The organism is Xanthomonas codiaei (assembly GCF_002939785.1).
In the GTDB taxonomy this organism is placed as follows: Bacteria; Pseudomonadota; Gammaproteobacteria; order Xanthomonadales; family Xanthomonadaceae; genus Xanthomonas; species Xanthomonas codiaei.
Genome location: NZ_MDEC01000014.1, coordinates 57,672 through 114,197, shown reverse-complemented (window position 1 = coordinate 114,197; position 56,526 = coordinate 57,672). Strand labels below are relative to the sequence as shown.

Annotated in this window: 48 protein-coding genes, 1 other RNA gene and 1 pseudogene (2 of these 50 running past the window's edge); 27 read left to right on the top strand and 23 right to left on the bottom strand. The window is 65.9% G+C overall.

Features of this window, described 5'->3' with window-relative positions; all coding sequences use genetic code 11:
* From XcodCFBP4690_RS11940 to XcodCFBP4690_RS11930, 3 genes are all read right to left on the bottom strand, one after another.
* A protein-coding gene (locus tag XcodCFBP4690_RS11940; protein WP_104541153.1) for a molybdopterin molybdotransferase MoeA crosses the window boundary here: on the bottom strand, nucleotides 1–1,212 show its 5' portion. It extends 42 nt beyond the left edge of the window; only the first 1,212 of its 1,254 coding nucleotides appear in the window; the start codon lies at nucleotides 1,210–1,212; the stop codon falls past the left edge of the window.
* Between the two features lie 338 nt (nucleotides 1,213–1,550).
* Nucleotides 1,551–2,603, bottom strand: a complete 1,053-nt coding sequence (gene xth / locus XcodCFBP4690_RS11935) for an exodeoxyribonuclease III (protein ID WP_104541138.1) — start codon at nucleotides 2,601–2,603, stop codon at nucleotides 1,551–1,553.
* A 235-nt stretch (nucleotides 2,604–2,838) separates the two neighbouring features.
* Complete coding sequence (locus XcodCFBP4690_RS11930; RefSeq protein ID WP_104541137.1) at nucleotides 2,839–3,054, bottom strand: hypothetical protein; 216 nt, start codon at nucleotides 3,052–3,054, stop codon at nucleotides 2,839–2,841.
* Nucleotides 3,055–3,383: 329 nt separating this feature from the next.
* Between XcodCFBP4690_RS11930 and XcodCFBP4690_RS11925 the strand changes: the two genes are divergently transcribed.
* Nucleotides 3,384–3,459: non-coding RNA, sX9 sRNA (locus tag XcodCFBP4690_RS11925), on the top strand.
* Between the two features lie 346 nt (nucleotides 3,460–3,805).
* The gene (gene moeB, locus XcodCFBP4690_RS11920) at nucleotides 3,806–4,948 is read left to right on the top strand and encodes a molybdopterin-synthase adenylyltransferase MoeB (protein ID WP_104541136.1); all 1,143 of its coding nucleotides are present in this window, start codon (nucleotides 3,806–3,808) and stop codon (nucleotides 4,946–4,948) included.
* 100 nt (nucleotides 4,949–5,048) lie between these two features.
* On the opposite strand, the gene XcodCFBP4690_RS11915 is transcribed toward moeB, so the two are convergent.
* The 8 genes from XcodCFBP4690_RS11915 to ndk all read right to left on the bottom strand — a co-directional run bounded on the left by XcodCFBP4690_RS11915 (nucleotide 5,049) and on the right by ndk (nucleotide 13,044).
* Nucleotides 5,049–6,269 (bottom strand): molybdopterin molybdotransferase MoeA, encoded by a 1,221-nt coding sequence (locus tag XcodCFBP4690_RS11915; RefSeq protein ID WP_104541135.1) that lies wholly within the window; start codon nucleotides 6,267–6,269, stop codon nucleotides 5,049–5,051.
* Nucleotides 6,270–6,422: 153 nt separating this feature from the next.
* Nucleotides 6,423–7,820, bottom strand: a complete 1,398-nt coding sequence (der, locus tag XcodCFBP4690_RS11910; protein WP_104541134.1) for a ribosome biogenesis GTPase Der — start codon at nucleotides 7,818–7,820, stop codon at nucleotides 6,423–6,425.
* 10 nt (nucleotides 7,821–7,830) lie between these two features.
* Nucleotides 7,831–9,048 (bottom strand): outer membrane protein assembly factor BamB, encoded by a 1,218-nt coding sequence (bamB, locus tag XcodCFBP4690_RS11905; RefSeq protein WP_167394584.1) that lies wholly within the window; start codon nucleotides 9,046–9,048, stop codon nucleotides 7,831–7,833.
* On the bottom strand, nucleotides 9,048–9,686 hold the full coding sequence (locus XcodCFBP4690_RS11900; protein ID WP_064510836.1) for a YfgM family protein: 639 nt from the start codon (nucleotides 9,684–9,686) through the stop codon (nucleotides 9,048–9,050). Before XcodCFBP4690_RS11900 ends, bamB begins: the two co-directional genes overlap by 1 nt.
* A 70-nt stretch (nucleotides 9,687–9,756) precedes the next feature.
* Nucleotides 9,757–10,599, bottom strand: coding sequence for a RodZ domain-containing protein (locus XcodCFBP4690_RS11895; protein WP_104541132.1), 843 nt, complete (start codon nucleotides 10,597–10,599; stop codon nucleotides 9,757–9,759).
* A complete protein-coding gene (pilW, locus tag XcodCFBP4690_RS11890; RefSeq protein ID WP_104541131.1) occupies nucleotides 10,596–11,384 on the bottom strand; it encodes a type IV pilus biogenesis/stability protein PilW in 789 nt (262 codons plus the stop codon). The genes XcodCFBP4690_RS11895 and pilW overlap by 4 nt, the downstream gene beginning before the upstream one ends.
* A 10-nt stretch (nucleotides 11,385–11,394) precedes the next feature.
* On the bottom strand, nucleotides 11,395–12,600 hold the full coding sequence (gene rlmN, locus XcodCFBP4690_RS11885) for a dual-specificity RNA methyltransferase RlmN (protein ID WP_104541152.1): 1,206 nt from the start codon (nucleotides 12,598–12,600) through the stop codon (nucleotides 11,395–11,397).
* A gap of 18 nt (nucleotides 12,601–12,618) precedes the next feature.
* On the bottom strand, nucleotides 12,619–13,044 hold the full coding sequence (gene ndk, locus XcodCFBP4690_RS11880; RefSeq protein WP_002812972.1) for a nucleoside-diphosphate kinase: 426 nt from the start codon (nucleotides 13,042–13,044) through the stop codon (nucleotides 12,619–12,621).
* A 218-nt stretch (nucleotides 13,045–13,262) separates the two neighbouring features.
* Between ndk and XcodCFBP4690_RS11875 the strand changes: the two genes are divergently transcribed.
* The 3 genes from XcodCFBP4690_RS11875 to XcodCFBP4690_RS11865 all read left to right on the top strand — a co-directional run bounded on the left by XcodCFBP4690_RS11875 (nucleotide 13,263) and on the right by XcodCFBP4690_RS11865 (nucleotide 17,661).
* Nucleotides 13,263–13,895 carry a TetR/AcrR family transcriptional regulator gene (locus tag XcodCFBP4690_RS11875; protein WP_104541130.1) on the top strand — a complete coding sequence of 211 codons (633 nt, stop codon included), beginning with the start codon at nucleotides 13,263–13,265 and terminating at the stop codon, nucleotides 13,893–13,895.
* Nucleotides 13,896–13,920: 25 nt separating this feature from the next.
* Nucleotides 13,921–16,293 (top strand): 3-hydroxyacyl-CoA dehydrogenase/enoyl-CoA hydratase family protein, encoded by a 2,373-nt coding sequence (locus XcodCFBP4690_RS11870; protein WP_104541129.1) that lies wholly within the window; start codon nucleotides 13,921–13,923, stop codon nucleotides 16,291–16,293.
* A 162-nt stretch (nucleotides 16,294–16,455) separates the two neighbouring features.
* Complete coding sequence (locus tag XcodCFBP4690_RS11865) at nucleotides 16,456–17,661, top strand: acetyl-CoA C-acyltransferase (protein WP_104541128.1); 1,206 nt, start codon at nucleotides 16,456–16,458, stop codon at nucleotides 17,659–17,661.
* A 351-nt stretch (nucleotides 17,662–18,012) separates the two neighbouring features.
* Here the strand turns inward: XcodCFBP4690_RS11865 and crcB are convergent, their stop codons facing one another.
* From crcB to XcodCFBP4690_RS11840, 5 genes are all read right to left on the bottom strand, one after another.
* The gene (gene crcB, locus XcodCFBP4690_RS11860) at nucleotides 18,013–18,414 is read right to left on the bottom strand and encodes a fluoride efflux transporter CrcB (RefSeq protein WP_104541151.1); all 402 of its coding nucleotides are present in this window, start codon (nucleotides 18,412–18,414) and stop codon (nucleotides 18,013–18,015) included.
* Between the two features lie 181 nt (nucleotides 18,415–18,595).
* Nucleotides 18,596–19,885 carry a replication-associated recombination protein A gene (locus XcodCFBP4690_RS11855; protein WP_410049637.1) on the bottom strand — a complete coding sequence of 430 codons (1,290 nt, stop codon included), beginning with the start codon at nucleotides 19,883–19,885 and terminating at the stop codon, nucleotides 18,596–18,598.
* A gap of 158 nt (nucleotides 19,886–20,043) precedes the next feature.
* Complete coding sequence (lolA, locus tag XcodCFBP4690_RS11850; protein WP_104541126.1) at nucleotides 20,044–20,673, bottom strand: outer membrane lipoprotein periplasmic chaperone LolA; 630 nt, start codon at nucleotides 20,671–20,673, stop codon at nucleotides 20,044–20,046.
* A gap of 106 nt (nucleotides 20,674–20,779) precedes the next feature.
* Nucleotides 20,780–22,705, bottom strand: a complete 1,926-nt coding sequence (locus tag XcodCFBP4690_RS11845; protein ID WP_104541125.1) for a DUF3857 domain-containing transglutaminase family protein — start codon at nucleotides 22,703–22,705, stop codon at nucleotides 20,780–20,782.
* Between the two features lie 279 nt (nucleotides 22,706–22,984).
* Nucleotides 22,985–25,342, bottom strand: coding sequence for a DNA translocase FtsK (locus tag XcodCFBP4690_RS11840; protein ID WP_104541124.1), 2,358 nt, complete (start codon nucleotides 25,340–25,342; stop codon nucleotides 22,985–22,987).
* Nucleotides 25,343–25,627: 285 nt separating this feature from the next.
* On the opposite strand from XcodCFBP4690_RS11840, the gene trxB reads away from it, so the two are divergent.
* The 4 genes from trxB to infA all read left to right on the top strand — a co-directional run bounded on the left by trxB (nucleotide 25,628) and on the right by infA (nucleotide 29,052).
* The gene (gene trxB / locus XcodCFBP4690_RS11835) at nucleotides 25,628–26,596 is read left to right on the top strand and encodes a thioredoxin-disulfide reductase (RefSeq protein WP_104541123.1); all 969 of its coding nucleotides are present in this window, start codon (nucleotides 25,628–25,630) and stop codon (nucleotides 26,594–26,596) included.
* Between the two features lie 57 nt (nucleotides 26,597–26,653).
* The gene (locus XcodCFBP4690_RS11830; RefSeq protein ID WP_104541122.1) at nucleotides 26,654–27,772 is read left to right on the top strand and encodes a GNAT family N-acetyltransferase; all 1,119 of its coding nucleotides are present in this window, start codon (nucleotides 26,654–26,656) and stop codon (nucleotides 27,770–27,772) included.
* 231 nt (nucleotides 27,773–28,003) lie between these two features.
* Nucleotides 28,004–28,753, top strand: a complete 750-nt coding sequence (aat, locus tag XcodCFBP4690_RS11825) for a leucyl/phenylalanyl-tRNA--protein transferase (RefSeq protein WP_104541121.1) — start codon at nucleotides 28,004–28,006, stop codon at nucleotides 28,751–28,753.
* Between the two features lie 80 nt (nucleotides 28,754–28,833).
* Nucleotides 28,834–29,052, top strand: a complete 219-nt coding sequence (infA, locus tag XcodCFBP4690_RS11820; RefSeq protein WP_002813418.1) for a translation initiation factor IF-1 — start codon at nucleotides 28,834–28,836, stop codon at nucleotides 29,050–29,052.
* 407 nt (nucleotides 29,053–29,459) lie between these two features.
* Here the strand turns inward: infA and clpA are convergent, their stop codons facing one another.
* Both clpA and clpS read right to left on the bottom strand, forming a co-directional pair.
* Complete coding sequence (clpA, locus tag XcodCFBP4690_RS11815; RefSeq protein ID WP_104541120.1) at nucleotides 29,460–31,742, bottom strand: ATP-dependent Clp protease ATP-binding subunit ClpA; 2,283 nt, start codon at nucleotides 31,740–31,742, stop codon at nucleotides 29,460–29,462.
* Between the two features lie 142 nt (nucleotides 31,743–31,884).
* On the bottom strand, nucleotides 31,885–32,205 hold the full coding sequence (gene clpS, locus XcodCFBP4690_RS11810; protein WP_029219836.1) for an ATP-dependent Clp protease adapter ClpS: 321 nt from the start codon (nucleotides 32,203–32,205) through the stop codon (nucleotides 31,885–31,887).
* Between the two features lie 238 nt (nucleotides 32,206–32,443).
* Here clpS and XcodCFBP4690_RS11805 point away from each other — a divergent pair, with 238 nt between their 5' ends.
* The 6 genes and pseudogenes from XcodCFBP4690_RS11805 to XcodCFBP4690_RS23335 all read left to right on the top strand — a co-directional run.
* Complete coding sequence (locus XcodCFBP4690_RS11805) at nucleotides 32,444–32,902, top strand: NUDIX hydrolase (RefSeq protein ID WP_104541119.1); 459 nt, start codon at nucleotides 32,444–32,446, stop codon at nucleotides 32,900–32,902.
* Entirely contained in the window at nucleotides 32,899–34,035 is a 1,137-nt protein-coding gene (gene mnmA, locus XcodCFBP4690_RS11800; protein WP_104541118.1) for a tRNA 2-thiouridine(34) synthase MnmA, read from the top strand. The genes XcodCFBP4690_RS11805 and mnmA overlap by 4 nt, the downstream gene beginning before the upstream one ends.
* Nucleotides 34,035–34,649 carry a high frequency lysogenization protein HflD gene (gene hflD, locus XcodCFBP4690_RS11795; RefSeq protein ID WP_104541117.1) on the top strand — a complete coding sequence of 205 codons (615 nt, stop codon included), beginning with the start codon at nucleotides 34,035–34,037 and terminating at the stop codon, nucleotides 34,647–34,649. The genes mnmA and hflD overlap by 1 nt, the downstream gene beginning before the upstream one ends.
* A 147-nt stretch (nucleotides 34,650–34,796) precedes the next feature.
* The gene (locus tag XcodCFBP4690_RS11790; protein WP_104541116.1) at nucleotides 34,797–35,987 is read left to right on the top strand and encodes a methyl-accepting chemotaxis protein; all 1,191 of its coding nucleotides are present in this window, start codon (nucleotides 34,797–34,799) and stop codon (nucleotides 35,985–35,987) included.
* Nucleotides 35,988–36,072: 85 nt separating this feature from the next.
* Nucleotides 36,073–36,360, top strand: coding sequence for a hypothetical protein (locus XcodCFBP4690_RS11785; protein ID WP_104541115.1), 288 nt, complete (start codon nucleotides 36,073–36,075; stop codon nucleotides 36,358–36,360).
* 357 nt (nucleotides 36,361–36,717) lie between these two features.
* A pseudogene (locus XcodCFBP4690_RS23335) lies at nucleotides 36,718–37,326 on the top strand (hypothetical protein); the annotation flags it as partial.
* Nucleotides 37,327–37,464: 138 nt separating this feature from the next.
* Here the strand turns inward: XcodCFBP4690_RS23335 and XcodCFBP4690_RS11780 are convergent.
* On the bottom strand, nucleotides 37,465–40,251 hold the full coding sequence (locus tag XcodCFBP4690_RS11780; RefSeq protein ID WP_208622728.1) for a sensor domain-containing protein: 2,787 nt from the start codon (nucleotides 40,249–40,251) through the stop codon (nucleotides 37,465–37,467).
* Between the two features lie 159 nt (nucleotides 40,252–40,410).
* Between XcodCFBP4690_RS11780 and XcodCFBP4690_RS11775 the strand changes: the two genes are divergently transcribed.
* Entirely contained in the window at nucleotides 40,411–42,504 is a 2,094-nt protein-coding gene (locus XcodCFBP4690_RS11775) for a sensor histidine kinase (RefSeq protein WP_104541114.1), read from the top strand.
* Between the two features lie 3 nt (nucleotides 42,505–42,507).
* Nucleotides 42,508–44,229, top strand: coding sequence for an EAL domain-containing protein (locus tag XcodCFBP4690_RS11770; RefSeq protein ID WP_104541113.1), 1,722 nt, complete (start codon nucleotides 42,508–42,510; stop codon nucleotides 44,227–44,229).
* Nucleotides 44,230–44,402: 173 nt separating this feature from the next.
* Here the strand turns inward: XcodCFBP4690_RS11770 and XcodCFBP4690_RS11765 are convergent, their stop codons facing one another.
* The 4 genes from XcodCFBP4690_RS11765 to flgA all read right to left on the bottom strand — a co-directional run bounded on the left by XcodCFBP4690_RS11765 (nucleotide 44,403) and on the right by flgA (nucleotide 47,360).
* Nucleotides 44,403–45,629: an ATP-binding protein gene (locus tag XcodCFBP4690_RS11765; protein ID WP_104541112.1), complete on the bottom strand. Its 1,227-nt coding sequence runs from the start codon at nucleotides 45,627–45,629 to the stop codon at nucleotides 44,403–44,405.
* 361 nt (nucleotides 45,630–45,990) lie between these two features.
* On the bottom strand, nucleotides 45,991–46,323 hold the full coding sequence (locus XcodCFBP4690_RS11760; protein ID WP_104541111.1) for a flagellar protein FlgN: 333 nt from the start codon (nucleotides 46,321–46,323) through the stop codon (nucleotides 45,991–45,993).
* A gap of 14 nt (nucleotides 46,324–46,337) precedes the next feature.
* Nucleotides 46,338–46,649, bottom strand: a complete 312-nt coding sequence (gene flgM / locus XcodCFBP4690_RS11755; RefSeq protein WP_064510812.1) for a flagellar biosynthesis anti-sigma factor FlgM — start codon at nucleotides 46,647–46,649, stop codon at nucleotides 46,338–46,340.
* 66 nt (nucleotides 46,650–46,715) lie between these two features.
* Complete coding sequence (gene flgA / locus XcodCFBP4690_RS11750; protein WP_104541110.1) at nucleotides 46,716–47,360, bottom strand: flagellar basal body P-ring formation chaperone FlgA; 645 nt, start codon at nucleotides 47,358–47,360, stop codon at nucleotides 46,716–46,718.
* 354 nt (nucleotides 47,361–47,714) lie between these two features.
* On the opposite strand from flgA, the gene XcodCFBP4690_RS11745 reads away from it, so the two are divergent.
* The 10 genes from XcodCFBP4690_RS11745 to XcodCFBP4690_RS11695 form a co-directional block, all read left to right on the top strand.
* Entirely contained in the window at nucleotides 47,715–48,659 is a 945-nt protein-coding gene (locus XcodCFBP4690_RS11745; RefSeq protein ID WP_104541109.1) for a chemotaxis protein, read from the top strand.
* Nucleotides 48,660–49,166: 507 nt separating this feature from the next.
* Complete coding sequence (gene flgB, locus XcodCFBP4690_RS11740) at nucleotides 49,167–49,568, top strand: flagellar basal body rod protein FlgB (protein WP_104541108.1); 402 nt, start codon at nucleotides 49,167–49,169, stop codon at nucleotides 49,566–49,568.
* 3 nt (nucleotides 49,569–49,571) lie between these two features.
* On the top strand, nucleotides 49,572–49,979 hold the full coding sequence (flgC, locus tag XcodCFBP4690_RS11735; RefSeq protein ID WP_005914451.1) for a flagellar basal body rod protein FlgC: 408 nt from the start codon (nucleotides 49,572–49,574) through the stop codon (nucleotides 49,977–49,979).
* A 38-nt stretch (nucleotides 49,980–50,017) separates the two neighbouring features.
* Nucleotides 50,018–50,683, top strand: a complete 666-nt coding sequence (locus XcodCFBP4690_RS11730; protein WP_104541107.1) for a flagellar hook assembly protein FlgD — start codon at nucleotides 50,018–50,020, stop codon at nucleotides 50,681–50,683.
* Between the two features lie 31 nt (nucleotides 50,684–50,714).
* Nucleotides 50,715–51,938, top strand: coding sequence for a flagellar hook protein FlgE (gene flgE, locus XcodCFBP4690_RS11725; RefSeq protein ID WP_104541106.1), 1,224 nt, complete (start codon nucleotides 50,715–50,717; stop codon nucleotides 51,936–51,938).
* Nucleotides 51,939–52,082: 144 nt separating this feature from the next.
* Nucleotides 52,083–52,838: a flagellar basal-body rod protein FlgF gene (gene flgF / locus XcodCFBP4690_RS11720; protein ID WP_104541105.1), complete on the top strand. Its 756-nt coding sequence runs from the start codon at nucleotides 52,083–52,085 to the stop codon at nucleotides 52,836–52,838.
* Nucleotides 52,839–53,624: 786 nt separating this feature from the next.
* The gene (gene flgG / locus XcodCFBP4690_RS11710; protein ID WP_104541104.1) at nucleotides 53,625–54,410 is read left to right on the top strand and encodes a flagellar basal-body rod protein FlgG; all 786 of its coding nucleotides are present in this window, start codon (nucleotides 53,625–53,627) and stop codon (nucleotides 54,408–54,410) included.
* Between the two features lie 38 nt (nucleotides 54,411–54,448).
* On the top strand, nucleotides 54,449–55,141 hold the full coding sequence (flgH, locus tag XcodCFBP4690_RS11705) for a flagellar basal body L-ring protein FlgH (protein WP_104541103.1): 693 nt from the start codon (nucleotides 54,449–54,451) through the stop codon (nucleotides 55,139–55,141).
* A gap of 10 nt (nucleotides 55,142–55,151) precedes the next feature.
* On the top strand, nucleotides 55,152–56,270 hold the full coding sequence (locus XcodCFBP4690_RS11700; RefSeq protein ID WP_104541102.1) for a flagellar basal body P-ring protein FlgI: 1,119 nt from the start codon (nucleotides 55,152–55,154) through the stop codon (nucleotides 56,268–56,270).
* Between the two features lies 1 nt (nucleotide 56,271).
* Nucleotides 56,272–56,526 carry the start of a flagellar assembly peptidoglycan hydrolase FlgJ gene (locus XcodCFBP4690_RS11695; protein ID WP_104541101.1) on the top strand. Its footprint extends 924 nt past the window's final position, so the window shows 255 of its 1,179 coding nt (coding positions 1–255); it begins with the start codon at nucleotides 56,272–56,274; the stop codon falls past the right edge of the window.

Below are 56,526 nucleotides of genomic sequence, written 5' to 3'. Positions count from 1 at the left end.
CCCGAACACGGCCACCTGGGTGCTCGCTGCCGCGGTGTCCTCCTGCGGCTCCAGCACCGCCCACACATTGGCCTGCAACAACGGGGCGACGCGGAAGGATTCCTGCTGCGGCAGGATCTGCACGCGCAGCAGTCCCGTTGCGGTGCACTGCAGTCGTGCGCGCAGATGCTGGCGCCAGGTCGGCCGTGCCTGCATCGGCGTCTCCAGAGCCACGCGCATGCCGCACTCGGCAGGCATGCCCAACAAGCCGCGCAAGGCCGGCTCGACGAAGAACCGCAGCCCGGCGGCACTGGCCATCGGATTGCCCGGCAGGCCCATATACAACACCCCGTCGGGAAACCGCGCCAGCAGCACCGGTTTGCCCGGTCGCACCGCAACCTTGTGAAACAGCACGCTCGCGGCATGCCGCGCCAGCGCGTCGGGCACGAAGTCGTAACGCCCGCGCGAAACGGCACCGGTACTCAGAATCACATCGGCACCGGCACTGCGTGCCTGTGCAAGCGCCGCATCGAAGGCCGCATCGTCATCGCCCACCTGCCCTTGCCACACCAGCTGTGCACCTGCCGCATGCAACTGACTGCGTAGGTAGCTGCTGGTGCCATCGCGGATCTGGCCGTACTGCAACGGCTGTGAGCAGTCGCCGATCAATTCGCGCCCGGTCGCGATCAGAGCCACGCGCGGGCGCCGCACGACCTGGATCTGCGCGCAGCCCAACCCGGCCAACAGCATCAGGTGCGCGCCACGCAGCACGGTGCCCGCCTCGATCACCACGTCGCCCAGGCGCACATCCTCGCCGCGGCGACGAATATGCTGCCCCGCCCGTACATCTGCGCGCAGGCGAAACCGGATGGGGCGCGCGCCATCGTGTTCGAGCACGTGCACCTGTTCGATCGGCACCACCGTGTCGGCACCTGCAGGCACGCCGGCACCGGTCATGATTTCCCACACCCCGCCCTCGGCGGCGGCAAGTGGATCTGCTCCGGCGGCCAAGGTATCGGCAACCAGGTGCTCGCTTCCGGCCATCGCACCAAGTCCGCATGTGGCGATCGCAAAACCGTCCATCGCACTGTTATCGAAGGGCGGCAGCTCCGCCGGGCTCGACAGTGCCCGCGCAAGCACCCTGCCTTCGGCATCGGCGCTGTGCACCCATTCGCTGGCGAGCGTGGCAACCTGCTGATGCACGATGGCGAGTGCTTCGGCGTAGCTGATCATGAACGACACTGCCGACCGATGGATGACCTGGCTAGGATACCGGCCCGCCCCGTGACCGGTATAGCCGCAGCGCTGAAGCGAATTTGCCGCGGCGACTGCTTACGCGACCGCAGGCCGCGCATCGACCGGCGCCTTGCCCAGGCGAGCGATGTTCATCATCGGGCGCCGCAGCCGACAGCCACGCGTGCCGGCGATGCCTTGCCGACACGACTGCCGAATGCCACTCAAGGTTGCGACCCTGCAGGCAGAAACGGCAGACGCGGCGTGTAGCGCGTGCACACACAGCCCCCTGTACGCGCTTGCCCAGACTGCACGCATCCGGCGGTTGCCCTCACGCCTTAATGGTCACTGGTCTGCTGCTGGCGACTCGCACGCTTTTTCGTCGCGACTTTACGCGGCTTCGCCACCTTGGTCGGTGTTGGGGTTTTTGCCACGCTTTTGCTTGGCGCCTGACTAGTAGTGGTGTTCTTGGCCGGACGCTGCGATGCACGCTTTGCCGGTGTCGGAGTGCGCGACTTGCGCATTGCCGTTTTCTTGGCGACCACCCGCTTGCGAGTACCCGCAGCCGCTTCGACTGCGGCGTCCGCCTGCACTGCTGCCTCCGGCAGGCGCACGCGGATCCAGGTCGGTGCATGATCGCTGGCCTTTTCTAGAGCGCGCACCCATTTATCCACACCCGCATCCTGCAGGCCGGAGGCCAGTGCGTCATTGAGCAGCAGATGGTCGATCCGCAGGCCGCGGTCGCGCGCAAAGTGCTGGCGGAAATAGTCCCAGAATGTGTAAGGCGCCGCAGCGCCGTGCACTGCCAACAGGCTGTCGGTCCAGCCCTGCGCCAGCAGCGTCGCGTAGGCCTTGCGGCTCTCCGGCTGCAGCAAGGCGTCCTTGCGCCATCCCTTGGGATCGTAGATATCCGCATCGGTCGGCACCACGTTGAAATCGCCGATCAAGGCAACCGGATGCGGCAACTCCACCAACGTTCTGGCATGACGGATCAATCGCTGGAACCAGGCCAGCTTGTAATCGAATTTCGGCCCCGGCTGCGGGTTGCCATTGGGCAGATACAGGCAGGCCACCACCACGCCGTGGATCGCCGCTTCCAGATAGCGGCTTTGCGTATCGCCAGGGTCCCACGGCAAGCCGCGTCGGATCTCCACCGGTTCTGCATCGCGTGCCAACAACGCTACGCCGTTCCAGGACCGCTGCCCCTGCCAGATCACGCCATAGCCGGCGTCACGTATCGCCCGCTCCGGAAATACCTCCTGGGCGGCTTTCAGTTCCTGCAATCCAACGATGTCCGGCTGTTCGCGCTCGAGCCATTGCAGCAGATGCGGCAGACGGCTGGCGATACCGTTGACGTTGAAGGTGGCGATCTTGCGCGTGATCGGTGCCATGGCGTCCCTGCGAGGTGTGGGTCAACGGGATACAGCCGCATGGTGCGGATAAATGACATACAGGCTCAGACGCGCCGGAGCCGTGTCGCAAGCTTCCGCAGGTGCCTGCGCCTGCGGGCCACCGCTGTCGCGAGACGTCGCTTGCCGAGTCAACGAGCGATTACCGACTGCGCAGCAGGAGAACATGGCGGTCCATCGGCGCGCCACTCAACACCGGGCGCCTGCGCCGCCGACATCACGCTCCAGGGTCGGCAGGCCCCAGCTGATGGGCGGCAAGGAGTTCTTCGATTCGTCTTGCGATCTGCGCGGCCTGTTCCGGCGAATCGGCAGCGCCGCTGATTGTCTCAGCACGTGCATGGAACACATCCCAGAAATCATCCGGGTGTTGCTTGCGGATCTGGGGCAATTGTTCTGCCAGCTCTTTCAGTTGCGCATCGATGTCGGGAGCCATGCGGATTTCCTCTCACATTCAAACGGCCAGGGCACGCAGCGTTGGGCATCAGGCCGGGCTGCGCGCCGCTGGGAAGTTGCCCACACCACGGTATCCAGGCACGGAACCAGTGTGCGAACGTGGATCGGGTACGGACATGGCCACCCTACTGCCGCGCCGGTGAGCCTCACGCCAACGCGTGGTGCAGCCAGCACGCGCCGCATCACAAACGGCCGGGCACCTCGGCCGGCCAGGTGTTGGAGCACCCAGCTGCCTGCATGGCTGGCTAAGAGCAGCTAGCAAAACGACTGCGGGGCCACCCGGCGGGCGCGGTCGGCGCCCGGTGCGGCATGTACCACGCGTCCACTGCGGTTCCTCCGCGCCGTCCACACCCACCTGACGACCGCTCGCTACGTTTTGCTAGCCGCTCTTAGTCGCGATAGCGAACTGAGCCGCTGTAATGCGTAGCTGATTGGTTGCGTCGCGCAGTTGTGCCCACAGCTGCCCGGCACCGCAGCGCCATCGAGCAAGGCATCGTGACTGCGGTCGCGCCGCGCCGGTGTCCTTGCGTGGCCAACTTCCTCGAGCAGCGGGCATCTGGCTCGCTTGTGCCGGTCACGCGCGATGCTCGGCACGCATAAGCGATGCAGTGCGGATTCCCTCCGATGTCGCCGTCAGCCGTCTGCAGCCGCAAACAGGGTCGAACTGCGCGGCTGGCGCAGGTACAGCGAGCGCTGCACATTGCGCACCGGCGTTGCGCGACAATAGCGCCATGAGCAGCCACGACATCTCCCCAGCCGATGCGCGCGCGCGTGCCCTGCAGGGCGCCTTGCTGATCGATATCCGGCAACTGCACGAGCGCGCCAGCGGCCAGGCCGAGGGCGCCGCGGCCATCGCACAAGGAGACCTGGAAGCTGAGCCCAGCCACTACCTGCCCGAACGGGCGCGCGAGATCGTCCTGATCTGCCAGAGCGGCAAGCGTTCTGCACAGACGGCCGCGACCTTGCGTGCGCGCGGGTTCACCCAGGTGAGATCGGTGCTGGGCGGTACCACGGCGTGGCAAAACGCCGGCTTGCCGGTAGTGCGCCCGACGCTGCCTGCGGACGAGCAGGATTTTCTCGAACGCTATTCGCGGCACTTGCGGCTGCCGCAAGTCGGCTTCGACGGCCAGCAGCGACTGGCAGGTGCGCGCGTGCTGCTGATCGGCGCCGGCGGCCTGGGCTCGCCGGCCGCGTTCTATCTGGCGGCTGCGGGGGTTGGACACTTGCGTCTTGCCGACGACGATGTGGTCGACCGCAGCAATCTGCAGCGCCAGATCCTGCATACCGAAGACAGTGTGGGCATCGCCAAGGTCGACTCGGCGGCACGACGCATTGCCGCGCTCAATCCGCGCGTGCACATCGATGCAGTGCAGGCACGGGTCACCGCCGAGAATGTGGAGGCCTTGCTGCAGGACGTGGACGTTGTGGTCGATGGCGCCGACAACTTTCCCGCGCGCTATCTGCTCAACGATGCCTGCGTCAGACTCGGCAAACCGCTGATCTACGGCGCCGTGCAACAGTTCGAGGGCCAGGTGAGCGTGTTCGATGCGGGCCGCAATCGTGGCCATGCGCCCTGCTACCGCTGCCTGTTCCCCGAGCCGCCGCCGCCCGAATTCGCACCCAGCTGCGCCGAGGCCGGCGTGCTTGGCGTACTGCCCGGTGTGATCGGCCTGCTGCAGGCGACCGAGGCGGTGAAGTTGCTGCTTGGCATTGGCGACAGCCTGGCCGGGCGCCTGCTCAGCTTCGATGCGCTGTCGATGCGGTTTCGCGAAATCCGCCTGCCGCCCGATCTGCAATGCCCGGTCTGTGCGCCAGGCACCCCGTTTGCGGGGTATCCGGATTACGCCGCATTCTGCGGCAGCGCCGTCGATTGACACCCACCACCGTGCTACCTGTTTGCCGACCGGCGCAGCGTTGTCGCTGCGCGGATCGTGCACATCGGCGCCGCATGGAGTCACACCGATCCGCACGCGCCTACAGCGCGTAAGGAATCACCCGTACGATCTCGCCGGCTTCGAAACGACGCGCCTGCTCCGGCAGCACGATCAGCGCGTTGCTCTCGGCAGCGCCACGCAGCAGATGCGAGGCATCGCCACGATGCGGCAGCGCGCTCAGGCGTCCATCGGCGCCGCACTCCAGCCGCCCGCGCAGGAACTCCAGCCGTTCATGCCGCTTCTCCCAAGGACTGGCCAACGCGGCATTCCACAGCGGCCGCGGCTCGCTGCGGCCCTGCAGGCCATCCAGCAACGGCACGCCATAGGCGATCAGCGTCGCCAGCACCGAGACCGGATTGCCTGGCAGCCCCAATATCACGCAGCGGCCGATCTGCCCCAGCACCGCCGGCATGCCCGGGCGCATGCGTACGCGCCAGAAATGGATCTGGCCCAGTTCGCCGATCAGCCGCGGCAGATAATCCTTTTCGCCCGCGGACACGCCGCCACAGGTAATCACCACATCGAACGCCGCCGCTGCATCTTCCAGCATGGTACGGATGCGCTGCGGATCGTCCGGCAACGTCGGCCACGCGGTGGGCGCATAGCCCAGCGCCCGCAGCTGCGCCATCAGCATGTCGCGATTGCTGTTGTAGATCTGTCCGGGGCCCAGCGGCACGCCCGGCTCCACCAGCTCGTCGCCGGTGGCCAGCACCGCGATGGTGGGCCGCGGCGCCACCGCCAGCCGCGAGACCCCGAGCGCCGCCGCCAGCCCGATGCGGGCCGGAGTCAGCACCTGCCCGGCCTGGATCACCAGATCGCCGGCACGCACATCGCTGCCAGCCAGGCGCACCGAGGCACCCGCGCCAGGCGCAGTACGAATGAGCACCAGTCCATCGCGCTCTTCGGTGTCTTCCTTGGGCACCACGGTGTCGGCACCGGCGGGCAGCGGCGCGCCGGTAGTGATGCGCAGGCATTGCCCTGGACCCAGCGTGCCGTCCCAGCGTTCGCCGGCAAACTGCTCGCCGATTAATTGCAGGCGGGTTTGCCCATCCACCAGATCGACGTGGCGCAGCGCAAAGCCGTCCATCGCACTATTGGCGAACGGTGGCAGCGCCAGCGGGGCAATCAGATCGCCGGCACAGATGCGCCCATCGGCACGCGCGGTGGCGATGGTTTCGTCCGGCGGACGGTTGGCGCCCGCTACGGCATGCAGGATCTGCAGCGCCTGCGCGTAGGCAATACGGGTGGGATAGTCGTTCATGCCGCGAAGGATACCAGCGCCTCGCGAAAGGCCCGCGCCCATCGCCCAAGCGGAACAGCAGGCCCTGCTGTCTGGCGCACGGCACGCAGCGGCTCAGGCGCGGCTGCATGCGTCGTCGACATCACGCCACGCATGCGCTAGGTGGTAACGGTCTTACTTGCCCTTGACGTGCCGCATCAGGCGCCGCTTGCGCGCCACCTGGCGGTCGGTCAGCGGGTTCTTCTTGCCTTCGTACGGATTGGCACCTTCGCGGAAAATGAAACGCACCGGCGTGCCGACCAGCTTGAAACGCTTGCGGAAAAAGTTTTCCAGATAGCGCTTGTACGACTCCGGCAACACCTTCAGCCGCGTGCCATGCACGATGAAGGTTGGTGGGTTCGCACCGCCCGGATGCACGTAGCGCAGCTTGGAGACGTGGCCGCGGATGCTCGGCGGCGGATTGGTCTCGTAGGCGATTTCCAGCGCCTGGTTCACTTCGCTGGTGCTGAATTCGTGCGTGGCCGAGGCGTGCGCGCGATGGATGGCCTGGAACAGCTCGCGCATGCCCGAGCCATGCAACGCGGAGATCCGCACCGCCTCGGCCCAGTTCACGAAGCCCAGCTTGCGCGACAGCAGGTCTTCGGCCTGTGCCCGCTGGTAGTCGCTCTGGCCGTCCCACTTGTTGATCGCCACCACCAGCGCACGACCGGCATCCAGGATCGCACCGAGGATCGTCGCGTCCTGATCGGTCACGCCTTCGGTGGCATCGAGCATCAGCACCGCGACCTGGCATTGCTCGATCGCCTGCAGCGTCTTGAACGCGCTGAACTTCTCCACCGCCTCTTCCACCTTGCCGCGACGGCGCAGGCCGGCGGTATCGATCAGGCGGTATTGGCGATTGTCGCGTTCCAGGTCCACCGCGATCGAATCGCGGGTGGTGCCCGGCACTTCGGAGGCGATCATGCGCTCCTCGCCCAGCAACCGGTTGACCAGTGTGGACTTGCCCACGTTCGGCCGCCCTACGAAGGCAATGCGCACGCGCGCCGGGTCGTTGTCCAGCAGCTCGCCCGATCCTTCTTCCGGCAGGCGCGCGCCGACTTCGTCGAGCAACTCGTCGATCCCCTGCCGATGCGCGGCAGACAGCGCCACCACATCGGAGAACCCGTAGCGCGCGAATTCCGAGCGCACGGTTTCTTCGTCGGTGCCATCGATCTTGTTGATCACCAGCACAGTGGGGCGCGCCAGTTTGCGCAACCAGGCCAGGATCTCGTCGTCCAGCGAGGACGCACCTTCGCGGCCATCGACCACGAACAACACCAGATCGGCTTCGCCGGCGGCGGCGCGCGCCTGACGCGCGGTGGCGCCGGCCAGGCCCTCTTCTTCGCCGGCGATACCGCCGGTATCGACGACGATGAAGGGTTGCTGCTCGTCGAGACGGCAGACACCGTAATTGCGGTCGCGGGTGACGCCAGGCTGGTCGTGGACCAGCGCGTCACGGGTGCGCGTCAGCGCATTGAAGATGGTGGACTTGCCGACATTGGGCCGTCCAACCAGGGCGACCAGGGGCAGCATCGCAAGGTCCTTATTGTGCCAACCGGAAGGCGGAGAAATCGCCGTCGGTATTTTGTACCAGCAGAATGCCATCGACGACCACCGGCTGCGCCAGCAGCGTGTCGCGTCCAGCGCGAGCGCGCGCGGCCAGTGCACCGTCGCTGAGCTTGAGCCAGTGCAGGTAGCCCTTGTAATCGCCGACCACGGCATAGTCGCCCTGGATGGCCACACCGGTGAGCGAGCGCCGCGCCAGGGCAGCCTGCGACCACATCGCCGCACCGCTGCTCTTGTCCAGGCCCCACACCGAACCGGCATTGTCGGACACCACCACCACGGCCGACGACACACCAACGCCACCGGCGCCGCCGTGATCGCGCGTCCACAGCGGACGGCCGCTTGGGCCTTCCAACGCCAGGGTTTCGTTCTTGAAGCTTGTGGCGTACAGCGTGGTGCCATCGAGCACCGGCGCACCGTCCACGTCGGACATGCGCTCCAGCTCGGTCCGGCCTTCCGGCACGCCAATGGCCTGCTCCCACAACGGGCGGCCATCCTGCAGTGCCAGCGCGCTCAAGGTGCCGCTGTCGTTGCCCACGAACACCACGCCCGGGCCGGTCACGATCGGCGCATTGCCACGCACCGACAAGGTCGGGCCTTCCTCGGAGTGGAACCAGCGACGCTCGCCGGTGGCGGCATCGAACGCGGTGACGCGGCCGTCGTTGCTGCGCACCAGCACCAGGTTCTGCGCGATCGCCGGTGCGGCGATCACTTCATTGGGCACCTTGGCGCGCCACTTTTCGGTACCGTCGGCCTGGTTCAGGGCAATCACATCGCCGGACAGGCTACCGATCACCACCAGCCCTTCGCCGACCCCGGGGCCGCCGGACAGGCGCTGCTTGAACTTGCGATCGTTGCGCTCTTCCTTCTTGGGCTCGTATTCCCACACGCGCTTGCCGGTCTGCAGGTCGAGCGCCTGCACGCCACCGGCGATCGCCGCGGCATAGACCTTGCCATCGGCCACGGCCGGGCGCTGACGCACACCGATATGTCCCTCGCCCTTGCCCACGCCGGTGGACCAGATCTTGTCGACCTTGACCGAGGGTTCGAACTTCACCAGCTCGGCCGGTTCCTGCGCCTTCTTGGCAGCAGCGTCCTTTCCGGCAAACCAGCCCTTGACGGTGCTGCAACCAGCCAGCGACAGACCCATCACGGCAACCAATGCAACGCGCTTGTACATATCAACCTGCTTCATCAAATCTGCTCCGCCGGATCGGGCACCTTGCCGCCCACATCCATCAGCTTGGTTTCCAGCAAGCGGCGTTGCGGCGAGGCCACATCCACCGTAGGCAGTGCCCGGGTATACAGCGCACGCGCCTCATCGGGCTTGCCCTGCGCGACCAGTGCATCGCCGCGGATTTCCAGGCTGGCATGGTCCTGCGCATCGGCCAGCAGCTTGATCGCTTCGTCCGGCTTGCCGCTTTCGATCAGCACGCGCGCCAGGCGCTGCTGCACGATCTGCTTGAGCTCGCCTTCGGCGGGTACGTCACGCAAGGTCTTGATCGCTTCGGCGTTCTTGCCGGCGTCGACCTGGGCCTTGGCCAGACGCAGCGCCGCAAGCTCGGCGTAGATGCCGCCCTTGCCGTCGTCCAGCGCCACGATGTCCTTGGCGGCCTTGTCCAGGTTCTTGGCCTGGATCGACTTCACCACCGCCTCGTAACGGGCGTTGGCCTCAACCAGTTCGGTATTGGTGCGCTTCTGCCACCACTGCCAGCCCAGGATCAGTGCCAGACCGAGCAGGACGCCGCCTACCAGCCCCGCACCATTCTTTCTCAACCAGGAACGAACGCGTTCGCCTTGTTCGTGTTCGTCCAGCAGATCGTCGATCGCCATGCGTACTCTCGCTCCGTCATCCCGGAGGCGCGGAACATCAAAAGGGAAAAATGAAAAACCGCAGTCCGCTTCACTCGGAAGCAGGCACCACGGAGCCGTCGGAGGATACCGCAAAACGTGCCACGTTAGCGCGCTGGAACGGTTTCACATCGACGATACTGCCGCCTTGCTGAACCTCTACCGCCGATGCGTTGCCCAGCACGACGCGGCCCACCTGGCCCGGCGAATAGCTGCGACGTTCGCCGGCGCGAATCAGCGCCTTCTCCACCGGGCTGCCATCCGGCGCCAGGATCTGTACCCAGCTGTCTCCACTGAAACTCAGCGACAAGCTGCCGCCATCGGCGGGCGCTGGCGTCTCGCTGGCCGGGGTCGCGCGCGGCACCGGGGTCATCGAGGCGATATACGGTGTCGGTTGCTCGCGCGGCGCGGTGGCAGGCTGGGCCGGGGCGGTGGGCTTGGCGGCCACCGGCATGCTGTCCAGCGACACGGTGCTCGGCGGCTTGCCGTCCAGGTGCGAGCGGGTCGCATACCAGACCGGCACCGCGAATACGCCGGTGATCACGACATACATCGCCTTGCGCGCAGTACTTTCGAAGATGCGGCGCGCACGCGGCGTATGGGTATGGCTGACCAGCTTGACCGGTTCGACCGGCGCGATGGTGGCCTGCTGCAACAGCGGCTCCAGGTCGACCTGCAGCAGGCGCGCATAGCTGCGCAACTGCCCGCGCACGAACACCGGCGCGCCCAGACGCTGCCAGTCTTCCTGCTCCAGCGAACGCACCACGTGGGCCGGCATGCGCAGCTTGGCCGCCACATCGTCCACATTCAGACCTGCCGCCTCGCGGGCGTCGCGCAAATGCTGTCCGCAGCCCTTTTCCTGCTCGAAAGGGTTCGGATTGGAATCACTGATCACAATGCATTGGCCCCGGGATTAGCGGTCGCTGCGTCAGGAAATTCCTTGACCAACCGCTGTTGGTAACGGCCGGCAGCTACCTTGTCGCCCAGCCCTTGCTCAATCTGAATGGCGAGTTGTAACACGGAAGCCGTTGCCGGTGCAGCCGCAAGCCGCCGTTCGATAAAGGCACGCGCTTCGAAAAAATTGCGACGCCCCGCCTCCAGACGCGCCATCGATTCCAGCGCATAAGGATTGTTCGGGTCCAATTCGAGCGCCTTGCGCAGGTCGCTCGTCGCCCGCTCGGACTGGCCAGCCTTGAGCGCACACCCCCCGGCATTACCGAGTGCAGACGCGGGCGATGCGTAGGTTCTGTCGGTCAATGCCCGATCAAACCACAGCAGCGATTCGGCAGGCGAGCCGTTGGCGCACAGCCAGGCACCGTAGTTATTCAGCACATCGCCACGCTGGGGAGCCAGCTCGGCGGCGCGGCGGTACGATGCACCCGATCCGGTCACATCGCCCCTGGCGCCCTGGATCAGGGCCAGCATGCCGATGGCATCCACCGACTGCAAATCCTTCTTCAACGCCGCACGCACCTGCTCTTCGGCACCGGCGTAGTCGCCGGTCTGCAGCCGGTTGCGAGCCAGGCCCAACTTCTCCTGGATGGCAAGACGATTCTTGGTGGCCTTGTCGTCGCGGAACGAGTACACCGGCGCGACCTCTTCCACACTCTTGGCCGAACCGGCCTTGGCATTGCGCCCGCCGCAGCCGACCGCGCACAGCGCGATCGCCACGGCGGCCATTAACGCGAGTTCACGCTGCCGCATCTCGATCGGCCTGCCCTTCCAATGTGCGGCGGAACTCCGCCTGGCGACGGGTGCGATCCATGACCTGGCCCTTGAGCTGCCCGCAGGCTGCATCGATGTCGTCGCCGCGGGTACGGCGCACCATCGTCAGCACCTGCGCGTCGAGCAGGATCTTCTGGAATGCACGGATCTCGGTCTCGCCGGAACGCTCGTAGCGCGTGCCGGGGAACGGGTTGAACGGAATCAGGTTGACCTTGCCGGCGTCCTTGGACTGCACCGCATTGTCGAACTGGCGCATCAGCCTGGCCAGCTGGCGCGCATGCTCCGGCTGGTCGTTGACGCCCTTCATCAAGGTGTATTCGAAGGTCACCGAATCGCGCTTCTTGCTGCCACGCAGGTAGCGGGCGCAGGACTCCATCAACTCGGCGATCGGATACTTCTTGTTCAGCGGCACCAGGCTCTCGCGCAAGGTGTCGTTGGCAGCATGCAGCGACACCGCCAGCGAGACATCGCTCTCGGTGGACAGCCGGTCGATCATCGGCACCAGGCCCGAGGTCGACAGCGTCACCCGCTTGCTGGCCAGGCCGTAGCCCAGGTCGTCGCGCATCACGCTCATCGCGCGCACGACGTTGTCGAAATTCATCAACGGCTCGCCCATGCCCATCATCACCACGTTGGTGAGACGGCGTTGCTGGTGCGGCACGTTGCCCAGATGGCGCGCCGCCACCCACACCTGCCCGATGATCTCGGCGGTGGTCAGGTTGCGGTTGAAGCCCTGGGTGGCGGTCGAACAGAAAGTGCAGTTCAGACCGCAACCGACCTGGGAGGACACGCACAGCGTGCCGCGGCCCTTGTCGGGGATATAGACCGTCTCGATCGCATTCTTGCCGTCGGTGCCCATGGCCAGCAGCCATTTATGGGTGCCGTCGGCGGAGGGCTTGTCGAAGACGACATTCGGGACCAGCACCTCGGCATGCTGGTGCAGCTTTGCACGCAGCGCCTTGCCGAGGTCGGTCATTTGGTCGAAATCGGTGACATAGCGGTGGTGGATCCACTTCATCACCTGGTGGGCACGGTAGCGCGCTTCGCCGAGGGTCTCGGCGAAGAAACGCTCCAGTCCCTCGCGATCGAGGTCGAGCAGGTTCTGCTTGCGCACCGGCGCTGCGGGGACGGGGACGTCCTGCAACACGGAGGGGATCACGACCTCATTCACGATTCGACTCACTCGGCCTCAGCGCGAGACCACTTCCGTAGCGGCAAAGAAATACGCGACCTCGTTGGCTGCGTTCTCAACCGAATCCGAACCGTGGGCGGCATTGGCATCGATCGAATCGGCGAAGTCGGCGCGGATGGTGCCCGGCGCAGCGTCCTTGGGATTGGTCGCGCCCAGCAGGTCGCGGTGCGCGGCAACGGCGTTCTCGCCTTCCAGCGCCTGGATCATCACCGGGCCGGAGATCATGAACTCGACCAGCGCGTTGAAGAACGGACGCTCGCGGTGCACGGCGTAGAAACCTTCGGCCTCACGACGCGACAGCTGCTTGTACTTGGCGGCAACGACCTTCAGGCCGGCCTTCTCGAAACGGCTGTAGATTTCGCCGATGACGTTCTTGGCGACCGCGTCGGGCTTGATGATGGAAAGGGTGCGCTCCAGCGCCATGGGGAGTTCTCCGTTGGGCGGGCCACTGAAGGCCCGAGGTTATCATGAAAAAAACCCGCGTCAAAACGCGGGCTTAGGCTTCTTTGCGATGGTCAATTCTATCTCGTCGGGCATTTGTTTGCATACCGCCCCCTGAATCGTGCTGCAGCGCCGCATGACCGGGGCACGATTCTGGCCGTAGACTCAAACAATCGTTTGATTGAGCCTGATCCGGACGCATGCCCAAGCCAGCCCACTTCTCCACCAAGGACCGCATTCTCGGTGCGGCCGAGGAGCTGTTCGCCCAGCATGGTTTTGCCGGCACCTCGCTGCGCCAGCTCACCACCCAGGCCGACGTCAACATCGCCGCAGTCAATTACCACTTCGGCTCCAAGGAAAACCTGGTCAACGAGGTGTTCCGCCGGCGCATGGACGAGATGACCGCCGCACGGCTGCAGCAGCTGGAAGCGGCGAGGAGGTCGCGCCCCGGCGAACTCACCGCGGTACTGGCGGCGTTCGTCGAGCCGGCGCTGGCGATGGCGCAGGACCGCCAGAACGGCGGCGCCTTCGTGCGCGTGATCGCCCGCGCCTACGCGGAAAAGAACGACAACCTGCGCAAGTTCCTGTCCGACCACTACGGCCACGTGCTGCGCGAATTCGGCAAGGCCATCGCCGCCTGCGTGCCAGGCCTGAGCAAGGAAGAGCTGTACTGGCGCCTGGACTTCCTGGCCGGTGCGCTGACCTATGCCATGGCCGATTTCGGGCTGATCAAACGCCCGGCCGGCGTCAGCGAGGCCGAGCATCGCGCCCGCGCGGCGCGCGAACTCATTCATTTCGCGGAACCCGGTTTCCGCGCTCATTCCACACCGTAAACGTTCCACCAAGAGGCCAATCGCTATGTCCAATCCGTTGCTAGTCCGTCGCGCCGCCGTGCTCGGTGCCGGCGTCATGGGCGCGCAGATCGCCGCCCACCTCACCAATGCCGGTGTCGACACCGTGTTGTTCGACCTGCCTGCCAAGGATGGTCCGGCCGACGGCATCGTGCTCAAGGCCATCGCCAACCTGGGCAAGCTCAGCCCTGCCCCGTTGGCCAGCAAGGCGTTGGCCGAGGCGATCACGCCTGCCAATTACGAGAGCGGCCTGGAGCAGCTGCGCGATTGCGACCTGATCATCGAGGCGATCGCCGAGCGGATGGACTGGAAGCAGGACCTGTACAAGAAAATCGCGCCGTTCGTTTCCGAGCATGCGGTGCTGGCCTCCAACACCTCCGGCCTGGGCATCAACAAGCTGTCCGACGTGCTGCCCGAGCAGCTGCGCCACCGCTTTTGCGGCGTGCACTTCTTCAACCCGCCGCGCTACATGCACCTGGCCGAGCTGATCCCGGCCAAGGGCACCGACAAGGCCGTGCTGGAGGGGCTGGAAGCGTTCCTGGTCACCACCCTGGGCAAGGGCGTGGTGTATGCGAAGGACACCCCGAATTTCATCGGCAACCGCATCGGCGTGTTCTCGATCCTGTCCACCATCCACCACACGCAGGCATTCGGCCTGGGCTTCGATGAAGTGGACGGCCTGACCGGCCCGCTGGTTGGCCGCCCGAAGTCGGCGACCTACCGCACCTCGGACGTAGTCGGCCTGGACACCATGGCGCACGTGATCAAGACCATGGGCGACACCCTGCCGGACGACCCGTGGCACCAGTATTTCAAGGCGCCGAAGTGGCTGGACGCGTTGATCGCCAAGGGCGCGCTGGGCCAGAAGGTCGGCGCCGGCATCTTCCGCAAGGTCGGCAAGGACATCGTGGTGCTGGACCTGGAGAAGCAGGACTACCGTCCGGCTGACCGGGCCGCTGCGCCGGACGTGGTCGAGATCCTCAAGATCAAGAACCCGGCCGAGAAGTTCGCCAAGCTGCGCGAAAGCCAGCACCCGCAGGCGCAGTTCCTATGGGCCACCTTCCGCGACCTGTTCCACTACAGCGCCTACCACCTGGCCGACATCGCCGAGACCGCGCGCGATGTGGACCTGGCGATCCGCTGGGGCTACGGCTGGTCGCTGGGCCCGTTCGAAACCTGGCAGGCCGCCGGCTGGAAGCAGGTGGCGCAGTGGATCGCCGAAGACATTTCCAACGGCAAGAGCATGAGCAGCGCGCCGCTGCCGAACTGGGTATTCGATGGTCGCGACGGCGTGCATGGCGCCGAAGGCTCGTACAGCCCGGCACGCGACGCCAAGCTGCCGCGCTCGGCGCTGCCGGTGTACAAGCGTCAGCGCTTCCCCGATCCGCTGCTGGGCGAGAAGTTCTCGCCGGGCGAGACCGTGTTCGAGAATGACGGCGTGCGCATGTGGCACGACGGCGACGACATTGCTGTGGTCAGCTTCAAGACCAAGATGAACACCGTCTCGGATCACGTGCTCAATGGCCTGCAGGAAATGGTGGGCCGTGCCGAGAAGGACTTCGCCGGGCTGGTGATCTGGCAGCAGAAGGAGCCCTTCTCTGCCGGTGCCGATCTGTCCGGTGCGCTGGGCCTGCTGCAGGCCGGCAAGTTCGATGCGTTCGAAGCGCTGGTCGCCAACTTCCAGGCCACTAGCCAGCGCATCAAGTATTCGCAGGTGCCGGTGATCTCGGCGGTGCGCGGCCTGGCGCTGGGCGGCGGCTGCGAATTCCAGATGCATAGCGCCAAGACCGTGGCCTCGCTGGAGAGCTATATCGGCCTGGTGGAAGCCGGTGTCGGCCTGCTGCCGGCCGGTGGCGGCCTGAAGGAAATCGCCGTGCGCGCTTCGGTGGCGGCGGGTCCGGGCGGCGACGTGTTCGCCGAACTGAAGAAGACCTTCGAAACCGTGGCCATGGCCAAGGTCTCCAATTCGGCAGTCAATGCGCAGGAGCTGGGCCTGCTGCGCGCCACCGACAAGATCGTCTTCAACAGCTACGAGGCCCTGCATATCGCCAAGGCCGAGGCGCGCGCGCTTGCCGAAGGCGGCTACCGCGCCCCGCTGCCGGCACGCCGCATCCAGGTGGCCGGCGACGTCGGCATCGCCACCTTCAAGATGCTGCTGGTCAACATGCTGGAAGGCCGTTTCATCAGCGAGTACGACTACGAGATCGCCAGCCGCATCGCCACGGTGGTCTGCGGCGGCGAAGTCGATCGCGGTGCGCTGGTGGACGAAGAGTGGCTGCTCAAGCTCGAGCGCAAGCACTTCGTCGAACTGGCCCAGCAGGAAAAGACCCAGGCGCGGATTGGGCACATGCTCAAGACGGGTAAGCCGTTGAGGAACTGAGATTCGGGATTGGGGATTGGGGATTCGTAACAGCGGGTCCCAAGCCCTCCACGATTCTCGCTTTCACCAAATTCATCCGCCGGGCAGGAACATTCGGGCACGCGAATTCGCTTTGACGAATCCCCAATCCCGAATCCCAAATCCCGGCTATCGGAGATAGCCATGAGCAAGCAGATTCAAGAAGCCTACATCGTCGCCGCCACCCGTACCCCGGTGGGCAAGGCGCCTAAGGGCGTGTTCCGCAATACCCGTCCCGACGACATGCTGGCGCACGTGTTGCGCGCCGTGGTTGCACAGGCACCGGGCATCGACACTTCGCGCATCGACGACGCCATCATCGGTTGTGCGATGCCCGAGGGCGAGCAAGGCATGAACGTGGCGCGCATCGGCGTGCTGCTGGCCGGCCTGCCCAATTCGGTGGCTGGCCAGACCATCAACCGCTTCTGCTCGTCCGGCATCCAGGCCGTGGCGATGGCGGCCGACCAGATCCGTCTGGGCAATGCCGATCTGATGCTGGCCGGCGGTACCGAGTCGATGTCGATGGTGCCGATGATGGGCAACAAGGTCGCGATGTCGCCGAGCGTGTTCGCCGACGACCATGTGGCCATTGCCTATGGCATGGGCATCACCGCCGAGAAGGTGGCCGAAGAATGGAAGGTCTCGCGCGAGGATCAGGATGCATTCGCGCTGGCCTCGCACCAGAAGGCCATCGCCGCGATCGCCGCCGGCGAGTTCCGCGACGAGATCACCCCGTACGAAATCCACTCGCACCAGCCCGACCTGGCCGGCAATGTCATCGCCCTGCGCAAGCGCCTGGTCGACACCGACGAAGGCCCGCGCCCGGACAGCTCGCTGGAAGGCCTGGCCAAGCTGCGGCCGGTGTTCCGTAACGGCCAGTTCGGCGGCAGCGTCACCGCCGGCAACTCCTCGCAGATGAGCGATGGCGCCGGTGCGGTACTGCTGGCCTCCGAGCAGGCGATCAAGGATTACGGCCTGACCCCGCTGGCCCGTTTCGTCAGCTTCTCGGTGGCAGGCGTGCGCCCGGAAGTGATGGGCATCGGCCCGATCGCGGCCATTCCCAAGGCGCTCAAGCAGGCCGGCCTGACCAAGGACCAGCTCGACTGGATCGAGCTCAACGAAGCCTTCGCCGCACAGGCGTTGGCGGTGATCCGCGACAGCGAACTGGACCCGTCCCAGGTCAACCCACTGGGCGGCGCGATCGCACTGGGCCACCCGCTGGGCGCCACCGGCGCGATCCGTGCCGCCACCCTGGTGCACGGCCTGCGCCGCCGCCAGCAGAAGTACGGCATGGTCACCATGTGCATCGGCACCGGCATGGGCGCTGCCGGCATCATCGAAGCGCTGTAAGCCGCGCGTCGCGGGCTCGGCGACCACGCCGAGCCCGTCATGCCGATCGGATGGTCGACGAAGGCGTGCGCAAGCAGGCCTTCGTTCTGTCGATGCTGACCAACGTCACGCCTCGTGCCGCACCGATAACACCACCGTGCCTTGCAACCAGAGCTGCCGCTCGCACGCCGGCGATGGCTTCATCATATTGCTGTGGTTGCAGACAGCGCATCAGACCGACATGTCGAGGTCATTGCCGCGCTGACAGGGGATGGGCCAGACCACACGCGGCCCGCGCACCGGCCGCCGCAAACCACTGCTGCATGCAGCGCGGCCTCGCGCTACCGGCGCGACGCCATTACAGGCCGCAGCTTAGCGCGCAACCAGCCATTGCCCGGCGCGCGCACCGGCAAACACCAAGGCCAGCCCGGCCATCAGCGTCACTGCCAGATAGAGCCCGATCATCGTGCTGCGATCGCTGCGCGCAAAGACCAGGCATTCCATCATCAACGACGAGAACGTCGTCAGCCCACCCAGCACCCCGACGATCAGCAGCGCCCGCAGCGGCCAGCTCGACGGGCCGCGCGCCTCCAGCCACACCAGCAGCACGCCGGCGAAGAACGAGCCGACCAGGTTCACGGTCAAGGTTCCCCACGGAAACCCGGCGCCGAAGCGCTGCAGCAGCGATGTACCGATCGCAAAGCGCAGGCCGGAGCCGAGCGCACCGCCGGTCATCGCCAACAACAATTGCTGCCACCACACCGGGGCGCTCATGCGCGCACTACCCAACCGGCCGGCGGGGTGTTCGAAACAATCGCCTGCAGCATCGGCATCGTCATCCTCGGTAGAAAACGCAGCTGGGGCATAGAACTGCCGCCACGGCGTGGCAGTGACAGGCATCAGTTGCGTATGCGCGCGCACGGCCAAAGAAGCAAGCCCACCTTTGCCCCAGCGATTATGCGGTGGGCTTGCGCGCCTTGTCAGCCCGCGCCTGTGCCCGCGCCTCGCGCAAGCGGTCGAGCTTTTCCTTGAGCTTGATCTCCAGCCCGCGCGGCACCGGGTTGTAATAGACCTGCTCGCCCATCGCGTCCGGGAAGCCGGTCTGGTCCAGTGCAATGCCACCTTCGGCGTCATGGTCGTACTGGTAATCCTGGCCGTAGCCGAGCGTCTTCATCAGCTTGGTCGGCGCATTGCGCAAGTGCAGCGGAACTTCCTGGGTACCGGTAGCGCGCACGTCGGCCTTGGCCTGGTTGAAGGCGGCATAGCCGGCGTTCGACTTGGCGGTGCTGGCCAGGTACAGCACCAGTTGCGCAAAGGCCAGCTCGCCTTCCGGACTGCCCAGACGCTCGTAGATGTCCCAGGCTTCCAGCGCCATGCTTTGCGCGCGCGGATCGGCCAGGCCGATATCCTCGATCGCCATGCGGGTCAGCCGCCGTGCCAGATAGGCCGGATCGCACCCGCCGTCGAGCATGCGGGTGAGCCAGTACAGCGCCGCATCCGGGTTGGAGCTGCGCACGGACTTGTGCAGGGCCGAGATCTGGTCGTAGAACTGCTCGCCGTTCTTGTCGAAACGGCGGGTGCGGTCGGCCAGTACCTGCAGCAGGGTCTGCGGCGTGATCTCCCCACCCTCTCCCGCGGCCAGCTCGGCGGCGATCTCCAGCAGCGTCAACGCGCGACGCACATCGCCGTCGGCAGCACCGGCGATCTCCAGCAAGGACGCCTCCGAGACCCGGATGCTTTCCTGCCCCAATCCGCGCACGGGATCGTGCAGGGCGCGCTGCAGCGCTTCGACGATGTCCTGTGGCGATACCGATTCCAGCACGTGCACGCGACAACGCGACAGCAACGCGGAATTCAACTCGAACGAAGGATTCTCGGTGGTCGCGCCGACGAACAGGATGGTGCCGCGCTCGATATGCGGCAGGAAGGCATCCTGCTGCGCCTTGTTGAAGCGATGCACCTCATCGACGAACAACACCGTGCGCCGGCCGCCGGCAAAACGCTGCGCCGCTTCGGCCAGCACCTGGCGCACATCGGGCAATCCGGACAGCACTGCGGAAATCGCCTTGAATTCGGCATCGGCATACTGCGCGAGCAGCAGTGCCAGGGTGGTCTTGCCGCACCCGGGCGGGCCCCACAGGATCATCGAATGCACGCGGCCGGATTCCACAGCGCGACGCAGCGCACTGTCGGGCGTCAGCAGGCGCTTCTGACCCACCATCTCGTCCAGCGTGCGCGGACGCATGCGCTCGGCCAGCGGGCGCAGGTGATCGGCATCGGCGCTGAGCAGATCGGCTTCGGGAGCGATGGGGAGCTTGGTTCGTGCCACGCGGCATTGTATCGCGTCGTCGGCGACCCTCTGCGAAGAAGGCCGCTGGCTGCTTGCTTGCTACAAGCGACGGCTTATTGCGCGTCGCCCACCACATCCACGCCCTTGGCCGGCGTGTAGCGGAAGGTGTCTGCGGCGAAGGCAGGATTGCGCTTCCAGCCGCTGAAACTGATCGCGGTACGCTGCCCCACCGCGTCTACCACTTCCATCTTCGCCAGGCCGTCCTTGCCGAATCCCAGCGAGGCCATCTGGAAGCTCGCCTCGGTATCGACCTTGGGCGTCAACGACAACCACTGCAAGCCGTCGCGTGGCGCGGCCTCTTCACTGACGTCGTACTGCTTGTCCAGGCGCGCCGGATCGATCAACGCAACCAGCGGGCTGTTCTGCTCTTCGCTGCCCTGCGCGCGCACGGTCACCTGCTCCAGGTCCGGATCGAACACCCAGACCTTCTTGCCGTCGGCCACGATCAGCTGCTTGTAGGGCTTGGCGTACTCCCAGCGAAACTGGCGTGGCGCCGACAACGCCACCCGCCCACTAGAGCGCTCCTTGACCCGGCCGTTGGCATCGCTGACCTGCTGGCTGAACTGCCCGTCCAGGCCCTTCAGGCCACGGGTGAAGCTGTCCAGCTCCTGGCGCGCACCGGCGAAAGCGGTACTGGCGAACAGGGCGGTGGCAAGGACGGCATAACGGAGTTGGCGATGCATCGCGGTCTTCCAGAAAGGACTGGGTCAATTCTGAAGCTTCATAGATGAATGGGCGAGCGCTATCGCGCTGTCGCGTTCATCTGAGGCGTGTGCAGGTGCCGTGTGCTCACTGCGCCGTCTGCACCCTGGTCAGGTCGCCGTAGACGATCTGGCCCCGGAAGCCACGACGCACCTGCTGGTAGAGCTCGCGAAACGCGCGGTAGTCCTGCGGCTGGCACAGGGCCAGCGGACCACGTACGGCAGCGCGCTGCAGCCGGTGCACGGCGGTGACGGTCTGCCCCTGCCGCGTCCACTCCACCGCGTACTCGCCGGCGGCATTGCGGAACTGGCTGCTGCGCGGGATGGCGATGATGGGTACGGTCTCGGGCAAGGTCACCACATAGGTTTCCTCGCGTACGCTGTCGTTGCAGTAGAACGGGGTCAGATTGTCTTCGGCCGAGGTGGTCGTATAGACCGCGCGCGTGGATTCGGCGCCGGGCATGTCCGGCAAGGTCATGCCGCCGACCACCGAAAAATCCACCGCGTCGCTGGCCTGGAAGGCATAGCGATAATTGAACGGCGTATCGAGGTCCAGTGGATCGCCCTGGATCAGCAGATCGCCGGTGCCCACGAAGCCGGACTGGGCAATGATCGATTCCTCGATGCGGTTGCGGTTCTGCGCATTGAGCTGCACGAACATCGCGCGCAACCCCACCTCGCCGGTCTGCCCGCTATCGAGCGTGGTCAGCCCCTGCAGCCCGCCCTGTGGGTTGAAGCGATACTCGGTCCGCGCAACGTAGCGATTGACCTTGCGGTCGTTCGGCGGCGTGTGGGTGAGCTTGCCATCGCGCGTATGCACCACCGGCGCGCCCAGATCGCCGGCCGGCAGTTGCCCGAAGCGCGCATACGGGTTGGTGGAATCGACGTACAGATCGAAGGCCGGAATATAGGTGATGGCGTGATTGAAACGCCCCAGCACCGGGATCGCCTGCAAGGTCGGCCCGCCCTCGGCACCGATCAGCACCGGCGTGCTGGCGATACCCTTGGCCGCCAGTAACGCCTCCAGGATCACCGTGTGGTCCTTGCAGTCGCCGTAATGGTTGGCCAGGATGCTGTCGGCGCTGTTGGGCTCCAGCCCGCCATTGCCCAGATACACCGCCACGTAGCGGATATTGCGCGCGACCCATGCGTACAGGGCCGCCGCCTGTGCACGCGGCTCGTCGATGCCCTGGGTGACCTGGTCGGCCAACGCCTGGATCGCCGGGGTGACCGCTGCGGCGCGCCCGCCCTTGACGTGATACGCCAGGCCCATTTGCGACCAGCTATCGAAGGTGCTGGCCATCAAGGTGGGGCTGAACTCCCAGCTCGCCGCGCTCCAGTTCTGGTTCTTCATCGGCGCGGTGCGCTGATACCGCCATTCCCAGCGCGCCTGATCGCCGCGCACCACCGGCTTGGTGCCGCCCTGCAGCCCACGCACCGACAGATGCATCGGCAACGACTTCGGCGCCACCAGCGTGACCACCGCATCGTCGTACTGCGCAAACACGCTGAAGGTCTCCCACAGGCTGAAATATCCGGGGAAATACGGGGTGTTCTGCGCCCGCCGTACCCGGTAGACGATGCGTGCGCCCGGGGCCAGGTTCGGGAACACCACCACCTTGACCTTGCGGTCGGCGTACATCGCCGCCGAGGCACTGGAGTAGCTTTCCTGGGTGTAGATCTTGTCGCTGGCCACATCCTGGCGCAGGCCCTCGGCGGTGACGGTATAGGCCTGAAGCACCTCGAGCGTTTCCATCTTCTCGCTATAGCTCAGGCGCACTTGGCTGAACTGCTCCACCGCCGATTTGGTCTTGAGCAGGATCTCGTATTCGTCTGTCTCCACGCTGCTGGCGTCGGCGCGCACCTCGTAGTCGGCGCGATAGCGCACGAAGCTGTAATTGGTGTCGGCCTGGGCGCGAGCGGCCGCCGGGGCAGGCGTGGCCTGCTGCTGGGCCTGGGCCAGCAGCGGCGCGCAGAACAACAGCACGAGCAACAACAAGGGACGATGCAGCATGGGTCTCGATCACGACAGGCCAAGGTGGCGCGTACTGCACAGGGTAGCCGTTGTGCCCGGCAATGACAGGCATGGACTTCCAACTCTGCCGCATCGCTGCGCATGCACCTGCCGACGACCCGGCGGTGGGCGTGCTTGCGGCACCTGACGCCGGACGACGCGCTGCAGTGCTCCAGCACCCACTACACGCCATCCGACTGAGGCCTGCAGCAGGTACTCCCGCCACGTTCGCCCCGCGATGCCGCCCCGGCGCCGCGCAGGACGGCGGTGGCCGCCGCTCTACTTAGGCGGCGGCGGTGCCAGCACGCTGCGGTCGCCGTTGTGCTCGGGCGGGCTGACCACCCCAGCCGCTTCCATCGCCTCGATCAGGCGCGCGGCGCGGTTGTAGCCGATCTTCAAGCGGCGCTGCACGCCGGAGATCGAGGCGCGCCGGGTCTCGGTGACGATGCGCAGCGCTTCGTCGTACAGCGGGTCGGATTCGTCGCCGCCACCGCCACTGCTTTCGGGCAAGCCGGTGGCGCCGACCACGGTGCCGTCGCCCATGGTCTGCACTTCGTCCAGCACGCCTTCGACGTAGGACACCGGACCGCTGGCCTTGAGGTGCTCGACCACCCGATGCACTTCTTCGTCGCTGACGAACGCGCCATGCACGCGGTCCGGCAGCGCAGTGCCCGGCGGCAGGTACAGCATGTCGCCGTTGCCCAGCAGCGCCTCGGCGCCGGACTGGTCCAGGATGGTGCGCGAGTCGATCTTGGAGCTGACCTGGAACGCCACGCGGGTCGGGATATTGGCCTTGATCAGGCCGGTGATCACGTCCACCGACGGCCGCTGCGTGGCCAGGATCAGGTGGATGCCGGCCGCACGCGCCTTCTGCGCCAGGCGCGCAATCAGTTCTTCGACCTTCTTGCCGACGATCATCATCATGTCGGCGAATTCGTCGATGAAGATCACGATGAACGGCAATGTCTCCAATGGCCGCGGCGCCTCGCCCAGCTCCGGGTTCGGCTTGAACAGCGGGTCCATCAGCGGTTGGCCGGCGTCGATGGCGTCCTTGACCTTCTTGTTGAACCCGGCCAGGTTGCGCACGCCCACCGCGCTCATCAGCTTGTAGCGGCGCTCCATCTCGGCCACGCACCAGCGCAGGCCGTTGGCGGCCTCCTTCATGTCGGTGACCACCGGCGCCAGCAGGTGCGGGATGCCCTGATAGACGCTCAACTCGAGCATCTTCGGGTCGATCATCAGCATCCGCAGTTCCTTGTGCGAGGCCTTGAACAGCAGGCTCAGCACCATCGCATTGACCGCCACCGACTTGCCCGAGCCGGTGGTACCGGCCACCAGCAAGTGCGGCATGCGCGCCAGGTCGGCCACGGTCGGGCGGCCAGCGATGTCCTTGCCCAGGGCCAGCGTCAGCGGGCTGGCCGACTTGTCGTATTCCTTGGAGCGCAGCAGCTCGGACAGGAAGATCATCTCGCGGCTGACGTTGGGGATTTCCAGGCCGATCACCGACTTGCCCGGAATCACGTCCACCACGCGCACCGACTTCACCGACAGCCCGCGCGCGATGTCCTTGTCCAGCGAACTGATCTGGCTGACCTTGATGCCCGGCGCCGGTTCGATTTCGAAACGGGTGATCACCGGACCCGGGTAGGCCCCGACCACCTGCGCCTCGATGCGGAAATCCTTGAGCTTGAACTCGATCTGCCGCGACAGCGTCTCCAGCGTCTCTTCCGAATAGCCCTTGGCCTGCGGCTTGGGGTCATCCAGCAGCGCCAGCGGCGGCAGGTCCGAACCATCGGTGCTGACGCCCTGGAACATCGGGATCTGGGTGTCGCGCTTGGCGCGCTCGCTCTTCTCCACCACCGGTGCCGGTGGCGGCTCGATCTTGACCGGCTCGCGCTTGGCCTGCTTGACCGCATCGACCTTGCGCACTTCCTCGCGCTCTTCACGCATCACCCGGGTCTGCTGCCACTCGCTGGCCTGGTGGGTCTTGCGCTGCATTAGCGGCCCCAGCGCCAGCACCCACTTGCCGATCCGCTCCATCACCGCGAACCACGACAGGCCGGTGGCCAGCGTGATCGACACCAGCAACAACACCACCACGAACAAATTGGCGCCCAACGCACCGAAGCCGGAGCTGAGCGAGCCGCTGACCAATTTGCCGAGAATGCCGCCAGCCTCCGCCACCTCGCTCTGGAACAGGCGCAGATGCAAGAACCCGGTCGAAGAGATCAGAAAGCCCACCATGCCCACCAGCCGCAGCGCCGGCCCGAGATCGCTCTGGCTCTGCTCCTCGCGCTCGCCGATCAGCGCGATCCAGGCCACCGCACCCAGGATCACCGGCAACAGGAAGGCCACGTAGCCAAATAACTGCAGCAACACGTCAGCGGCCATCGCACCGAACCGGCCGCCCATGTTGTGGATCGGGGCGACCAGATTGCCGGTGCGTGACCACCCTGGATCGGTGGCCGAATAGGTAAACAGGCTGGCCAGCAGATACAGCAGCAGCGGCGCCACTGCGATCAATGCCAGATCACGCCACAGCTTCTGTCGGCGCGGAGTGTCCGCCACCGCCGTCTTGCGCGACGACGCCTTGCCCTCTGGGGGCTTGCTGCTGCGTTCGGGAACCTGCTTTGCCACCTGTAGCCAGACCTTAGAAAAATGCTGTTAGTGGTTGATAATAAACGACTGCGGCTGCGGTTACAGTAGTCGGGCGAGCGCCGGCTGCCGCGGCGGGCGGCAGTCAACGAAAAACGCCGCACAAGGCGGCGTCGGACATGCAACGTGGGTGGACCATGCCATCTGCGGTTCAAGCAGTTCCATCGCGCCGCCTTGATTCACCGGGTGGGGACCGCCACTCTATGCCGCCACGGGAACGCCATTTGTACCGGCGCCATCCCACCAATTCCTAGATCGCGAGTATACATGAGCGCCTCTTCTGCCAGTCCCGCCAAGCATTCCCGCCTGCTGATCCTGGGCTCCGGCCCAGCCGGCTGGACCGCCGCGGTCTACGCCGCACGCGCCAACCTCAAACCGGTGGTCATCACCGGCCTGCAGCAGGGCGGCCAGCTGATGACCACTACCGAGGTGGACAATTGGCCGGGCGACCCCCACGGCCTGATGGGTCCGGACCTGATGAACCGCATGCAGGCGCACGCCGAGCGCTTCGACACCGAGGTCATCTTCGACCACATCCACACCGCCAACCTGTCGCAGCGCCCGTTCCGGCTGGTCGGCGACAGCGCCGAATACACCTGCGACGCGCTGATCATCGCCACCGGCGCCACCGCCAAGTACCTGGGCATTCCGACCGAGGAGGCCTTCAAGGGGCGCGGCGTCTCCGCCTGCGCCACCTGCGACGGGTTCTTCTACAAGGACCAGGACGTGGTGGTGGTCGGCGGCGGCAATACCGCGGTCGAGGAAGCGCTCTACCTGTCCAACATCGCCCGCAAGGTCTACCTGGTGCATCGCCGCGACACCTTGCGCGCCGAAAAGATCATGCAGGACAAGCTGTTCGCCAAGGTCGCCGCCGGCAAGATCGAAACCGTCTGGCATCACGCAGTGGACGAAGTGCTGGGCAACGATGCAGGCGTGACCGGCGTACGGATCAAGTCCACCATCGACGGCAGTACCCGCGACATCGCTGCGCACGGTTTCTTCGTGGCCATCGGCCACCACCCCAACACCCAGCTGTTCGATGGCCAGCTGGCGATGAATAACGGCTACCTGGAGATCCGCTCCGGCCTGAACGGCGCAGCGACCGAAACCTCGGTGGCCGGCGTGTTCGCTGCCGGCGACGTGGCCGACCAGCACTACCGCCAGGCGATCACCTCGGCCGGCTTCGGCTGCATGGCTGCACTGGATGCCGAGCGTTATCTCGACAAGGGTGTCTGAGGTGACCACCGAGCGCCGGCCGCGCCCTGCGACCGGCCGGCCCTGTGGGCAGTGCGGGTGAGCGTCACCGCCCGCTGGTGCCGCCGGCTGGACGAAGTGCCGGCTGGCGCCTGGGATGCCTTGCACGATGGCAGGCATCCCTTCGTCGGCTACGCGTTTCTGCAGGGACTGGAACGGGAAGGCTGCCTGCGCCCGGACTGGGGCTGGAACCCGCTGCATCTGACCCTGTGGGAGGGCGACGCGCTGGTCGCCGCCGCCCCCGGCTACTTGAAGAACAATTCGCACGGCGAGTTCGTGTTCGACCACGCCTGGGCGCATGCGTATGCGCGTTACGGGCAGGCGTATTTCCCCAAGTGGCTGTGCGGGGTGCCCTACTCGCCAGTAACCGGGCCACGCCTGCTGGGCGCGCCCAAGTGGCGACCGCAGCTACTGGCGGCGATGCGCGAGCTGGTCGAGCGCAGCGGCCTGTCGTCGGCGCATGTGAATTTCCACCGTGCAGACGAAGACGCCGCCTTCGATGGCGACTGGCTGGAACGCAACGACCTGCAGTACCACTGGCACAACAGCGCCGGCTGGACCGACTTCGAGGCCTTCCTCGGCGCCATGGACCACAAGCGGCGCAAGAACATCCGCCAGGAGCGGGCCAAGGTGCAGCGCGCCGGCATCCGTATGCGCGTGGTCCACGGCGACGAGGCCAGCCAGGAGGACCTGGCCGCGATGTACGGCTTCTATCTGAAGACCTTCAACGAGTACGGCAACTCGCCCGCGCTCACGCCGCAGTTCCTGCAGCACCTGGCAACCGCCATGCCGCGCCAGCTGGTGATGTTCCTGGCCGACCTCGACGGCCGCCCGATCGCCGGCGCGCTGTGCCTGCGCGGCCACGACACCTTGTACGGACGCTATTGGGGCGGCGAGGCCCTGCCCGGCCTGCACTTCGAAACCTGCTACTACCAGGGTCTGGAGTATTGCCTGCGCGAAGGCCTGGCCCGCTTCGAGCCCGGTGCGCAGGGCCAGCACAAGATCGCGCGCGGCTTCCTGCCGACGCCGGTGCGCAGCCGCCACTGGATCGCCGACCCCGGCTTTCGCGAGCCGCTGGCGCAATGGTGCGCCGATGAGCGCGCGGCGGTTGCCCAGCATGCCCTCGAACTGGCCGAGCACAGCCCGTTCCGCGATTGAGCCGGCATGGCGATATCGCCCGACCCAGCGGCGCCAAGCGAAGCCTTGTCGCAGCGCTACCGGCAGGCACACGGAGCGGCAGCGAGCCGGGCGGCGGGACCGAAACCGAGCCACTCGCTTGCAGCGTCGCGAAACGACACGATCGCGACGACCATCCATTGGGCGATCCGGCCGCTCGCCCCTGAGCGAGACCGCCACTACGATCTGCGCGCCAGGCCCTACACTCGCCGGATGTCGCGTGCCCTTCCCTTTTTGCTTTCCGCCGATCCGGGGGCGCCGTTTCCGCCTGCCGAGCAGGCATTGCGCGAGCCGGACGGCCTGCTGGCGATCGGCGGCGACCTGTCGGTCCCGCGCCTGCTCAATGCCTATGCGCATGGCGTGTTCCCCTGGTTTTCCGATGGCCAGCCGCTGCTGTGGTGGAGCCCGGACCCGCGCATGGTGTTCCGCACCGATGGCGTGCGCCTGTCCTCGCGCTTCAGGCGTCAACTGCGCACCAGCACCTGGACCGTGCGCGCCGATACGGCGTTTGAGCACGTCATCGCAGCCTGCGCCGCCATCCCGCGCGCCGGCCAGGATGGCACCTGGATCACGCGGCACATGCAGCAGGCGTACATCCGGTTGCACCAGCTTGGCCACGCGCATTCGCTGGAAGTCTTCGACGGCGCACATCTGGTGGGAGGCATCTACGGCGTGGCGATCGGCCAGATGTTCTTCGGCGAAAGCATGTTCAGTGCGCGTAGCGGCGGCTCCAAGGTGGCACTGGCCGCCCTGGCCGCCGACCTGCATGCCCGTGGATGGCCGCTGCTCGATGCGCAGGTGGAAAACCCCCACCTGCTGAGCCTGGGAGCACAACGCCTGCCGCGTACCGAGTTTCTGCGGTACGTGCAGCATCAGGTGGCGCAGCCGGAGCCGGCAGGCAGTTGGTCTGCGCGCTACGGCGAACGTCTGGCGCGCGAACTCTGTGAGGTTTGCTTAACATAAAATTTGCACCACGGGGAGATGGGGCGTAAAATGCCGTCCCTTACGGCCCTGCCGGGCCAGCCGTGATTGCACAGGATTACATGTCGAAAGACGACTCCATTGAATTCGAAGGCAGCGTCAGCGAGACGCTCCCCAACACCACGTTCCGGGTCAAGCTGGAAAACGGGCACGAGATCATCGCCCACATCTCCGGCCGCATGCGCAAGAACTACATCCGCATCCTGACCGGCGACCGGGTCAAGGTCGAAATGACGCCGTACGACCTCACCAAGGGCCGTATTACCTACCGCATGAAGTAAGCGGTCTTGGTGCTGAGACGCGAGGCGGCCCATGGCCGCTTTTTGTCGTGCCTGCAATTCGGAATCTGGCACTCACCATAGGACTTGAGGGTCTGCCGGTCGGCGCATGAGTAGCGGCGCGCCGGTGGGCGGCAACGTCCTGTGCAGCTCCACGCGAGGCTCGAACTGGCTGTGGGCGGGTTCGCATACCGGCAAGTCGCTGCGACGCCAGCGACATGGCGCTCCCGGCACCCGCCGACATCTGCCGACATCAAGGTCGCCGCGCGTTCAAGCCGGCCGCACCACCATCTGCGCGCGTTTCAAATCACAGCGGCCTTCCGGTTCTGGGCGGCTGATGTCTTGTCACAGATCAGCAGACACAAAAAAGCCGCTCGCAAGAGCGGCTTTTTGTTGGGGCAGGACTGCGATCAGTCGACCGTGGCAGGCAACAAGCGCTCCGGCTCCGGATGCGCCTCCACCACCAGCTCGCCATCCTTGACGTCGATGTTGACGCGACCGCCCTCCACCAGCTTGCCGAACAGCAGCTCGTCGGCCAGTGGGCGCTTGATCTTCTCCTGGATCACGCGCGACATCGGGCGTGCGCCCATCAGCGGATCGAAGCCGTGCTGGGCCAGCCAGTCGCGCGCGGTCGGGGTCGCCGACAGCGAGACGTGCTTTTCCTGCAACAGCATTTCCAGCTCGATGATGAATTTGTCCACCACGCGCAGGATGTGGTCGAAGCCCAGCGGCTGGAACTGCACGATGGCATCCAGACGGTTGCGGAACTCCGGCGTGAACCCACGACGGATCGACTCCATCGCATCGGTGGAGTGATCCTGCTTGGTGAAACCGATCGACCGCCGCGATGCCTGGGTAGCACCGGCATTGGTGGTCATCACCAGGATCACGTTCTTGAAGTTGGCCTCGCGCCCGTTGGTGTCGGTAAGGATGCCGCGGTCCATGACCTGCAACAGGATGTTGAAGATGTCCGGGTGCGCCTTCTCCACCTCGTCCAGCAGCAGCACGCAGTGCGGCGTCTTGACGATCTTCTCGGTCAGCAGGCCACCCTGGTCGAAGCCGACATAGCCCGGAGGCGCGCCGATCAGCCGGCTGATCGAATGGGCCTCCATGTACTCGGACATGTCGAAGCGCACCAGTTCGATCCCCAGCTGCAGCGCGAGCTGCTTGGTGACCTCGGTCTTGCCGACACCGGTCGGGCCCGCGAACAGGAAGTTGCCGATCGGCTTTTCCGGATTGGCCAGCCCCGAGCGTGCCAGCTTGATGGAGCCTGCCAGCGTTTCGATCGCCGGGTTCTGCCCGAAGATCACCATCTTCAGATTGCGCTCCAGATGCTGCAGCACGTCCTTATCGGTCGCACTGACCTGCTTGGCCGGGATCCGAGCCATCTTGGCGACGATGGTCTCGATTTCCTCGATGTCGATCAGCTCCTTGCGCTTGCCTTCCGGCAGCAGGCGCTGGCGCGCACCGGCTTCGTCGATCACATCGATCGCCTTGTCCGGCAGCAGCCGGTCGCCGATGTGCTTGACCGACAGGTCCACCGCCGCCTGCAAGGCATCGTCGGCGTAGGTCACGCCGTGATGCGCCTCGTACTTGGGCTTGAGGCCCTGCAGGATCTCGAAGGTCTCGCCGACGGTCGGCTCGACGATGTCGATCTTCTGGAAACGACGCGCCAGGGCGCGGTCTTTCTCGAAGATGCCCCGGTACTCCTGGAAGGTGGTCGAGCCGATGCAGCGCAGCTCGCCCGAGGCCAGCGCCGGCTTGATCAGGTTGGAGGCGTCCATGGTGCCGCCAGACGCCGAACCGGCACCGATGATGGTGTGGATCTCGTCGATGAACAGCACCGCATTGGGCACCTTCTTCAGCGCGGTCAGCACGCCCTTCAGGCGCTTCTCGAAGTCGCCGCGATACTTGGTGCCCGCGACCAGCGCACCCAGATCGAGCGAAAAGATCACTGCGTCGGCCAGCACTTCCGGCACGTCGTTGTCGACGATGCGCTTGGCCAGGCCCTCGGCGATCGCGGTCTTGCCCACGCCTGCCTCCCCCACGTACAGCGGATTGTTCTTGCGGCGGCGGCATAGCACCTGGATGGTGCGCTCGATCTCGTCGGCACGCCCCACCAGCGGGTCGATCTTGCCGTTGCGCGCCTGCTCGTTGAGGTTGGTGGCGTACTCGGCCAGGGCGTCGCCCTTGCCTTCGCCTTCTCCACCCTCGCTCTTGGGCTCGCCGTCGGACGCGGACGGCTGCTCGCCGTCTTCGCCCAGCTTGGCGATGCCGTGGGACAGGTAGTTGACGATATCCAGCCGGGTGATGTCCTGCTGGTTCAGGAAGTACACCGCGTGCGAGTCCTTCTCGCCAAAGATGGCCACCAGCACGTTGGCCCCGGTGACTTCCTTCTTGCCCGAGGACTGCACGTGGTAGACGGCGCGCTGCAGCACGCGCTGAAAGCCCAGGGTCGGCTGGGTGTCGCGGCCGTCGTCTTCGGCCAGACGCGACACCGAGGCCTCGATGGCCTGTTCCAGGTCGTTGTGCAGGCGCAGTTGATCCGCACCGCAGGCCTTGAGCACGGCCTGCGCGGAGGGGTTGTCCAGCAGCGAGAGCAGCAGGTGCTCGACGGTCATGAACTCATGACGCGCCTCGCGTGCTCGCTTGTAGCACTGGCCGATGGTTTGCTCTAGGTCTTTGCTGAACATTGGTCACTCCGAACGGCTGTTGCCAACAATATGCGGCTTTTGTCGGGATTTTCCACAACCCTATCGAATAGGTATGTTCAGACGGCGTTAGCACGCGATTGCAGTCACACTGTTGCGCTGCTGGAATGATCTGATATCGGTCTCAGCTCTGTTCCATCGTGCACAGCAGCGGGTGCTGGTTCATGCGCGAAAACTCGTTGACCTGCGCGACCTTGGACTCGGCGACTTCGCGGCTGTAGACCCCACAAACGCCGCGCCCACGGGTGTGGACGTGCAACATGACCTGGGTGGCGCGCTCCAGGTCCAGATTGAAAAACTGCTGCAGGACGGTCACCACGAAGTCCATCGGGGTGTAGTCGTCGTTCAACAGCAACACCTGGTAGCGCGGCGGTGGCGCCACCTCAGGCTTGCTGGCTTCGACCGTGAGGCCGTGATCGTGTTCGTGGGAGGTCTTCCGAGGCATCCGGTCATTATACGGTTCATCGCCGCGCGCATTGGACGATTTGCGCCGCGGCCCGCACAATTTGTCTCTGATTCCATGGCTTGCCCTTGATGACCGATTCCCTGACCGCGCCGGCACTGGCGCCGTCGACCACCGCCCACACGCGTCGCTGCACGCCCCGCCCCGCCCTGCGCCGCCCTTCCGGCTGCCGTCCTGCCGCGGTACCGGACCGTGCGCTGCCGCGCACTGGAGTCTCCCCATGAGCGCGCAGGAACAGCGCTGGCATCCGGACGTCACGGTGGCCACCGTGGTGGTGCGCGACGGACGCTTGCTGCAGGTGGAAGAGCGTATTGGCGGCCGCCTGCTGCTGAACCAGCCGGCCGGGCATCTGGAGCCGGATGAGAGCCTGCTCGAGGCCGCCGTGCGCGAAACCCTGGAAGAGACGGGCTGGGACGTGCGGCCGACCCACTTCATCGGCACCTATCAGTGGCTGGCGCCGACCGGCCAGTGCTATCTGCGTTTTGCCTTCGTCGCCGATGCGCTCACCCACCACCCCGAGCGCAGCCTGGATACCGGCGTGGTGCGGGCGCTGTGGATGACACCGGAGGAATTGCGTGACGCCAGCGAGCGCCTGCGCAGCCCGCTGGTGTGGGAGGTGGTGGCCGACTATCTGGCTGGGCAGCGGCACCCGTTGGCGCTGGTGCGGCACGTCGCATGAGCACGCCACGCATCGTGGTGGGTGTGTCCGGCGGGGTGGATTCGTCGGTGGCGGCCTGGCAGCTGGCGCGACAGGGCGAGTCGATCGCCGGGCTGTTCATGCAGAACTGGGCCGACGATGGCAGCGGCGATTGCCGCGCCGAAGACGACCGCCGCGACGCGGTCGCGGTCTGTGGGGTACTGGGCATCCCCTTCCACTTCCGCGATTTTTCCGGCGAATACTGGAGCGGCGTGTTCGAGCACTTCCTGGCCGAATACGCCGCCGGGCGCACTCCCAATCCCGACGTGCTGTGCAACCGCGAGGTCAAGTTCAAACATTTCCTGGAAGCGGCGCAGGCGCTTGGCGCCGAGCGCATCGCCACCGGGCATTACGCCCGGGTTGCCTACAGCGGCGGGCGTTGGCGGCTGCTGCGCGGTGCCGACCAGAGCAAGGACCAGAGCTACTTCCTGCATCAGTTGGGGCAGACCCAGCTGGCCGCCACCCTGTTCCCGATCGGCGAGCTGGAGAAAAGTACGCTGCGCCGCATCGCCCAGGACGCCGGCCTGCCAACCCATGCCAAGAAGGATTCCACCGGGATCTGCTTCATCGGCGAGCGCGACTTCCGCGAGTTCCTGGGCCGCTACCTGCCCGCGCGCACCGGCGAGATCCGCGACCCGCAGGGGCAGCGCATTGCCGAGCACCCCGGCGTGTTCTATTTCACCCTGGGCCAGCGCGAAGGCCTGAACATCGGCGGGGTGCGCGGCCGCGCGGCGGCGCCGTGGTACGTGGTGGGCAAGGATGTGGCCAGCAACGTGCTGTACGTGGACCAGGACCGCGACAGCCCGCTGCTGCAGTCGCGCTGGCTGCAATCCGAGCTGGCCCATTGGGTCGCCGGTGCGCCGCCGGCGCGCAGCTTCAGTTGCACCGCGCAAACGCGCTACCGACAGCCGGACGAGCCGTGCATGGTGGAGGTGCAAGACGACGGCAGCGTGCAGGTACGCTTCGAGCGGCCGCAGCGGGCGGTGACGCCGGGGCAGTCGCTGGTGCTGTACGACGGCGAGCAATGCCTCGGCGGCGCGGTCATTGCCGCCACCGATGCGCCGCTGGAGCGTCAATTGGCAGGATCTTCTTCTTCCCCCGAGGGTGTGGCTTGATGAGTGTTTCCATGGATCACCGTGTGCTGGCGCTGGCCGGCGTTGCCCAGGCCCTGCAGCAGGTGCGGCGGATCGCCGAAACCGGGCATTCGGAGGCGGCCACGGTGCGCACCGCCATCGACAGCGTGTTTCGGGTGGATGCGGCTTCGCCGGAGGCAGTGTACGGCTCGGCGGCGGCCCTGGCGCCCGGCCTGCGCCTGCTGCACAACTACTTTCGCAACCAGGGCCAGGACGAGGTATTGCCGCGGCTGGCGCTGGCGGTGCTGCAACTGGAGCGCCGCTTCGTGCGCGACAACGCGACAGTGGCCACGGTTTCCAGCGGAATCGATGCAGCGGCGCGTCAGGCGCGGAGCCTGGGCGATAGCGCGCATCCGGATGTGTTGAGCTCGCTGGGCGGGCTCTATGCGCAGACCATCAGCCACCTGCGCCCCAAGGTCATGGTGCAGGGCAACCCGCACTACCTGGGTCAGGCCGGCGTGGTGGCGGAGATCCGCGCGCTGTTGCTGGCGGCGGTCCGCTCGGCGGTGCTATGGCGGCAGATGGGCGGGAGCCTGTGGGATTTCCTGTTCGCCAAGCGTGCGATGAGCGAAGCGGTGGATCGCGCGCTGCGTTGAACAGCGCGGAAATGCCGGGTGAAAACGCCCGCAGCAACCGCTAGCGCCTGCCAATGACGGCGGCATGCGCGAGACGAGATGGCGATCGTCGCTAAAGACCACGGGGGTAGTGCCGATACAGCAACCGTGACTCTGCCGAGAACGCCCATGTATTCACGTCCACTCATCCGTCTGGCCGCCCCTTTGGCTCTGACCTTGCTGTTTCCCTTCGCTGTCGGATTCGACTGGCCCGCTTCGGTGCGCTGGGCGATCCTGGCGACCATGACCCTCAGTTGGTTGGGTTTCGCTGCCTGGGTGACGTACTCCCAGTTCCGGCCCAACCCGGACCAGGCCCGCATCCTGCGCGAGCAGGACCAGCTGCTCAACGAACTGCGTACGTTCGTCAGCAACGAAGTCGACGGTTCGCGCTCGGAAGTCGAGCGTGCCCGCGAACTGATCCGCCAGGCCGTGTCCGGCCTGGGTGGCAGCTTCGAAGCGATGAACCGCAAGTCGCGCCAGCAGAGCCAGGCGCTGGCCCGTATCGTCGACCGTGCCGGTGACGACGGCAGCGCCGGCGTCGACGTCGCCCGCTTCGCCCAGCACGCCAGCTCCCGCATGGAGCAACTGGTGGAAGCGCTGGAACAGGTGAGCGGCCAGAGCAATACCACGGTGCATCACATCGATGAGATGGCCCAGCACCTGGATGGCATCTTCGCGCTGCTGGAAGACGTCAAGTCGATCGCCGACCAGACCAACCTGCTGGCACTGAACGCCGCCATCGAAGCTGCGCGTGCCGGTGAAGCCGGTCGCGGTTTCGCGGTGGTCGCCGACGAAGTGCGCAACCTGTCCGAACGCTCCACCACCTTCAACGAGCAGATCCGCAAGCTGGCACACAGCTCCAAGGAATCGATCGCCAAGGTGCGTGAAACGGTCTCGCAACTGGCCTCGCGCCACATGGACCGCTCCCGCGAAGCCCGCCACGAATCGGCCGCCATGCTGGAGAACGTCGCCCAGATCAATGCCTCGTTGGGCGATGGCATGCGCGAAATTTCCGAATGCGCCCGTGCCATCGACGGCAGCGTGGCCGAAGCGGTGCGTGCCCTGCAGTTCGAGGACATCGCCACCCAGACGCTGAGCGGCATCCACACCCACCTCGATCGCCTCACCGCGATCAACCGTGAGGCGGTGGCGCTGCAGGAACTGCTGCATCGCAATGGCGGCGTGTACGACAGCGACCTGGTCGCCGCGCTGGCCAAGGTGTCCAACCGCCTGCGCGACATGCGCGTGGAGTGGGAACGCCCGCCGCACAAGCCGGTGGCGCAGCAGGGCATGGGTGCCGGTACGGTCGAGCTGTTCTGAGACCGATGCCGACCCGCATCCCCTGATCCCGACATTCCCCGGTCCTCCGGGGATTTGTCGTTCCGTACCGACCTGGTGTTTCGTCATGACGCTGCTCGCCCCGACCATCGACACTGTTCCCACCGATGCGCTGCAGTCCGCCGCATTGGCTGCCGCGCATGCCGAGCGCATTGCGCTCAGCGACGCGGCCCGGCCCGTGTTGCGGCGCGTACGGCTGCCGGCCGCGCTGGAACGGCTGGAGCTTGCCGCCCGCGCGGAAGTCAAGGCAATGATCAATCCGCGCCGCGACTGCAGCGAAGACGAGCTGCTGTTCGCCACGGCGGCCTGGGATCTGGGCCTGGACGGCGACGCGGTCAGCGCCTCCGAGCGCTGATGCCAGACCGGCGGGGCGTGCCTCGGCAGGCGCCCGGCCGTGTTGTTGGACTGCCCGATCCCAGGCTCCTGAGCCGTCCGCTTCTTCCGCTCCCCCCGGCATCGCCAATGCCGTGCGTACGCTCCTTGCGTACGCTCCCTGGACACCCTGCCCGGCCCGAGACTCGCTTGCACCGGCTGCGGCTGTGTCAGGTCTGGTCAGGACCGCTACCATCCATCTCGCCTCCCGAGCCTGTCGCCAACCAGCGCGATCGGCATGCTGTCTTCTTCGGATTGAGCGCTGGACGCCATGAAAACCAATTGCCTGGCGTTGCTTGCGGCAGCGCTCTCTCGCTAGGCCAATGCGGCAGGTGACGGGGTGTATCTTGAATTCTCTGGGAAGCCCGGCCACCTCATTCGATTGCCCGCCAGCAAACCATCCAGTTTTTGACCGATGGTCGACACACTCACCAGGTGTGTGTCGCGACCGATCTCGCCGAGACCGACGTAGGCGCATTGGTAGTGCAGGCGTTCGATGCTCCGGGCAGGAAGTGTCGAGCCGTCGGTACCCCGACTACCGTGGCATCAAGCACTGCTACGGTGCCGATCCGGGCCAGGGAGGCAAGCCCGGCCTGTGGAGGTTTCGCGCAAGCACAGGAGATGGACGCAGCGGGGAACAGACGCTGCAGGTCCATGCCAGGCTGGCAGACTCGCCACTGTCGAACGATCCGGGAACCCCGTATGTCGTTGGCCGCCCGAACCATGATGCAGCGATCCCGCCGGTTGCGTGGCGCGGCCGCCTTGCCTGGGAAATGCAGGTCAACCCGCAAGGCACGGTGAACGAGGTCCCCGTGGTGACAGCAGAAGGAGTTGGCTTGAGACTTCGCGACCGCGCGATTGCGGCTGGCTATCTGTCGCTTTTCTTCCCTGACAACGGCGAGAGCGCACACCGCTGCTCTGGAGACGCGAACTGTCGTTCGAACCGGAACAGGACCGGCACGATGTCGATCGATCAAACTGCATCAGTCGGTGCTTGCCGCGTGGCACGGCCACGCCGGCAGTCATCCATGCAGCCACGGGACAACCGCCCTCGTTTCTCGTCGCGCTATCGAGCCAAACTATGGTCTCAGCTGGCAATCACCAGCCGCGCGCCCAGGCGCATGCCGGCTTCGGCCTCGCGCAGCCACTGCGCCATGTCGCGCGGCGACAGCGGGCGTGAGTAGAAGTAGCCCTGGATCTCATCGCAGCCCTGCTGGCGTAGCAAGGCATCTTCCTGCACCGTCTCAACGCCCTCGGCAACCACCTGCATGCCCAGCGCGTGGCCCAGATGCACGATGGCCTGGGTAACTTCGGCGGTGTTGGCGTCGTCGAGCATGCCCTGTACGAAGCTGCGGTCGATCTTCAGGCGCTGCACCGGGAAACGGTTGAGGTAATGCAGGTTGGAGAAGCCGGTACCGAAGTCGTCCACCGCCAGCAGCACGCCATTCTGTTCGAACAGTTCGAAGCAACGGCGCAGCGAGTCCGAATCGCGGATCAGGGCCGATTCGGTCAGCTCTAGCTCCAGCCGCGACGGCGACCAGCTGTTGTCGCGGCAGATCTCCAGCACGCGCTCGGCAAAGCCGCGCTCGCGCAGCTGCACGGCCGACACATTGACCGCGATGCGGCTGAAATTGAGTCCGGCGCGATCCCAGACCACCGCCTGGCGGCAGGCTTCGCCGATGACCCACTCGCCCAGGCGCACGATCTCGCCGCATTCTTCGGCGATAGGGATGAATTCGGCCGGACTGCACGGGCCATGGCCGGGGCGATTCCAGCGCATCAGCGCCTCGATTGCCGGGGAGGAATCGCCCACGGTGTTGACCAGCGGCTGGTAGACCAGGGTGAACTCTTCGCGCTCGAGTGCGCCCTGCAGCGCATGCTCGAGCTCCAGGCGGCGCTGCGCACGCAGCAGCACGTCCTGGCTGTAGTAATGGAAGGTGTTGCGGCCGGATTCCTTGGCCGCGTACATCGCCGCGTCGGCGGCGCGCAGCAGGCTATCGAAGTCCGACAGGCCTTCCCCTTGCAGCGCGATGCCGATGCTGGCGCCGAGCTTGAGGGTGACGTGGTCCTTGCGCAGCGGTTCGCCCAGCGCGCTGATCAGCTTGCGCGCCACATGGCCGGCATCTTCCGGCTCGGACAGGTCGCGCAGCAGTACGATGAATTCGTCGTCGCTGAAGCGACCGAACAGGTCGCTGTTGCGCAGGTGCTGATGCAGGCGCGCGGAGGCGAGCTTGAGCAGGTTGTCGCCGGTGGCATGACCGAACGAGTCGTTGATGCTCTTGAAGCCATCCAGATCGATCAGCAGCATGGCCATCACCTGGCCGCGCTCGTGCGCCTCACGGATGGCGTTTTCTGCCTGCTCGCGCAGCAGGAAGCGGTTCGGCAGGCCGGTCAGGCGGTCGTAATGCGCCAGCAGCTCAATGCGTTCGTTGGCCTCGCGCTCGCGGGTGACATCGCGGAACAGGGCCACGAAGCGCGGCGGCAGGCCTTCGCGGCGGTCCAGTTCGATGAGGACCTGCACCCAGATGCGCTGGCCGGAATTGCGATAGAAGCACAGCTCCAGTTGCTCGGGCAGGCCGCCATCGGAGATGCGCAGCAGCGCCGCTTCGAAGGCATCGCGCGAATCCTGGGTGTACAGCGCCAGCGCCTGCTCCAGGGTGATGTTTTCCTTGCGCAGGCCGTGGATGCGGTAGCACTCCTCGGTCCACTGCATGCGGCGGGTGTCGACCTCGATCTCGCAGCCGCCGATCTTGCCCAGCGCGGACACGCGGTTGAGCAATTCGGTGCGCCAGCGGATCAGGGCGTCGGTCTGGCGTTGTTCGGTGACGTTCTGCAGCTGGCCCAGGACACGCACCATGCTGCCGTCGCCATCGAAGACCGGCTGCGCCCACACCCGCAGGTGATGCGGATTGACGCCGAGCTGGCCGTTGACCTCCAGCTCGAAATGGACCGGCAGGCCTTCGTGCTTGATCTTGCGCCAGGCGCTGCGCAACTGCGCAACCGACGGCCGGGCGAGCAGACGCAGCAGGTCGCGGATACCCTGCAGGCGCAGCTGGGTCATGCCGAGCTGCTGCAGGAAATCCTGCGAAACCCAGAGCTGGTCCTTCAGCGAGTCCCAGCTCCAGCTGCCCATGCTGGCGATCCGCTGCGCTTCTTCGAGCTGGGCCTGCTGCTCGCGCAGCTGCTGCTCGAGCAATTTCTGGTGATGCACATCGGTATGCGTGCCGACCATGCGCAACGGGCGGCCATCGGCGGTGCGCGAAACCACGCGGCCGCGATCCAGGATCCAGCGCCACTGGCCATCGTGCTGGCGCAGGCGGAATTCGGCCACATAGGTATCTGTGCGGCCATCCAGATGCGCCTGCACCGCGGCACTGACATGCGCGTGGTCGTCGGGATGGATCAGACCGGAAAGCGCGGTGAGGTTGTTCGGCAGCGGCTGCTCGGAATAGCCGAGCATGCGGGTCCAGCGTTCGGAGCGGTACACCACGTCGGCCGGGATGTCCCAGTCCCACAATCCGTGGTCGGCACTGTCCAGTCCCATTTCCCAGCGGCTGGTGCCATCGGCGCCCACCGGCTCGGGAATGCTCAAGGTGAAGGCCATCACCTGGCCGTGCTCGTCGCAGACCGCACGCAGCCAGCCTTCCAGCCGTCCGCCAGCGGTGCCGGGCAGCACGCAGGCGGTCATGCCGCCGCTATCGGCCACCTGGGCCCGACTGCTCTCCAGTACCTCGGCGTATGCGCCGAGGGTTGCCGGCAGCCCGAGGGACTGCGCAACACGATTGGCCGCCAGGGGCTGGCCATGCGCATCCAACAGCACCACCGCTGAGGTCAGCGGGTGCTGCAGCATGCTTGCAATGACGCCTGAGTCCACTCTGGAACACTCCGAAGGATCGACCCCTGGCTCGGAGTCGCAATGGATAACGGCCGCTCGGCGGATTAGTTGAGGGACCTGTTTCGGGCGCGACCGAACCGGGCGCAGTTGCGGCTAAGATGGCCGCATCGCCCAGCTCCTGAGGTCGTTCGCGGACCCATGCACCAACCTGCCGCCGCGCCCGTATTCTCGTCCCCTCCGGTGTCCCGACTTCGCCTGGCCGAGCGCCTGCAGCAAGGCCTGTGGACGCTGACCGGCCTCTACCTGCTGATCGGCGTGCTCTGGCTGCTGCTTGGCAACCGCCTGCTCAACCTGGCCGGCGCCGCCACGCCGGAACGCTGGTCGGACGCCAGCTTCCTGCTGCTGTCCAGCATCGTGATCCACCTGGTGCTGCGGCGTTTCGTGGCCTTGATCGTGGACGAACATGCGCAACTGGCGCAGTCCGAGGCACTGCTGAAGGCCAAGTTCCTGGCGCTGCCCAGCCCGGCCTTCATCTACGACCTGGCCAGCATGCGCATCCTGGATGCCAACCCGGCGGCGCTGGAATTCTTCGGCTGGGAACGCGATGAATTCCTGCAGCAGACGCTACAGGCGATCTGGCCCAATGCCGATGGCGACCGGCTGGAAGAAATCATCACCCAGATCCGTGGCAAAGGCGACACCACCTGCGTGCTCAACGAAGACCTGCTGACCCGCAGTGGCCTGCGGCATGTCGAAGTCCGCAGCAATCAGCTGCACCTGGCCAGCGGCCCTGCCCGCCTGGTGGTCACGGTGGACCGCAGCGAAGAGCGGCAGGCGCAGCACCTGCGCGACGAGGCACTGGAACGCCTGGAAGAAGCGCAAGGCATCGCGCGTCTGGGCTCCTGGCAACTGGATCGGGCCACCGGCCTCGGCCGCTACTCGTCGGCGGTCTATCGCATCCTGGGGCGTAGCGTGCCGATGCACCGCCGCGAACATCGACTGGAAGAGCTGCTGACCGCGTCCGATAGCGCGACCCAGGCGCGGATCGAACGCATGATCGAAGACATGTGCACCGGCGGCGAAGTGCAGATCGACGTGCTGCTGCCGCTGACCGGCGGCGATTCGCAGCCGCGCACGGTGCACCTGCGCGCCGAGAGCGTGACCCTGCCCGGCGGCGCCCGCCATGTGCACGGCACCCTGCAGGACGTGAGCGAACGCGAACAGTCGCGGCGCCTGCTGCGCGAGCGCGAGGAACAATTCCGGGAACTGGTGCGGGTGCTGCCGGATGGCGTGCTGATCCTGGCCGACGAGCACGTGATGTACGCCAATGCGGCCGGCTCCACCCAGTTCGGCTTCCAGGGCGAAACCATCCTGGGCGAACCGCTGCAGACCCTGGTCAGCGACACCGACCTGCCCATGGTGCGCGACTATCTGCGCGCCGGCAGCGACCGCAACGAACCGGTCTCCAGCGCACGGGCGATGCGTCGCCGCGATGGCAGCACCTTCTACGCAGGCTTGTCGGCCGGCGATATCCGCTATGGCGGGCGCAGCTGCAAGTTGCTGGTGGTACGCGACCTGAGCGAACCCGAGCGCATGCGCGATGCGTTGGCCGAAAGCAACGCCGAGCTGCAGGCGATGGCCAAGCGGTTGTTCTCGCTGCAGGAAGACGAGCGCCGCGCCATCTCGCGCGATCTGCACGACGACATCGGCCAGGCGATCACCGCGATGAAGCTGTCGGCGCATGCGGCGCTGGATGAAGCCGATCCGCAGGCGCGCCGCGAGGATCTGCTTGAAGTGGTGTCGCTGGCCGACAGCACGGTGACCAAGCTGCGCAACCTGTCGATGCTGCTGCGTCCGCCGCAGCTGGATGCGCTGGGCCTGGAAGCGGCCTTGCGCTGGCAGGCGTCGATGCTGTTCCGCGCCTCGCAGGTCCGGCTGGAACTGGATATACAGCCGCTGGACGTGCGCCCCGGCAACGAAATCGAGCAGGCCTGCTTCCGCATCGCGCAGGAAAGCCTGACCAATGCGTTGCGGCATGCCTGTGCAGGCGAAGTGCGCATGCGTCTGCACTCGATCGATGGCACCAGCTTCAGCCTGGAAGTCAGCGACGACGGCGATGGATTCGAGCCCGAAGGTCCGCGTGGACTGGGGCTGATCGTGATGCGTGAGCGTGCGCAAACCGTCGGTGGCGTGCTCGCGATAGAATCGGCTCCCGGAGCAGGCACGCGCGTGACGTTGCGCCTGCCCTATCACCCGGCCGGCGAGTCCGTCCACGAAGATGGTGGACGTTGAGTCATGTGGAGCCCTGTAATCCCGCCCGGACTGGAAATCGTCAAGCCGACACGCCTGGGCGCAGGCAATCCCGAACTGCTGCACCTGGTCGACGCAGCCGCCTCCGGCGGCCAGCCATTGATGATCTTCCACGTCGATATCGACCATTTCGCCTCGATCAACGAGAACATGAGTGGCGAGGTCGGCGATCAGGCGCTGACCCTGGCCGCGCGCCGGCTGCAGGAATTTCTCGGTACCCGTGGCAAGCTGTGGCGGCACGGCAGCGACGAGATGGTCATCGTGGCGGTACGCCGCGACGACACGCCGTTGCCGGAGGATTTTGCCGAGGAGATCCGCCAGCAGCTGGAACTGCCGCTGTCGGTGCTGCCGTACACGCTATTCATGACCGGCAAGGTCGGCATCAGCCTGTGTCCGGAGCACTCCACCTCGCTGTCTACCCTGCTCGACTACGCCGAGGAAGCCAGCTACCAGGCCGCGCGCGAAGGCGGCAACACGGTGCGGCTGTACACGCGCAACTCGGCCACCAACGCGCATAGCGAAAGCATCATTGCGCGGCAGATCGTCGATGCGATTCCGCATGGCGAGCTGCGGCTGCGCTATCAACCGCTGGTCAGCGCCCGCGACGGCCGCATCGTCGGCATGGAGGCGCTGCTGCGCTGGCAGTCGCCGACCCTGGGCATGCTGGTGCCCGAGCGCTTCATGCGCACCGCCGAACGCCTGGGCGTGATCGTGCAGATCGGCGAATGGGTGCTGCAGAACGCGGTGCGCCAGGCGCGGCTATGGCGCGACCAGGGTTTCGACGATTTCAGCATTGCGGTGAACGTTTCCACGCTGCAGCTGCTGCGCCCGGGCTTCTTCAACGAAGTGATGGCGATGCTTCAGACCGCAGGCGTGCCCGCGCAGTTCGTGACCCTGGAGATCAACGAGAGCGCGTTGACCAACAACGTCAACTTCGTCCACGAGACGATGGCCAACCTGCGCAACGAAGGCATCAGCCTGAGCCTGGACAACTTCGGCACCGGCGACTCCAGTCTCAGCGCGCTGGTGCGCTACCCGGTGGACCGGTTGAAGATCGACCGCAGCTTCATCAAGAGCGCACCGGCCGGCAGCCGCGAAGCGGCGATCGCGCGCGCCATCATCGCCATGGGCCACCAGCTGGGCATGACGGTGATCGCCAATGGCGTGGAATCGCAGGCACAGCTGGGCTTTTTGCGCCGCAACGACTGCGACATCTTCCAGGGCTACCTGTTCGGCGAGCCGATGTCGGCCGAGTCGGCCGGCATGGCGCTGCGCCGGCGCTACCTGCGCCCGGAATCGTTCGCGGAAAGCCGCCCCGACCGCACCCTGCTGCTGCTGGACGACGAGGAAAACGTGCTGCGCTCGCTGGTGCGCCTGTTCCGCCGCGATGGCTACCGCATCCTGGCTGCCGGCAACGTGCGCGACGCCTTCGACCTGCTGGCCACCAACGATGTGCAGGTGATCCTGTCGGACCAGCGCATGAGCGACATGAGCGGTACTGAGTTCCTGGGCCGGGTCAAGATGCTCTACCCCGACACCGTGCGCCTGGTCCTGTCCGGCTACACCGATCTGGCCACCGTCACCGAGGCGATCAACCGCGGCGCGATCTACCGCTTCCTGACCAAGCCCTGGAACGACGACGAACTGCGCGAGCATATCCGCCAAGCGTTCCGCACGCACGACGAGCTGCGGAACGGCCGGGAGTAGGGATTGGGGATTGGGGATTGGTTAGAAGCGGAGTGCTGTGCGATTGCTTCAAATAGCCCATTGGCGATCAGCAATAACAACAGCCGCTTCTGCGAATCCCCAATCCCAAATCCCAGCGCTTCAGCGCTACTGCCAATCCCTAATCCCGATTCCCCAATCCCAGCGCGCCAGCGCTACTTCGGCTGCCGGATCGGCAGCGTGATCCGGAAGCTGGCGCCCTGCCCCGGGACGCTTTCCACGTCGATGCGGCCGTGGTGCTTGTTGATGATGCCGTAGGAGATCGACAGACCCAGGCCGGTGCCGCTGCCCACCGGCTTGGTGGTGAAGAACGGGTCGAAGATGCGCTGCAACAGGTCCGGAGCGATACCGGCGCCGCTGTCCTGGAACTGGATCCAGACGTTCTCGGCCTCGTCGCGGCCGGTGGTGACGGTGATCGTGCCGCGCTCGACGATGGCCTGGCCGGCGTTGAGCAGCATGTTCATGTAGACCTGGTTGAGCTCGGACGGCAGGCACTCCACCAGCGGCAGCTCGGCGTAATTGCGCTCCAGCGTCACCTTGTACTTGAGCTCGTTCCAGATGATGTTGATCGTGGATTCGAGGCCGGCATGCAGGTCCACCATCTTCCACGACTCGGAACGGTCCGAGTACGAGAAGTCCTTGAGGTCGCGCACGATGCGGGTCACCCGCTCGATGCCTTCGCGCGACTCGGACATCAGCTGCGGCAGGTCGCGGCTGATGAAATCGATGTCGGCGCGATTGCGGATCTCGTCGATCTCGGGAATCAGCGCCTTCGGGTCCGGCGCCTGCAGCGCGCGTTCGTAGGCCTCGATCAGGGTGAACAGGCTGCGCAGATACTCCTGCAGACTGCCGAGATTGGAGTGCACATACCCGATCGGGTTGTTGATCTCGTGCGCGACGCCGGCGGCCAGCTGGCCGATGGAGGCCATTTTTTCCGATTGCAGCAGTTTGTCCTGTGCACCGTTCAACCGCATATAGGCCTGGCGCAGTTCGGCGTGGCGTTGCTGCAGCTCGCGCTCGTAATCCTGCTGGCCTTCGATGTTGTGGAACAGCGCCAGGAAGTGGCCCACGCCCTGTTCTTCGTTGTAGTACAGGTGCGCGATGACCACCCGGTCGGCCACCGGCAGGCTGCCGGTCCAGCTGCCCTTGCTGCGCGCCTGGTTCAACGCGTCCGACGGCAGCACCTGCGAGATGCGCTCGCCCAGGTTGCGGTCGTCGGTGGGATCTTCCTTGCACAGGCTCTGTCGCGCAACGGCGTTGGCGAGGATCAGCTGCCCGTCGGCGCGGAACAGCAACACGCCCTCCAGCATCTGGTCGCCAAAGGCGCGCAACGTGCTCGAGGACGGCAACAATGTCTGATTGAGAAAAAACTTGGCGGTCACGGGACGAGGCAGCAGGAGGGACGCCTCAATATACGCCGAACCCTCAAGGTGCCATATCGCCACTTGGTCTTAGAGCCGCGCAGGCAGGCAGGCAGGCTGCGCGGGCGGCAGGCGAACGCTGGCGGCATGCGATTGAGCGTAATGCAGCGTGACCAGATGCGCCTGTCGACAGGCGGACACGACCGCTGCGTGGCAGCGCATGTCGATGGATGTCCTTTGGCGACTGTTCCGTTCCGGAGAACGGCGGGCTGTTGCGGCCGGCCGGGTGTTCCGATGGCAAGCCTGCAGGGCCTACCCTCGCCCTGGCGTACTCGAGATCCCAGGCAGCCTTGGCGCGCGCGGTTGGCGCAGCGCAGCTATGTCAGGCAACGGCTAGCGAACGTCCGCCGCGCACTACGTTGGATTGGCCTTTGGCGTCGTAGGACGGCCCGCTCTCGGTGCGGCCCAGGTGACGCAACGCCCAGTTCACTTCACGGCGGCGGCGGGCCAGCAACGCACCATTGGCACGATTGGCTTCGGCCAGCTCGCGCAGGCGCTCTTCCTGCCCTTCGGGCATCGCCGCTTCGAGCGCGCGCAGCGCCGACAGCTTGTCCTGCGTGTGTCGCATCAACCCATCGATGTCGTTCTCGAGTAATGCCTGGCGTTCGCCGGCCAGCGCATCGCTGAGACGTTGCAGGGACTCGTTCACGTTCATCCTTTAAGTCGGGATCAACCCGCCAGTTGCTGATTCAGATCCATCATGCGGCTGGCGATGGCATCCGGATTGATGGTGTAGCTGCCGTTCTGCAACGCCTCTTTCACCGCCTGGACGCGACCGGTGTCGATCGCCGAGGACTGCGAAAGCTCGCGCTGCAGGTTCTGCAGGTTGGTCGCCTCGCCGGTCAGCTTGACGCTGTCGGTGGGCGGGGTGGCGGCAACCGGGGACGCGCGATCTTCGCCGGCCGAGGCGATCTTGCTGCTGGTGGCCGCGGTACGAAGGGTGGCAGCGGTCGGTAGATTGCCTTCGATTTTCTGGGTCATGTCAGGAACTCCTCTACAGGTCGTAGGGGATAACGGCACCCAGAAAAAAAACTTTATAGAAATTTTTTACCTGGAGACGACAACGGTTCCGTTCGCTTCAACGACCCCCTGCACCACCCGCCGCGACGAGGAATTTTCTACCGACACGCGCTCGTTTTCGCCGGCATCGGACAGTGCGCGACCGCTCATGCGCACCTCCAGGCCACCGTTGCGCGAGACCAGCGGTACGGTATCGCCGCGGCGGACCAGCCGCTGGCTGACCAGATCGTTGGCCGAGAGCAACGACCCGGCCGACAGGATGCGGCGGGCGCTCTTGCCCACTGCCGCCACCGGGTCGGCCAGTACCGCACCGACGATGCGGGCGGCATCGCGCTTCTCGATGCTGATATCGGCCAGCGAGATGGTTTCTCCAGCGCTGATGCCGCGACGCAGCACCAGCACGTCCTGGTTGCGGCGCACCTTCAACGGCACGAACAGGCGCCAGCCGGCCGGCTGCGGGCACGCCACCTCCACCGTATTGGTGCCGGTGGGCTGGGCCTGCAGCGCGATCGGGCAGGCCGGCATGCGCAGGCCAGGATCGAGCGTGGCCTCGGCCTCGGCATCCGGGCCAACGGTAGCCAGTGCCGCAGCACGAATGGAATCGACAGACTGATAGCTCTGGGCCCAGGCCGGAGCGGCAGCCAAGAGGATGACAAGCAGGAGCAGGCGCATGGGACCGGATCCGGAGGAAGACGGGACAGACGTTGCAAGCGGCGTGCCTGTTTTTTGCGGGGATTGGGGAGTCGGGATTGGGGATTCGTGAAAGCGGCTTCGCGGGTGATTCATTTATCCGCCGCCGAGGCACTTTCACCCGCCGGATCTATCCGATAACTGTCACTGACACTGTCAAGGATGCAGAAGCAGCAGCGACCTGACCGGCTGGCTAGTGCACGCCGTTGAGCGAATCCCTAATCCCCAATCACCTAATCCCGGCGCTTGAGCAAATCCCCAATCCCCAATCCCGACAGCGCCCCCACCAACCATAAAGCCCTCAAGTTTCCCGCGGGCGCTGTCGATATCTGCCCCATGACCCACGACCTGCTCAACCGCATCGACCAGCGCACCCGACTGGCTGGCCACAATCGACTGGCCCTGCTGCTGTTCCGGCTGGGCGGACGCCAGCTTTTTGGCGTCAACGTCTTCAAGGTGCAGGAAGTGCTGCGCCGTCCGGAACTGTTCCAGGTGCCGGGCCTGCCGAGCGAATTCGCCGGTGTGGCCGATGTGCGCGGACGCTCGGTGCCGGTGCTGGACCTGGGGTTGGCCATCGGCCACCCCGAGCGCGATTCGCATGCTGAAAACGGCCCCGGCTACCTGGTGGTGGCCGAGTTCAACCGCTCGGTCCAGGGGTTTCTGGTCAGCGGCGTGGAACGCATCGTCAATATCGCGGTGGAAGACATCCATCCGCCGCCGGAACTGGGCGCCGAAGCCACTTATTTGACGGCGGTGACGCGCTTCCAGGGCGAGCTGATCCAGGTCATCGACGTGGAAAGCGTGCTGGCCGACATCGCCAAGGTCAGCAAGGACGTGCAGCTGGATCCATCGCTGCAGCTGGTGGCCTACGACCGGCAGTTCCAGGTGCTGGTGGTGGACGACTCGCGGGTGGCGCGCCAGCAGATCCGCAGCGTGCTCGACCAGCTCGGCGTCTCGGCCACCCTGCTCTCGGACGGCCGCCAGGCGCTGGATCACCTGCTGCAGGTGGCCGCATCCGGCGAGAATCCGGCCGACCGCTATGCGATGGTCATCTCCGACATCGAAATGCCGGCGATGGACGGGTACACGCTGACGACGGAAATCCGGCGCACGCCGGGCCTGCAGGGCCTGTACGTGCTGCTGCACACCTCCCTGTCCGGCGTGTTCAACAACGCCATGGTCGAACAGGTCGGCGCCAACGCCTTCGTGGCCAAGTACAGCGCCCACGAATTGGCCGATTACGTGCTGGCGCGCCTGAAAGTGGTTGCTGAGGCGGCCTGAGCAAGACCCCACCGCTTCGGTCGGCCGCTGGCCGACTCCCTGCATCGCCGGCCACCTGCCGGCGCTGATGTCGCACACAGCAATTGTCCCGCAAGCAAGCCGCTCGCCCGGCCAGGGCCTGGCTTTCCAGTGGCAGGAGGCCAGGCAGTGCCTGCGCGATCGAGCGACCGCCGGCGTGAGCTGTGCTTGTCCTGGCCCGCAGGGCCGGCCCCCACCCAGCCGCTCCGCCCAAGCCTCATGTCTTCACGCTTGAGGAGCGCCGACTGACCGGCTCCGCCGCGCACAGGACTTGCATCCTGTGAGTCCGATTGCGCGCCGAGCCCCCGCACCGATTTGGACGCTCCAAGCCGATCTTCCAGCTTCGCCATCACGATCCCTGAATGGATCGCGCAAGGTATCCGGGCACGGACAGGTGCCCCAGGCGCCCTGCACGCTCGCCGAACCCTGGACTCCTCGCTTCGGCACAAACCTTGCTTTCTCCCTGGCAACACCTCGCGGGAGAGCACCATGTCCAATCCCTTCTCGTCCTTTCTAGGCATCCACGGCGACGCCCTGCCGCTGCGCGAGCAGCGCATGAAGCTCATTGCCAGCAACCTGAGCAACGTGGATACCCCTGGCTACAAGGCCAAGGACCTGAACTTCGACGCTGCACTCAAGGCGGCCGAAGGCGTGCGTGACGGCACCCTGCTGCAGACCACCGATGCCAAGCATTACGAGATCGGCGGCGGTGCCGGGCTCAATCCATTCCAGATCACCCGCGAAGCCGATCAGCCCAGCCTGGACGGCAACACCGTCGACCCGGACGCCGAACGCGCTGCCTACGGCCGCGCCGCGCTGGAGTACCGCGCGTCGCTGAGCTTCCTCGAATCCAAGGTGCGCTCGATGCTCACCGCGATCACGGGCCAATAAGCCATGAGCAACCTTCCCATTTTCGATGTCGCCGGCTCGGCGCTGCACGCGCAGTCGGTGCGCCTGAGCACCATCGCCTCCAACCTGGCCAACGCCGATTCGGTGGCGGGCTCGGCCGAGGCCACCTACAAGCCGATCGAGCCGATCTTCCAGGCCCAGCAGAGCCGCCAGGATCCCAGCCTGACCTCGGTGAACGTCAAGGAGATCACCACCACCAACGCGCCGCCGATCCGTCGCTACGAGCCCGGCCACCCGCTGGCCGATGCCGACGGTTACGTGTTCTCGCCCGACGTGGACCCGGTCTCGCAGATGGTCAACATGATTTCCGCCTCGCGCAACTACCAGGCCGGCGTGGAAATGCTCAATACCGCCAAGGAACTGGCACTGGCCACCCTGACCATGGGTCGCTGACCCGTCCCTAGCTGACCCATACCAACGGAAATCTCCAGATGAGCACGATCGGCAGCGATCTCTACAAAAGTCTCGGCCTGAGCACCAGCAGCACGGTCGCCAAGAAGGAGGAGGCGCTCGGCCAGGCCGACTTCCTCAAGTTGATGACCGAGCAACTGCAACACCAGGACCCGCTCAAACCAATGGAAAACAGCGCGTTTCTGGGCCAGCTGGCGCAGTTCTCCACCGTGCAGGGCATCGGCGACCTGAATACCAAGGTCGGCAATTTCACCACCTCGATGAACAGCGATCAGGTGCTCAAGGGCGCTGCACTGGTCGGGCACAACGTGCTGGTGCCGTCGGCGCAGGTGGCCATCGATGCCACCGGCTCGGCCAAGGGCGTGGTCGCCGCCACCTCCGCCGGCTTCGTCAATTTCGAAATCACCGATGCCAACGGCACCTTCGTCAAGCAGCTCAGCGTGCCGGCCAGCGCCGCTGGCGAGGTGTCCTTCGCCTGGGACGGCACCGACGCCAACGGCAACCGTATGCCCGCCGGCAAGTACGGCATCACCGCAACCCAGACCGACACTGCCGGTGCCAAGAGCAAGTTGTCCACCTACGTCGATGCACCGGTGGACAGCGTCACGATCGGCTCGGACGGCCTGTATCTCAACCTGACGGGGCTTGGCACCTCCCCGCTCGCCAACGTGCTCCGCGTCAGCTGAGCCGGCAACCGACACTCAAAGGAACTCATCCATGGCTTTCAATACCTCGTTGTCCGGCATCAACGCAGCCAATGCCGATCTGAACGTCACCTCCAACAACATCGCCAACGTCAACACCACCGGCTTCAAGGAATCGCGCGCCGAGTTCGCCGACATGTTCCAGAGCACCAGCTACGGCCTGTCGCGCAACGCGGTGGGTTCGGGCGTGCGGGTCAGCAACGTGGCGCAGCAGTTCTCGCAGGGCAATATCGACCCGACCGGGCGCAGCCTGGACCTGGCGGTCTCCGGCGAGGGCTTTTTCACCGTCTCGTCCAACGGCGCCAAGATGTATACCCGCGCCGGTAACTTCCAGACCGATGCCAACGGCTATGTGATCAACCCACAGGGCGCGCGGTTGCAGGTGTTTGCGCCCAATCCCAGCGGCAATGGCTTCGATGTCGGCCGCCTGTCCGACCTGCAGCTGCTGACCACCGACAGCCCGCCCAAGTCCACCTCCACGGTCAACCTGGCCTTCACCCTGCCCGGCAACGCTACCGCGCCGGTGGTGACCCCGTTCAATCCGGCCGACGACAAGACCTACAGCCACTCCACCGGCGGCATCAACGTCTACGACTCGCTGGGCGTCAGCCATGTGCAGACCTCCTACTTCGTCAAGACCGCCAACCCGAACGAATGGCAGGTGCACAACTACGTGGACGGCACCGCCGTCGGTGCCCCGACCACGCTGCAGTTCTCCGATACCGGTGCGCTGACCACCCCGGCCAACGGCATCATCGCGATGGACCCGTTCACCCCGAGCACCGGCGCCGGCGTGCTGAACATGCAGCTCAATGTCAGCGGCTCCACCCAGTACGGCGAAGCCTTCGCCCTGCGCGACACCCGCCAGGACGGCTACGCCAGCGGCAAGCTCAACGAGATCAGCATCGACACCAGCGGCGTGGTGTTCGCGCGCTATTCCAACGGCGCCGACAAGCCGCTGGGCCAGGTCGCGCTGAGCAGCTTCGTCAACCCGCAGGGCCTGCAGTCGCAGGGCAACAACATGTGGGCCGAGAGCTACACCTCCGGCGCCGCCCGTACCGGCGCACCGGACACCTCGGACCTGGGCCAGATCGAATCCGGCTCGCTGGAAGCCTCCACCGTGGACCTGACCGAGCAGCTGGTGAACATGATCGTGGCCCAGCGCAACTTCCAGGCCAACTCGCAGATGATCTCGACCCAGGACCAGGTCACCCAGACGATCATCAATATTCGTTAATGGCCGGGATTAGTGATTGGGGATTAGGGATTGGCAAGAGCGGGCATTGCATCCAACCGATGCCCGCAGTGCCCCCTCCTTTCCCAGGTCGCAACAGCCCGCTTTTACGAATCCCGACTCCCGACTCCCCAATCCCGGTGCCTCATGGATAAAGCCCTCTACGTCGCGATGACCGGTGCCCGTGCCTCCCTGCAGGCGCAGAGCACCGTGTCGCACAATCTCGCCAACGTCGATACGGTGGGGTTCAAGGCTGCGCTGGCCAATACCGAGGCGTTCAAGATCCAGGGCAAGGGGTATCCATCCCGGATCGATGCCTTGCATGTGGATCAGGGCTTCGATCGCAGCCAGGGCCACCAGAAGGTGACCGGCAACCCGCTGGACGTGTCGCTGCAGCAGGACCGCTGGCTGGCAGTGCAATCGCCCGACGGCAGCGAGGCCTATACCCGCAACGGCGAGCTGGCGCTCACCGCCAATGGCCAGCTGGTCACCGCCAACGGCCATGCGGTGCTGGACGAAGCCGGGAACCCGATGACCATCCCGCCGCACCAGGCGATGGAGATCGGCAGCGATGGCAGCATTTCGATCATCCCGCAGGGCGAAGGCCCGCAGACCATGGCCATCGTCGGCAGGATGAAAGTGGTCGACGCCCCCGCCGACCGTTTGACGCGGCGCCCGGACGGGCTGATGCGCAATACCAGCACCGACCCGGCCCAGGCGTTTGCGGTGGCCACCGGCAAGACCATCAACAGCGGCATGCTGGAAGGCAGCAACGTGGATGCGGCCGGCGCGCTGGTGGAAATGATCCAGCTGCAGCGGCAGTTCGAAATGCAGGTCAAGATCATCAAGAACGGCGACGACAACGCACAATCGGCCAATTCGCTGCTGCGAGTGAGCGGCTAAGCGCGGCGCATGCCGCCAGCCAGTTGCAATTTGTTGCCAACGCCGCCGCCGACCGTAAGGCGTGTTTGGCGACCGCATTCGGCATACAGAGAAGTCCGGGGCTTCATTACAGAACGACTGGTCTGCGGCATGGCTGCAGAGCGGCTAGTCCGTGACCTGGCTGGAGGGCCCTTGCCCGCTCACCCTCCCGGGACACGCCGTGAATCCGTCCATGGAGGCTCTTACGCGGCATCCATGCCGCGTAAGGTCCCGGGAGGGTGAACGGGCAAGGACCAGTGAAGATTGTCGGTGCCCGTATGAGAGCAGTGCTCAAAGTGCTTTGTTGATCGCCATTTGGGTCATCAGCAAACTGTCTGGCGCGGTGCCCTCGCCGATTGCGGGACCCTTGGCGGCATGGATGCCGCCACGGAGCCCCCATGGACGGGTTTACGGCGTGTCCCGCAAGCGGTGAGGGCATCGCGCCCTCGACCGACTCAGCTTCTGCCCTGGGTTCTGGAGCCGAGACGCGGCCAACGAGCCTGCTACGCCTGCAATCAAACGAGTTCGCGCCAAGTGATCAGTTGCCCTAACCGGCAACCGACCACCAGGTGATCAGCCACGCAAACGCAACCGCCGGCGGCTTGGCGACTGCCTGCCGCCGCCCCTCCTGCCCTGAGTAGATCGTCGCGCAGCCAGGCGCGTGATCCCGCGCACACCCGGCAGAAATCCGTCGCCACTTTGGCACGCCACGTGCATATACCCACCCGTACCCGGAACACATCCCCGGGTCTAACGAGGAATCGGGTCATGAATCAGGCTTTGTGGGTCGCCAAAACCGGACTGGATGCGCAGCAGACGCGCATGTCGGTCATTTCCAACAACCTGGCCAACACCAACACCACCGGCTTCAAGCGCGACCGCGCTGCGTTCGAAGATCTGCTGTATCAACAGGTGCGTGCACCCGGCGGTTCGACCTCCGCGCAGACGCAGTTGCCGACCGGCCTGCAGCTGGGCACCGGCGTGCGCGTGGTCTCCACCTTCAAGGGCTTCGACCAGGGCAGCCAGCAGCAGACCGGCCGCGCGCTCGACGTGATGGTCAACGGCCGCGGCTTCTTCGAAGTGCAGATGCCCGACGGCACTTCGGCCTATACCCGCGACGGCACCTTCCAGATCAACGCGCAGGGCGAGCTGGTCACCAACAGCGGCTATCCGCTGCAGCCGGGCATCCAGGTGCCGGAAGGCGCGCAATCGCTGACCATCGGCAACGACGGCACCATCAGCGTGACCGTCGCAGGCCAGGCGGCCGCGCAGGAAATCGGCGCGCTGACCCTGACCGACTTCATCAACCCCTCGGGCCTGCAGGCCAAGGGCGAGAACCTGTTCGTCGAGACCACCGCCTCGGGCCCCGCGCAGAACGGCACGCCCGGCCTGAATGGCCTGGGCACCACCGTGCAGGGCGCGCTGGAAGGCAGCAACGTCAATACGGTGGAAGAGCTGGTGAGCATGATCGAGACCCAGCGCGCCTACGAAATGAACGCCAAGGCCATCTCCACCACCGACTCGATGCTCGGTTACCTGAACAACAACGTCTGATCGGTCCGCCGCCCGTCGCCCTCTTAGGAATCCACACCATGTCACGCCTGTCTTCCCTCTCCTCCCTGGGTCTTGCTCTGGCCTGCAGCGCACTGCTGGGCGGTTGCGTGGCCGCAGGCGACGTACGGCCGTTTGCGGAGATGGCCCCGATCGTGCCGGTGGTCGCGCCGGTCGCGCAGCCCACCGCCGGAGCGATCTACGCCGCCGGTCCCGGACTGAATCTGTATGGCGACCGCCGCGCCCGCGATGTCGGCGACCTGCTGACCGTGAACCTGGTGGAGAACACCACGGCCTCGTCCACCGCCAACACCACCGTCAGCAAGTCCGACAGCGTGGACATGAGCACCCCGACGCTGCTGGGCGTGCCGCTCACCGTCAACGGCACCGACGTGCTGCGCAACTCCACCAGCGGCGATCGCAGCTTCGACGGCAAGGGCAACACCGCGCAGAGCAACCGCATGCAGGGCAGCGTGACCGTCACCGTGGTGCAGCGCCTGCCCAACGGCAACCTGGTGATCCAGGGGCAGAAGCAGCTGCGCCTGACCCAGGGCGACGAGCTGGTGCAGGTGCAGGGCATCGTGCGCGCCGCCGACATCGCTCCGGACAACACCGTGCCCTCCAGCAAGGTGGCCGATGCGCGGATCGCCTACGGCGGCCGCGGCGCGATCGCGCAGTCCAATGCGATGGGCTGGCTGAGCCGCTTCTTCAACTCCCGTCTGTCGCCCTACTGAGCCTGCGACCATGAACCTGTCTTCCCTGTCCTTCCGTCTGCTGGCTGCCGTTGTGGCGGCCTGCGCGATCGCCTCGCCGGCCTCGGCCGAGCGCATCAAGGATCTTGCCCAGGTCGGCGGCGTGCGCGGCAACGCGCTGGTCGGTTACGGCCTGGTGGTCGGCCTGGATGGCAGCGGCGACCGCACCAGCCAGGCGCCCTTCACCGTGCAGAGCCTGAAGAACCTGCTCGGCGAGCTGGGCGTCAATGTTCCGGCGAACGTCAACCCGCAGCTGAAGAACGTCGCCGCCGTGGCCATCCACGCCGAATTGCCGCCGTTCGCCAAGCCCGGCCAGCCGATCGACATCACCGTCTCCTCGATCGGCAACGCGGTGTCGCTGCGTGGCGGCTCGCTGCTGATGGCGCCGCTGAAGGGCGCCGACGGCCAGGTCTATGCGATGGCCCAGGGCAACCTGGTGGTCGGCGGCTTCGGTGCGCAGGGCAAGGATGGCTCGCGGGTGTCGGTGAACATCCCCAGCGTCGGCCGCATTCCCAACGGCGCCACCGTCGAACGCGCCCTGCCGGACGTGTTCGCCGGCAGCGGCGAGATCACCCTGAACCTGCACCAGAACGACTTCACCACCGTCTCGCGCATGGTGGCGGCGATCGACAACAGCTTCGGCGCCGGTACCGCGCGTGCGGTCGATGGCGTGACCGTGGCGGTGCGCTCGCCGACCGACCCGGGCGCGCGTATCGGCCTGCTGTCGCGGCTGGAAAACGTCGAACTCTCGCCCGGCGATGCACCGGCCAAGGTGGTGGTCAACGCACGCACCGGCACCGTGGTCATCGGCCAGCTGGTGCGGGTGATGCCGGCGGCCATCGCGCATGGCTCGCTCACCGTCACCATCAGCGAAAACGCCAATGTCAGCCAGCCGGGCGCCTTCAGCGGCGGCCGCACCGCGGTGACCCAGCAGTCGACCATCACGGCCACCTCCGAAGGCAGCCGCATGTTCAAGTTCGAAGGCGGCACCACGCTCGACCAGATCGTTCGCGCGGTCAACGAAGTGGGCGCGGCTCCCGGCGACCTGGTCGCCATCCTGGAAGCCCTGAAGCAGGCTGGCGCGCTGACGGCGGAGCTAGAGGTGATCTGACATGCGTATCGCAGCCTCGCCCATCGATCTCAACCCGAGCACCAAGGCCGATCCGGCGAAGATCGACAAGGTCTCACGTCAGCTCGAAGGCCAGTTTGCGCAGATGCTGGTCAAGAGCATGCGCGATGCGAGCTCCGGCGACCCGATGTTTCCGGGCGAAAACCAGATGTTCCGCGAGATGTACGACCAGCAGATGGCCAAGGCGTTGACCGATGGCAAGGGGCTGGGCCTGTCTGCGATGATCGCCAAGCAACTG

Excerpts from the sequence above, each read along its gene's own strand:
- XcodCFBP4690_RS11865 (WP_104541128.1), top strand. The coding sequence starts at position 16,456 with ATGAGCAAGCAGATTCAAGAAGCCTACATCGTCGCCGCCACCCGTACC.
- flgM (WP_064510812.1), bottom strand. The coding sequence starts at position 46,649 with ATGACCCAGAAAATCGAAGGCAATCTACCGACCGCTGCCACCCTTCGT.
- XcodCFBP4690_RS11855 (WP_410049637.1), bottom strand. The coding sequence starts at position 19,885 with ATGCGTCCGCGCACGCTGGACGAGATGGTGGGTCAGAAGCGCCTGCTG.
- XcodCFBP4690_RS11845 (WP_104541125.1), bottom strand. The coding sequence starts at position 22,705 with ATGCTGCATCGTCCCTTGTTGTTGCTCGTGCTGTTGTTCTGCGCGCCG.
- XcodCFBP4690_RS11730 (WP_104541107.1), top strand. The coding sequence starts at position 50,018 with ATGAGCACGATCGGCAGCGATCTCTACAAAAGTCTCGGCCTGAGCACC.
- bamB (WP_167394584.1), bottom strand. The coding sequence starts at position 9,048 with ATGAAGCAGGTTGATATGTACAAGCGCGTTGCATTGGTTGCCGTGATG.
- flgG (WP_104541104.1), top strand. The coding sequence starts at position 53,625 with ATGAATCAGGCTTTGTGGGTCGCCAAAACCGGACTGGATGCGCAGCAG.
- XcodCFBP4690_RS11700 (WP_104541102.1), top strand. The coding sequence starts at position 55,152 with ATGAACCTGTCTTCCCTGTCCTTCCGTCTGCTGGCTGCCGTTGTGGCG.
- XcodCFBP4690_RS11930 (WP_104541137.1), bottom strand. The coding sequence starts at position 3,054 with ATGGCTCCCGACATCGATGCGCAACTGAAAGAGCTGGCAGAACAATTG.
- XcodCFBP4690_RS11900 (WP_064510836.1), bottom strand. The coding sequence starts at position 9,686 with ATGGCGATCGACGATCTGCTGGACGAACACGAACAAGGCGAACGCGTT.
- pilW (WP_104541131.1), bottom strand. The coding sequence starts at position 11,384 with ATGGCCGCCGTGGCGATCGCGCTGTGCGCGGTCGGCTGCGGCGGGCGC.
- XcodCFBP4690_RS11805 (WP_104541119.1), top strand. The coding sequence starts at position 32,444 with ATGAGCGCGCAGGAACAGCGCTGGCATCCGGACGTCACGGTGGCCACC.
- XcodCFBP4690_RS11875 (WP_104541130.1), top strand. The coding sequence starts at position 13,263 with ATGCCCAAGCCAGCCCACTTCTCCACCAAGGACCGCATTCTCGGTGCG.
- XcodCFBP4690_RS11790 (WP_104541116.1), top strand. The coding sequence starts at position 34,797 with ATGTATTCACGTCCACTCATCCGTCTGGCCGCCCCTTTGGCTCTGACC.
- hflD (WP_104541117.1), top strand. The coding sequence starts at position 34,035 with ATGAGTGTTTCCATGGATCACCGTGTGCTGGCGCTGGCCGGCGTTGCC.
- XcodCFBP4690_RS11915 (WP_104541135.1), bottom strand. The coding sequence starts at position 6,269 with ATGAACGACTATCCCACCCGTATTGCCTACGCGCAGGCGCTGCAGATC.
- lolA (WP_104541126.1), bottom strand. The coding sequence starts at position 20,673 with ATGCATCGCCAACTCCGTTATGCCGTCCTTGCCACCGCCCTGTTCGCC.
- der (WP_104541134.1), bottom strand. The coding sequence starts at position 7,820 with ATGCTGCCCCTGGTCGCCCTGGTTGGACGGCCCAATGTCGGCAAGTCC.
- XcodCFBP4690_RS11760 (WP_104541111.1), bottom strand. The coding sequence starts at position 46,323 with ATGAACGTGAACGAGTCCCTGCAACGTCTCAGCGATGCGCTGGCCGGC.
- XcodCFBP4690_RS11785 (WP_104541115.1), top strand. The coding sequence starts at position 36,073 with ATGACGCTGCTCGCCCCGACCATCGACACTGTTCCCACCGATGCGCTG.
- infA (WP_002813418.1), top strand. The coding sequence starts at position 28,834 with ATGTCGAAAGACGACTCCATTGAATTCGAAGGCAGCGTCAGCGAGACG.
- clpA (WP_104541120.1), bottom strand. The coding sequence starts at position 31,742 with ATGTTCAGCAAAGACCTAGAGCAAACCATCGGCCAGTGCTACAAGCGA.
- crcB (WP_104541151.1), bottom strand. The coding sequence starts at position 18,414 with ATGAGCGCCCCGGTGTGGTGGCAGCAATTGTTGTTGGCGATGACCGGC.
- flgB (WP_104541108.1), top strand. The coding sequence starts at position 49,167 with ATGTCCAATCCCTTCTCGTCCTTTCTAGGCATCCACGGCGACGCCCTG.
- flgC (WP_005914451.1), top strand. The coding sequence starts at position 49,572 with ATGAGCAACCTTCCCATTTTCGATGTCGCCGGCTCGGCGCTGCACGCG.
- clpS (WP_029219836.1), bottom strand. The coding sequence starts at position 32,205 with ATGCCTCGGAAGACCTCCCACGAACACGATCACGGCCTCACGGTCGAA.
- aat (WP_104541121.1), top strand. The coding sequence starts at position 28,004 with ATGTCGCGTGCCCTTCCCTTTTTGCTTTCCGCCGATCCGGGGGCGCCG.
- XcodCFBP4690_RS11775 (WP_104541114.1), top strand. The coding sequence starts at position 40,411 with ATGCACCAACCTGCCGCCGCGCCCGTATTCTCGTCCCCTCCGGTGTCC.
- flgF (WP_104541105.1), top strand. The coding sequence starts at position 52,083 with ATGGATAAAGCCCTCTACGTCGCGATGACCGGTGCCCGTGCCTCCCTG.
- flgH (WP_104541103.1), top strand. The coding sequence starts at position 54,449 with ATGTCACGCCTGTCTTCCCTCTCCTCCCTGGGTCTTGCTCTGGCCTGC.
- xth (WP_104541138.1), bottom strand. The coding sequence starts at position 2,603 with ATGGCACCGATCACGCGCAAGATCGCCACCTTCAACGTCAACGGTATC.
- trxB (WP_104541123.1), top strand. The coding sequence starts at position 25,628 with ATGAGCGCCTCTTCTGCCAGTCCCGCCAAGCATTCCCGCCTGCTGATC.
- mnmA (WP_104541118.1), top strand. The coding sequence starts at position 32,899 with ATGAGCACGCCACGCATCGTGGTGGGTGTGTCCGGCGGGGTGGATTCG.
- flgE (WP_104541106.1), top strand. The coding sequence starts at position 50,715 with ATGGCTTTCAATACCTCGTTGTCCGGCATCAACGCAGCCAATGCCGAT.
- XcodCFBP4690_RS11870 (WP_104541129.1), top strand. The coding sequence starts at position 13,921 with ATGTCCAATCCGTTGCTAGTCCGTCGCGCCGCCGTGCTCGGTGCCGGC.
- moeB (WP_104541136.1), top strand. The coding sequence starts at position 3,806 with ATGAGCAGCCACGACATCTCCCCAGCCGATGCGCGCGCGCGTGCCCTG.
- XcodCFBP4690_RS11745 (WP_104541109.1), top strand. The coding sequence starts at position 47,715 with ATGACCCACGACCTGCTCAACCGCATCGACCAGCGCACCCGACTGGCT.
- ndk (WP_002812972.1), bottom strand. The coding sequence starts at position 13,044 with ATGGCGCTGGAGCGCACCCTTTCCATCATCAAGCCCGACGCGGTCGCC.
- XcodCFBP4690_RS11770 (WP_104541113.1), top strand. The coding sequence starts at position 42,508 with ATGTGGAGCCCTGTAATCCCGCCCGGACTGGAAATCGTCAAGCCGACA.
- flgA (WP_104541110.1), bottom strand. The coding sequence starts at position 47,360 with ATGCGCCTGCTCCTGCTTGTCATCCTCTTGGCTGCCGCTCCGGCCTGG.